The sequence below is a fragment of the Bradyrhizobium sp. Leo170 genome (genome assembly GCF_004296405.1).
Lineage (GTDB): Bacteria > Pseudomonadota > Alphaproteobacteria > Rhizobiales > Xanthobacteraceae > Bradyrhizobium.
The window spans coordinates 1-52,362 of record NZ_PSRR01000017.1; the positions used below are offsets into that span (position 1 = coordinate 1).

At 62.3% G+C, this 52,362-nt stretch carries 35 protein-coding genes and 2 pseudogenes; 12 read left to right on the plus strand and 25 right to left on the minus strand.

From position 1 onward, the window contains the following. The 7 genes from CWO89_RS05370 to CWO89_RS05400 all read right to left on the minus strand — a co-directional run. Nucleotides 1-2,342: TonB-dependent receptor (locus tag CWO89_RS05370; protein ID WP_130577603.1), on the minus strand; the 2,342-nt coding region annotated here is incomplete at its 3' end. A gap of 380 nt (nt 2,343-2,722) precedes the next feature. Next, entirely contained in the window at nt 2,723-4,132 is a 1,410-nt protein-coding gene (locus CWO89_RS05375) for an FAD-binding oxidoreductase (RefSeq protein ID WP_207234405.1), read from the minus strand. Nucleotides 4,133-4,234: 102 nt separating this feature from the next. Further along, nucleotides 4,235-5,731, minus strand: a complete 1,497-nt coding sequence (locus tag CWO89_RS05380) for an ATP-binding cassette domain-containing protein (RefSeq protein ID WP_130577605.1) — start codon at nt 5,729-5,731, stop codon at nt 4,235-4,237. Next, on the minus strand, nt 5,715-6,713 hold the full coding sequence (locus tag CWO89_RS05385) for a branched-chain amino acid ABC transporter permease (protein ID WP_130577606.1): 999 nt from the start codon (nt 6,711-6,713) through the stop codon (nt 5,715-5,717). The genes CWO89_RS05380 and CWO89_RS05385 overlap by 17 nt, the downstream gene beginning before the upstream one ends. Further along, a complete protein-coding gene (locus CWO89_RS05390) occupies nt 6,714-7,595 on the minus strand; it encodes a branched-chain amino acid ABC transporter permease (protein WP_130577607.1) in 882 nt (293 codons plus the stop codon). 55 nt (nt 7,596-7,650) lie between these two features. Beyond that, a complete protein-coding gene (locus CWO89_RS05395) occupies nt 7,651-8,808 on the minus strand; it encodes an ABC transporter substrate-binding protein (protein ID WP_130577608.1) in 1,158 nt (385 codons plus the stop codon). A 69-nt stretch (nt 8,809-8,877) separates the two neighbouring features. After that, nucleotides 8,878-10,215: an MFS transporter gene (locus CWO89_RS05400; RefSeq protein ID WP_245475740.1), complete on the minus strand. Its 1,338-nt coding sequence runs from the start codon at nt 10,213-10,215 to the stop codon at nt 8,878-8,880. Nucleotides 10,216-10,457: 242 nt separating this feature from the next. On the opposite strand from CWO89_RS05400, the gene CWO89_RS05405 reads away from it, so the two are divergent. Both CWO89_RS05405 and CWO89_RS05410 read left to right on the plus strand, forming a co-directional pair. Beyond that, entirely contained in the window at nt 10,458-11,372 is a 915-nt protein-coding gene (locus tag CWO89_RS05405; RefSeq protein WP_130577609.1) for a dihydrodipicolinate synthase family protein, read from the plus strand. 153 nt (nt 11,373-11,525) lie between these two features. Beyond that, nucleotides 11,526-12,355 (plus strand): annotated as a pseudogene (locus CWO89_RS05410) (IclR family transcriptional regulator). 49 nt (nt 12,356-12,404) lie between these two features. Here CWO89_RS05410 and CWO89_RS05415 read toward each other — a convergent pair. After that, nucleotides 12,405-13,139, minus strand: a complete 735-nt coding sequence (locus tag CWO89_RS05415; protein WP_245475741.1) for a GntR family transcriptional regulator — start codon at nt 13,137-13,139, stop codon at nt 12,405-12,407. 78 nt (nt 13,140-13,217) lie between these two features. Between CWO89_RS05415 and CWO89_RS05420 the strand changes: the two genes are divergently transcribed. From CWO89_RS05420 to CWO89_RS05450, 6 genes and pseudogenes are all read left to right on the plus strand, one after another. Beyond that, entirely contained in the window at nt 13,218-14,186 is a 969-nt protein-coding gene (locus tag CWO89_RS05420) for a Bug family tripartite tricarboxylate transporter substrate binding protein (RefSeq protein WP_130577610.1), read from the plus strand. A 59-nt stretch (nt 14,187-14,245) separates the two neighbouring features. Further along, a complete protein-coding gene (locus CWO89_RS05425) occupies nt 14,246-15,385 on the plus strand; it encodes a mandelate racemase/muconate lactonizing enzyme family protein (protein ID WP_130577611.1) in 1,140 nt (379 codons plus the stop codon). A gap of 15 nt (nt 15,386-15,400) precedes the next feature. After that, nucleotides 15,401-16,306: a fumarylacetoacetate hydrolase family protein gene (locus CWO89_RS05430; protein ID WP_130577612.1), complete on the plus strand. Its 906-nt coding sequence runs from the start codon at nt 15,401-15,403 to the stop codon at nt 16,304-16,306. Beyond that, nucleotides 16,299-17,261 carry an NAD(P)-dependent oxidoreductase gene (locus CWO89_RS05435; RefSeq protein ID WP_130577613.1) on the plus strand — a complete coding sequence of 321 codons (963 nt, stop codon included), beginning with the start codon at nt 16,299-16,301 and terminating at the stop codon, nt 17,259-17,261. Before CWO89_RS05430 ends, CWO89_RS05435 begins: the two co-directional genes overlap by 8 nt. Nucleotides 17,262-17,270: 9 nt before the next feature. Next, complete coding sequence (locus CWO89_RS05440) at nt 17,271-18,410, plus strand: mandelate racemase/muconate lactonizing enzyme family protein (protein WP_130577614.1); 1,140 nt, start codon at nt 17,271-17,273, stop codon at nt 18,408-18,410. 31 nt (nt 18,411-18,441) lie between these two features. Next, nucleotides 18,442-19,436: pseudogene (locus tag CWO89_RS05450) on the plus strand (Bug family tripartite tricarboxylate transporter substrate binding protein). Nucleotides 19,437-19,450: 14 nt separating this feature from the next. Here the strand turns inward: CWO89_RS05450 and CWO89_RS05455 are convergent. From CWO89_RS05455 to CWO89_RS05510, 12 genes are all read right to left on the minus strand, one after another. Further along, entirely contained in the window at nt 19,451-19,684 is a 234-nt protein-coding gene (locus tag CWO89_RS05455) for a hypothetical protein (RefSeq protein ID WP_245475742.1), read from the minus strand. A gap of 20 nt (nt 19,685-19,704) precedes the next feature. Next, on the minus strand, nt 19,705-20,820 hold the full coding sequence (locus CWO89_RS05460) for a WD40 repeat domain-containing protein (protein WP_130577617.1): 1,116 nt from the start codon (nt 20,818-20,820) through the stop codon (nt 19,705-19,707). Nucleotides 20,821-20,828: 8 nt separating this feature from the next. Then, complete coding sequence (locus CWO89_RS05465) at nt 20,829-21,152, minus strand: hypothetical protein (protein WP_130577618.1); 324 nt, start codon at nt 21,150-21,152, stop codon at nt 20,829-20,831. After that, complete coding sequence (locus tag CWO89_RS05470; protein WP_130577619.1) at nt 21,149-21,598, minus strand: hypothetical protein; 450 nt, start codon at nt 21,596-21,598, stop codon at nt 21,149-21,151. Before CWO89_RS05470 ends, CWO89_RS05465 begins: the two co-directional genes overlap by 4 nt. Nucleotides 21,599-21,612: 14 nt before the next feature. Beyond that, nucleotides 21,613-23,655, minus strand: a complete 2,043-nt coding sequence (locus tag CWO89_RS05475) for a sigma-54-dependent Fis family transcriptional regulator (RefSeq protein ID WP_245475743.1) — start codon at nt 23,653-23,655, stop codon at nt 21,613-21,615. A gap of 121 nt (nt 23,656-23,776) precedes the next feature. After that, nucleotides 23,777-24,271, minus strand: a complete 495-nt coding sequence (locus CWO89_RS05480) for a hypothetical protein (RefSeq protein WP_130577621.1) — start codon at nt 24,269-24,271, stop codon at nt 23,777-23,779. Nucleotides 24,272-24,404: 133 nt separating this feature from the next. Continuing rightward, nucleotides 24,405-26,036 (minus strand): molecular chaperone GroEL, encoded by a 1,632-nt coding sequence (locus tag CWO89_RS05485; RefSeq protein WP_130577622.1) that lies wholly within the window; start codon nt 26,034-26,036, stop codon nt 24,405-24,407. A 91-nt stretch (nt 26,037-26,127) separates the two neighbouring features. Further along, nucleotides 26,128-26,973, minus strand: coding sequence for a metal-sulfur cluster assembly factor (locus CWO89_RS05490; protein WP_130577623.1), 846 nt, complete (start codon nt 26,971-26,973; stop codon nt 26,128-26,130). A 5-nt stretch (nt 26,974-26,978) separates the two neighbouring features. After that, nucleotides 26,979-28,001 (minus strand): amidohydrolase family protein, encoded by a 1,023-nt coding sequence (locus tag CWO89_RS05495; protein WP_130577624.1) that lies wholly within the window; start codon nt 27,999-28,001, stop codon nt 26,979-26,981. A 123-nt stretch (nt 28,002-28,124) separates the two neighbouring features. Continuing rightward, nucleotides 28,125-28,496: an MmoB/DmpM family protein gene (locus tag CWO89_RS05500; protein ID WP_130577625.1), complete on the minus strand. Its 372-nt coding sequence runs from the start codon at nt 28,494-28,496 to the stop codon at nt 28,125-28,127. A 6-nt stretch (nt 28,497-28,502) separates the two neighbouring features. Continuing rightward, nucleotides 28,503-29,573 (minus strand): aromatic/alkene monooxygenase hydroxylase subunit beta, encoded by a 1,071-nt coding sequence (locus CWO89_RS05505; protein WP_165421014.1) that lies wholly within the window; start codon nt 29,571-29,573, stop codon nt 28,503-28,505. Nucleotides 29,574-29,628: 55 nt separating this feature from the next. Beyond that, a complete protein-coding gene (locus tag CWO89_RS05510) occupies nt 29,629-30,627 on the minus strand; it encodes a 2Fe-2S iron-sulfur cluster-binding protein (RefSeq protein WP_245475746.1) in 999 nt (332 codons plus the stop codon). Here CWO89_RS05510 and CWO89_RS47600 point away from each other — a divergent pair. Next, entirely contained in the window at nt 30,556-30,711 is a 156-nt protein-coding gene (locus CWO89_RS47600; protein WP_245475749.1) for a hypothetical protein, read from the plus strand. The genes CWO89_RS05510 and CWO89_RS47600 overlap by 72 nt on opposite strands. 40 nt (nt 30,712-30,751) lie before the next feature. Here the strand turns inward: CWO89_RS47600 and CWO89_RS05515 are convergent, their stop codons facing one another. The 4 genes from CWO89_RS05515 to CWO89_RS05530 form a co-directional block, all read right to left on the minus strand. Then, complete coding sequence (locus tag CWO89_RS05515; protein WP_130577628.1) at nt 30,752-32,422, minus strand: aromatic/alkene/methane monooxygenase hydroxylase/oxygenase subunit alpha; 1,671 nt, start codon at nt 32,420-32,422, stop codon at nt 30,752-30,754. Between the two features lie 619 nt (nt 32,423-33,041). Continuing rightward, nucleotides 33,042-34,094 (minus strand): NAD(P)-dependent alcohol dehydrogenase, encoded by a 1,053-nt coding sequence (locus CWO89_RS05520; RefSeq protein ID WP_130577637.1) that lies wholly within the window; start codon nt 34,092-34,094, stop codon nt 33,042-33,044. Between the two features lie 301 nt (nt 34,095-34,395). Next, complete coding sequence (gene dinB / locus CWO89_RS05525; RefSeq protein ID WP_130577629.1) at nt 34,396-35,643, minus strand: DNA polymerase IV; 1,248 nt, start codon at nt 35,641-35,643, stop codon at nt 34,396-34,398. 110 nt (nt 35,644-35,753) lie between these two features. Beyond that, nucleotides 35,754-35,951, minus strand: coding sequence for a thiamine pyrophosphate-dependent enzyme (locus tag CWO89_RS05530; protein WP_245475745.1), 198 nt, complete (start codon nt 35,949-35,951; stop codon nt 35,754-35,756). 242 nt (nt 35,952-36,193) lie between these two features. On the opposite strand from CWO89_RS05530, the gene CWO89_RS05535 reads away from it, so the two are divergent. The 3 genes from CWO89_RS05535 to CWO89_RS05545 are packed head-to-tail and all read left to right on the plus strand — an operon-like array spanning nt 36,194 to nt 40,531. Then, nucleotides 36,194-37,246: an HlyD family secretion protein gene (locus CWO89_RS05535; RefSeq protein WP_130577630.1), complete on the plus strand. Its 1,053-nt coding sequence runs from the start codon at nt 36,194-36,196 to the stop codon at nt 37,244-37,246. Next, entirely contained in the window at nt 37,243-39,573 is a 2,331-nt protein-coding gene (locus CWO89_RS05540) for an ABC transporter permease (RefSeq protein ID WP_130577631.1), read from the plus strand. Before CWO89_RS05535 ends, CWO89_RS05540 begins: the two co-directional genes overlap by 4 nt. After that, nucleotides 39,560-40,531 (plus strand): HlyD family secretion protein, encoded by a 972-nt coding sequence (locus tag CWO89_RS05545; protein WP_130577632.1) that lies wholly within the window; start codon nt 39,560-39,562, stop codon nt 40,529-40,531. Before CWO89_RS05540 ends, CWO89_RS05545 begins: the two co-directional genes overlap by 14 nt. Before the next feature lie 78 nt (nt 40,532-40,609). Here the strand turns inward: CWO89_RS05545 and CWO89_RS05550 are convergent. Further along, a partial coding sequence (locus tag CWO89_RS05550) for a filamentous hemagglutinin family protein (protein ID WP_130577633.1) occupies nt 40,610-52,362 on the minus strand: 11,753 nt, incomplete at its 5' end.

Below are 52,362 nucleotides of genomic sequence, written 5' to 3' on the forward strand. Positions count from 1 at the left end.
AAATTGAACGTCGTCGACAGCAGATACGTGCGCGGAGCGGCGAGCGTGATCACGCCGCTATAAGCGGATGCCCAGTAGGCCTCGTTGAAGACGTTTTCGACGCTGGCACGAACCGCGATCGGCTTACCGTTCCAGGGAGACGTGAAGGTGTATCGCGCGCCGAGATCCACCCTCGTCCATTCCGGCAGCGTGAGTGTGTTCGTCACGTTGACATATTGCGAGCTGGTGTAGATCACCCTCCCCGTCAGCGTGAGATCGCGCACGAACGGCGTGTCCCACTCCGCACCGATGTTCGCAGTGACGGCCGGCACGCCGATGGCCGTTCTGCCATCGGTGAGACCGCCAGGCGTTCTGACCTGTTGACCTCGGATCAAGGCTACGCCACCCAGCAATCGAAGCTCGGGCGTGATCTCGCCGAACACGTTGAGTTCTACACCGCGGTTGCGCTGCTCGCCGTTGAGCTGCTGCGAGGGTTGCGGCAGCCCAGGCACCGCAATGATGCTCGGCTGAGAGATGTCGAATACGCTCATGGTCGTGGTGAGACGACCTGTATCGATCTTCACGCCCGCCTCGGCCTGCTTGGTTTGAGCCGGTGGAAACACGGTTCCCACGTTGGAAAACGCGCCGGACACGACGACCGGTGTTTGAAGACCTTCGATGTAGTTCGCATAGAGCGAGATGTTCTCGACCGGTCTCACGACGATTGCGTAAGCCGGCGTCCATACCGAAGCGTCGCTCTCCGGCCTGCTTGACGCGGGCGTAAGAAAATTAGTGACCTCGCTTCCTGCGGTCTGACGACGGACGCCAACCGTTAGCTGAACGCGCTTGTTCAGGAATGACATCGTGTCGGAAACACCGACGCTCCAGAGGTTGACGCCGGTGAGCTGATTGGCGCCGACCACAGTGAAATTGGGACGAGGAATATTGGTCGGCTCGGTGTAGAGGTTCCAGAAGATCGTGCCGCCGCCCGGGGGCGTCAGAACGCGCTGGCTATAGGTTCGATCGTTGATTGAGTAACCGACGTTGATCGCGTGATTGATCGGGCCCGTATCCGCGTTGATGCGAACACCGGCTTCGCCCGCAAAGGTCTCGAATGTCTCCTTTCCGGTGAACGGGTTCGAAGCCAGGTCGCCCACCTGGAGTGCTCCCGTTCGCGTCGCGTTGGTGAGAATAGGCGACGGATAGGCATAGTTGATGTTGCTGTCGTGATAACCGAACGACGCGTACGCGGTCATCCAGTCGGTCAAGTCGACCTCGCCTCTCGCGGTCGAGAAAAAGTCCGTCGGCTCATAGAACGCCCAAGGTACCTGGAAATTGGTTCCGGCCTTCGGCGGTGGAGGAATGAAGGTCGTGGTTGGAGCGATGGTGAAGAACCGCAACGGCGGATGCAGGACGTCGGCCTGGTAACCGATATCGACCGCCATGCGCGCGTTCTCGCCACGATAGTCGAGGCCCAGCACCACATTGCCGAGTTCGTCGTTCTGGCGGTTCCAGGGCGTATTGCCGTTGCGATAGGTGCTGTTTAGCCGAACGCCCCACTCCTTGTGCTCGCCGTAGCGCCGACTGACGTCGATGGCCTCGCCAAACTGAGACTTCGAAATGTAAAATCCGGTGAGCTGCGTAATATCGACGTCGGGCGCATGCTTGGTGAGGAGATTGACACTGCCGCCGACGGCGCCGCCGCTTGCGACACCGGTGCCTCCGACCGTCATGCCGTTGAGCACCGCGCTCGGCCCTTTCAGCACTTCGACCCGCTCTATGAAGTTCGCACCGGTAGAATAGCACGGTGCGATTCCGTAAAGTCCGTTCAACGCGTAATCGCAACTGTCATAGTAGAAGCCGCGGATGAAGAGGCTATCGGCGCCACCGCCCGCCGCCTGCACCACTCTGACGGAAGGATCGTTCGCCAAAACGTCGCGGATAGTACGCGCCTGTTGATTCTGAATCAGCTCCGCCGTGTAGCTGGTCTGGTTGAACGGCGTATCCATCACGCTGCGGTTGCCCAGCAGTCCTAGGCTTCCGCCTGTTGCGACCTGTCCACCGGCATAGGGAGCGGGCGGCGCGCCAAGCGTTCCCGTCGAAGGCACCGCATACGGGACCGGCTCTACCCGGCGAGGAGCCGGGGCAGCAACGCGCCTTTGCACGCGTGTCGTGGAGGTCTGCGGCCTCTGGCTCGTCTGTCGCACCCTTGATCTCGTTGGTGCGTCTACGGTGACGGGCGGCAAATTTCCTTGTGCAAATACTTTCTGACTGTCCAAAAAATCCAAGGAAAGCGCGAGGTAACTCGCCGCTCCCAGCGCAACAGCACGCAGAACATTTCTCGCCCCGACGTCATACGTCATGCCTAACACCCCCAGGCAACTTGCAGGTCCCTGGATTCGTCCTAACACGCGCTTCTGCAGGGGGTGGAGAAACGCCCAATAGAAATGATCTAAGCTCGCGATGCTGTTGCGGCGAATTGCTCGCAGAGCCTGTCTAACAACGATGAAACAACATCATGCATTCTTTGAAATCGTTCTAAAGAATATGCGCCATGCGCGCGATAAGCACGGTTGGTCCATGATGATTCCGTGACCGAGAATGTTCGCACGCCGTTCTCAGCAGGAGCTTCGGGAATTCTTTCCATGAATATTTGGGAAGTTGTGGCAGCCACATCTCCCGAACTCGCTTCCAAAGATTCGGCGGAAAGAGCGTGGTGTCTTCAAACAGCGCGCGCGGGAAATCAGTTGCTCAACGGGTAGATCTTTCCCGGATTCATGATTCCTCTCGGGTCCAGCGCCGTCTTTACCGCCTTCATGAGCGCCACCCCCTCACCGTGCTCCGTTTGCATGTGCACGATCTTGTGCAGCCCTACGCCGTGTTCGCCTGAGCATGTGCCTCCCATCGCAATGGCTCGGCGCGCGGTGCGAAAGGCGAGCGCCTCGGCGCGCTCAGTCTCTTGCGCGTCCTTCGGATCGAACAGGATTCCGAGATGGAAATTACCATCACCGACATGGCCGACGATCGGCGCCGTCAGGCCAGATGCGACAATGTCCGCCTTGGTCTCCAGCAGACAGGCCGGCAGCGCCGAAATCGGCACGCAGGCATCGGTACCCATATTGGCCTTACCGGGCTCAAGCGCCATCACCGCTTGATAGGAATTGTGGCGCGCCTTCCACAACCGCGTCCGGTCTTCCGGCCGCTCGGCGAATTGAAACGCGCCGCCGCCGTGATCCGCTGTTATCGCCTGCATCATCTCCACTTCCTCGCGCACTCCGTTCGGCGTGCCGTGAAACTCGAGAAAGAGCGTCGGCGTCTCCACATAATCCAGTTTCGAATAGCGGATTGCGGCGCGCATCTGCACCTCGTCGAGCAGTTCAATGCGCGCCATCTTCAGATTGGATTGCAGCGCCGTCACGACAGCGGCGACAGCACCTTCAAGCGAGGCAAACTGGCAGACGGCGGCAACGATCGTCTCCGGCTGGCCGTAAAGCTTGAGCTGGATTTCGGTGATGACGCCGAGCGTTCCTTCGCTGCCGACATAGAGACGGGTGAGATCGAGGCCAGCAGATGACTTCCGCGCGCGGCTGCCGGTGCGGACGATGCGGCCATCGGGCGTGACGACGGTGAGGCCGAGAATGTTCTCACGCATCGTGCCATAGCGCACCGCATTGGTGCCGGAGGCCCGCGTGGCGGCCATGCCGCCGATCGAGGCATTGGCTCCTGGATCGACCGGAAAGAACAGGCCGGTGTCGCGGACATGCGCGTTGAGGGCTTCGCGCGTCACGCCCGCCTGGACCCGGCAGTCGAGCGAGTCCGGTGTGACCTCCAGGATTTTGTCAAAGCGCGTCATATCGAGCGACACGCCGCCGGCAAGAGCTGCAAGCTGGCCCTCCAGCGAAGACCCCGCGCCAAAGGGCGTGACCGGCACGCGGTGTTCGTTGCACAGCGCGAGAACGAAGGCGACCTCCTCGTTGGTCTCGGGAAAGACCACGAGATCGGGCACACCGACTGCCGGCAGGCCTTCGCCGTGGCTGTGCTGGTCGACCACCGCCTGCGAGACCGTGACACGCGCGCCCAGGCGTTCAGCGAGCCTCGCGCGCACAGCGGCGATGACTTCCGTTGTTGGGCGCGGCAGGGTGTGGGCGTTCATGTCGGCCTCCATTGTGACCCGGCCTCCATCTGCACCACGGCGATCCGCCTTTCAAGCCGCGACGGCGACGGCTCTCGTGAGCACCAAATCCAGCCCGCTAGCTTATTCGGCGGCCTCGCCGTGGCCGAGATAGGCGCCCATCAGGCGGGGATCGCGCGCGACCTCGGCGGCGCTTCCCTCGGCAACGATACGTCCCGAGCTCAGCACATAACCGCGGTGGGCGACGGCGAGCGCCATGCGGGCATTCTGCTCCACCAGCAGGATCGCCGTCCCCTGCCGATTGATTTCCACGAGCTTGCCAAAAACCTGCTCGACCAGCAGCGGAGCAAGTCCGAGCGACGGCTCGTCGAGCAGCAGCAGACGCGGACGGCTCATCAATGCGCGGGCAATGGCGAGCATCTGCTGCTCTCCGCCTGAGAGCGAGAAGGCCAGCGATGCCGACAGGCGCTTGAGGTTGGGGAACAGTTCGAGCATCTCCTCGATCAATCCCGCCAGTTCACCGTGCGGTCGCCCATAGGCGCCGATCTTGAGGTTCTCGATGACTGTCAATCCGCCGAACAGCCGCCGGCGCTCGGGAACGAGCGCCAGTCCCATTCCGACCAGACGCTCGGTCGGCTCCCTGATCAGCTCCTGACCTGTGAAGCGCACCGAGCCCGATGCCTGCGCCAGACGCGCGATCGCCTTCAGCGTGGAGGATTTGCCTGCTCCGTTGTTGCCGAGCAGCGCCACGAACTCGCCGACACCGACCTTCAGCGACACCTGCCGGACCGCCTCGATGTCACCGTAGCGGACCACGAGATCGGAGACCTCAAGCAGCGGCGCGCCGGTGCCTTCGCTCGCGCGGCCGACCTGTTCATGGAGCTCCGCCTCGCGGTCGGCACGGCCGAGATAGGCCTCGATGACGGCGTCGTTGCGCTGGATCTCGGCCGGCGCTCCCTCGGCCAGCACCTTGCCGAAATTGAGCACAGTGATCCGGTCGGCGAGCGTCATCACTACTTCCATCTCGTGCTCGATCAAGAGGATCGTCATCCCGCGCGCATGCATCTGGCGGATCACCTCGATCAGGCGCGCGGTCTCGGCGTGGTTGAGACCTCCATGCGGCTCGTCAAGCAGCACGAGGCGCGGCTCCAGCGCGAGCGCCTTGGCGATTTCGAGCAACCGCCTTTGTCCCTGCGGCAACGAGGCGGCATTCGCATCGGCAACGTCGGCAAGCCCGACGAACGCAATGATCTCGTCGACCCGGCGTGCGTTTTCCTGGTCGAAGCGCCACGGATGAGCCCTGCCGTGCCGCGCGGCAAGGACATTCTGGCGCACAGTCATCGAGCCGAACAGGCGGGTATTCTGGAATGTGCGTGCCAGCCCCATTGCCGCGAGCTGGTGCAACGGCTTCGACGTGACGACGGCGCTTTCGAAGCGCACCTCGCCTCCGGTCGGCGTATAGATGCCGCTGATGATGTTGAACAGCGTGGTCTTGCCCGAGCCGTTGGGGCCGATCACGGCATGGATCGTGCCCTGCGCGACGGTGAGCGATACGTCTTCGAGCGCCGTCAGGCCGCCGAAGCGTTTGGTGACGCCGGAGAGCTCAAGCAGCGCGTTCATGATGCGTCACGTCCGATCGTGCATAGGATTTTTCGCGCCGGCGAAGACTGCGGAAGGCGGAGAGAACCAGTCCGGAGAGACCGGCAGGGAAGAAGGTGATCACGAGGATGACCATGACGCCGAAGACGGCAAAGTAGTATTCCTGCATGAAGCGCAACAGCTCCGGCACGAAGGTATAGAGGATGGCCCCGAGCACGGCGCCAAGGGGGCTGCCGAGGCCGCCGACCACCGCCATGGCGAGGTAGGAGAAGGTCGACTGCCACGAGAAAACATCGGGGCTGATATAGCCGCGCAGCAGCACGTAGCAGATGCCGGCAAGACCTCCATAGGCGGCCGAGATCACGAACAGCATGATCTTCAGCCGCGAAATGTCGACGCCGATGGCCTGCGCCGCCAGCGGATCGTCGCGCAGCGCGCGGATGCGCAGACCCAGCGGACCATTGGCGATCCAGACCTGGAGCAGATAGGCGCAAGCGACGATCGCGAGCAACACCCACAGCATCTTGTCGTTCTCACCGGCAAGCCCGATGCCCGGGATTGCGGTGATGCCGTTGGCGCCGTTGGTCAGTCCCTCCCAGTTCACCAGCAGCCGCTCGACGATCAGCGCGAAAGCCAGCGTACACAGGGCGAGGTAGTGCCCCTTCAGCCGCAATGTCGGCCAGCCCAGCGCCATCCCCACCGCGGCGGAGATTGCGATCGCGCCGATCGCGGCGACCGGCACCGGCATGCCTGCGGCCTGAAGCAGCGTGAATCCATACGCCCCGATGCCGAAGAATGCGCATTGTGCGAGCGACATCTGGCCGCCGAAGCCGAGAATAAAATTGAGCCCGAGGACCAAGAGGATGTTGATCAATGTCACGTCTGCGACCTGCAGATAATACACCGACAGGAATTGCGGCAGGACGAGGCCGCAAAGGATCGCAACGCCGATCACCAGAAGGGCGAGCGTACGCATCGTCAGCGTGTTTCCGTCGACGGTCATTTATGGACGCTCCAGTTCGAGTTCGCCGAAAATGCCCTGCGGGCGGAACATCAGAACTGCGATCAAGACGCCGAACGCAATCACGTCGATATATTCCGACGAGATGTAGAAGGATCCCGCCGACTCGATGACGCCGAAGATCAGGCCACCGACGAGCGCGCCGGGGATCGAGCCGAAGCCGCCGAGGATGGTCGCTGCGAAGGCACGGAGCGACAGGTTAACGCCCATGTCGGAAGATACGTAAGACAGCGGCGCGATCAGCCAGCCCGCCAAGGCTGCGAGCATGGTAGCGTACGCAAAGATGAAAGCGATGATGCGGGCGGTGGGAATGCCCATCAGCCGCGCAGCTTCAGCGTCCTGCGCGGTGGCGCGCATTGCGCGACCGAGCGCCGTATGCTGAAACAGCGTGTGCTGGATCGCCATCATCACGGCGAGCGCCGCCAGGATGACGAGATACTGCGCGTAGATCGTGGAGCCGAACAACTGCACAGAGGTCGTGCCCAGGGGGCCAGCGAAGTTGAGAGGCTGCGGTCCCCAGATGATCACGGCGATATTCTGCAACGCCATGGACAGGCCGAGCGTTGCCACGATCGCCGACAATTGCGGCGCGTTGCGCAAGGGATGGTAGATTCCCCAAGCCAGCGCGGCGCCGAAGATGCCAAGGATCACCAGCATCGTAACGAGGTTCAACCACAGCGGCATCCCGAGACGATTGGCGAGCCAGCCGACCGAGACGAAGGCGCCGAGCATCACGAGGTCTCCCTGAGCAAAATTGACCAGGGAGACCGCATTCCAGATCAGCGTGTAGCCGAGCGCCACCAGCGCATAGGCCGCGCCGATCGCCAATCCCACCAACACGATCTGAATAAAAGTCTGCAACATCGTAAGATCCCGTCACGGTGCCGGCCACCGGAGGCCCGGCGGCGGCGCACGCTCGTTAGCTGCTGATGGCCTTGACGATCTCCGGCTTGCCGCCGGCGACCTTGGTAATGATGCCGGAATGGGTCATATCGCCGTTGCCGGTCCAGCCATAGCGCGTGACGATGCCCGGGAAGTCACGGATCGCGGTCAGCGCCTGCTGGATTCCCTCGCCCGTAATGGCGTCGGCGCGCTCCATCGCCGCGATGATCAGCTTTGCCGCGTCGTGATAGACCGTGGCGTAGAGCTCCGGCTCGTCACCGGGATGAGCCGCCGAATAGAGCTTCTTCCAGCTCTGCACCCGCTCGTCGGGATCGTCCTTGACGAACTCGCCGATCGCCATGCATCCGTCGGCGCCCTCTCCGGCGAGGCCGAGGAAGATCGGCTGCGAGAATGCCGTGTTGCCGGCGATGCCGAATTTCACGCCGAGGGTCTTGCTCTGCTTGGCAATGAGCCCCGCCGGCTGATCATCGGTCCAGACGATGATGCCGTCGACACCGGCCTGCTGAAAGGCCAAAATCTGCGAGGTGTAATCCTTGGTGGCGTCGGTGTGGGCCTGCACCAGCGCAGGCTCGACGCCGCGCTTGGTCAAGGAGGCCTTGACCACGCCAATGCCGGATTGCCCAAAGGCCGTGTTGACGTAGCCAAGTCCGATCTTCTTCCATTGCAGATCTTCCGTGACGTATTTGACCAGAAGGTCCGCGCCGATCGCATCATTCAGGCGGACGCGAAACACCCAGGGGCTGCCTTGCTGGGTGACGACAGGTCCGGTTGCGCCCGTCAGGCACGGGATCTTGTATTTCGCAAGCAGCGGCAGGTTCGGCAGGATGCCCGGCGTGTAGTGCGGACCTACCAGTGCCACGACCTCGTCCTGGGTCGCGAGCTTGGTAACGGCATTTGCCGCCGCAGTTGGGTTCGGCCCGAGATCGTCGGCGATGCGTACCTCGATCATGCGCCCCTTGATGCCGCCCTTGTCGTTGATCTGCTTCACCGCAATCGCGACGCCATTCTTCATCCACTGGCCGTTCTGGGCGAACTGACCCGTCATCGGTCCGGAAATGCCGATGCGGATCGGATCGGCGGCGTGTGCGCGGCCGAGGATCGTCGGCATTGCGAGCGGTACGGCAGCAATGCCCTTGATCAGACTGCGTCGAGAGAAGCGCAAGGTAGAGACCATGGCAGTTTCCTCACTTGGTTTTGCGATGCCGCCTCGTCTCGAGCGGCTGGCTTTGCGAGCGAGATTGGCTCAGTTGTCCGAGCGGAGCGGACGGAGGCCGAAGGTGCAGGCGGCCGAGAGGAGCGCGATCGCGACCATGTAGCCGGCCACCCAATAGGCCGAGCCGTACTCGGCAAGGAGTGCGGTTGCGATCAGCGGCGAGAGGCCGCCGCCGAGGATCGGGCCGAGCTGCTGCACGAGCGAGAGGCCGCTGTAGCGGATGCGCGCCGGAAACAGCTCCGAGAAGTAGGCGCCTTGCGCGCCGTAGACCGAGCCATGACCAAGCGCGAGACCTAGCGCGATCGCGAGCCAGATCATGCCGGTGTGCCCGGTGTTCAGCATCTGGAAGAAGACGAGCGCGAGCGCGGCCTGGAAGATCATGCCGCCGACATAGACGGCGCGACGACCGACCCGGTCCGACAGCGCACCGAACAGCGGCAGCGTCAGGCATTCGAGCGCACAGCCGACGAGCACGCCGTTCAGGATTGTCTGGCTCGGCAGCCCGAGCTTGGTCTTGCAGTAGGTGATCGCGAACACGGCGTAGATGTTGAACAGCCCGCTTTCGGCGACCTTGGCACCGATGCCGAACAGGATGTTACCCTTGTGATTGCGGACCGCCTCGACCACCGGCACGCTGGCAGCCCCCTCCTCGCTCAGCACGCGCTTGAACGCCGGCGTCTCCGAGATCTTGAAGCGGATGAAGAGCCCGATCCCGACGAGGACGATCGAAAACAGGAACGGGATCCGCCAGCCCCAGGCGAGGAAGTCAACCTCGCTCATGGAGGTCGACAGGATTCCCAAGAGCGCGATCGGGATCAGGAATCCGGCGGGCACGCCGATATGGACGAGCGAGCTGAAGAAACCGCGCCGGTCGGCCGGCGCATGCTCCACCGTCATCACCATGCCGCCGCCATATTCGCCGCCGATGCCAATTCCCTGCAACAGCCGCAGCCCGATGAGACAGATCGGCGCTAACACACCGACCTGCTCATAGGTCGGCATGAGTCCGATGAGGAAAGTCCCAAGTCCCATGATCAGGATAGTGATGAGCAGCGCCGTTTTTCGGCCGACGCGGTCTCCGAAATGGCCGAACAGCACGCCGCCGAGCGGCCTTGCACAATAGCCCACGAAGAATGTCGCGAAAGCGAGCAGCGATCCGACCAAGGGATCGGAACTCGGGAAGAAGATCTTGTTGAAGACGAGCGCGGTCGCGGTCGCGTAGAGCGTGAAGTCGTAATACTCGATCATGTTGCCGATGGCGCTCGCCACAGCAACCTTCCGGATGTCGCCCGAGGCCCGACGCTTGATCGAAGCGGCCGCTTGGTCTGCCACCCGGCTGGACCCGATCGACCTAACCATTCCGCTCATGACGTCGTCCTCCGGCTTCGGCAGGAAGACATTCCTGCCTGGACTTTTGTCCGTATTGCGGACAACAAGAGCAGCGACTTATTCCACATGTCAAGAGGATTTTTCCGCCGGATCGCTAGCCATCCCGCACATTTAACGCATGTGTCGATGCTTCAGCGAACACGCTTGAGCGAACACGCTTGACGTCCTGCGCGCATTTGGCATACAAAATGTCCACATTCCGGACAATAAAGGAGGATAACGTGCCAGCAAAGATTACCGGGATCATTCCGCCCCTCACCACGCCGTTCGATCAGAACGGTGACATCGACGAAAAGGCTTTCCGTCGCCAGGTGAAGTTCTTGCTTGAGAAGGGCGTGCATGGCGTCTGCGTCGGCGGCAGCACTGGTGAGGGTCACACGCTTACCACCGACGAATTCCGGCGCTTGATCGAGGCCTGCGCAGAGGAGCTGAACGGCAAGGTGCCGCTCGTCGCCGGCATCATCGCCAACTCGACCCGCGAAGCGATTGCCCGCGCCCGTGCCATTGAATCGGTCGACGTCGCCGCGCTCCAGATCACGCCGGTGCATTATCTCTTCAAGCCAGACGAGGATGCGACGGTCGGCCACTTCAAGACGCTGTCCGAGTCGGTCAAGCAGCCGGTCATCATCTACAACGTCGTGCCCTGGAACTACCTGAGCCCTGCGCTGCTGCTGCGGATCATGAACGAGCTGCCCGGCGTGATCGGCGTCAAGCAGAGCGCCGGCGACCTCAAGCTGATGGCCGATCTCTTGCTCGACGTGCCCGCGGGCAAGGTCGTGCTGACGGCGGTCGATGCGCTGCTCTATCCATCCTTCGCGCTCGGCGCGCATGGCACGATTGCCGCAAACCCGGCTGCAGTGCCCGGCGCCTGCGTGGCACTGTGGAACGCGGTCCAGCGCGGCGACCACGCCACCGCGATCGAGATCCACAAGCGCCTGTTGCGGTTCTGGAACACGATCGTCGGCGACAATCTCCCGGCCTGCGTGAAGCATGCCCTCACCCTCCAGGGATCGCCGAGCGGGCTTCCGCGGCAGCCGATGCCGGCTCCGACCAGCCGGCAGAAGAACGCGATCGCTGCTGCGCTCAAGCCTTTGCTCGAGGTCGAAGGCGGCGTGAGGCTGGTCGCGGCCGAGTGAGCACACGACAAAGGGCGCGGCATTGCCGCCGCGCCCGATTCCGTCTAAGTCGGATATGGTTCGCGTCCTGGATATTGCGTGGTGACGCCACCCGAAAGGTCCGACATGACTAGCGTCGACAGCAGTCGACAGAGCGTGAAGTCGCTCTTCAAGATGCTCGAGGTCCTGGAGGCCTTCTCCTCGACCGACCCCGAGCTGAGCGTTGTCGAGATCGCGCGCCGCACCGGCCTGCCGCGCACCACCGTTCATCGCATTGTAGATAGCCTGCGCAGCGTCGGGTTCCTGGAACAGGACGCGAGCCGCGATCGCTACCGCCTTGGCATAAAACTGTTCGAGCTCGGCGGCAGCGCACTCATGAACCTTCCGCTGTATCGCGAGGCGCCGCCTTTCGTCGATACGCTTGCCAAGCTCAGTGGCGAGGATGTGCATCTCTGCATCTTCGACGGCGCGCAAATGGTCTTCGTCAATCGCCGCAGCCAAATTGCTGCCCGCCCGCACAACACCGTCATCACGATGGAAGCCTCGCCCTGTCACTCGACGGGCGTGGGTAAGGCGGCGCTCGCATTCCAGAGCGACGCCGTGATCGACCGGGTCATCCGCGCCGGCCTGCCTCGTTTCACGCCGAGCACGATCGTTGAGCCGAAGCGGCTAAAGACCGAGCTCGCGGCAATCAGGTCCCGCGGCTATTCGGTGGACGATTGCGAGCATGAGCCGGAGCTGCGCTGTGTCGCGCGCCGATCCGCAACAGTGCAGGCCGCGTCTTCGCGGCGATCAGCGTGAGCGGTCCGAGCCGGCGCGTTACGGCTGAATGGGTGCCAGAACTCGCCCGGACCGTGATGACGCACGCCGAGCTGCTGTCGATCCGCCTGGGCTACCAGCCTGACTCGCACGGCCGGGCCGCAGACGCTGCGCCGGAGCGCAACACCCCCAAACGTCGTCAACGGTCCGCGGCAGGAACCGCACAAGGCGAACGTGGCGCCTGATCGAAGGACTTCACCCTCCATCTTCGCCGGTCCGCGGTGCCGCGCGCAGCTACGAGGTGACTAGCGACGGTCGCCTCAATTGTCCCGTCGAGTCTGCAAGACTCGCGAGGTAGTGCGCGGCGTCGCTAATATCGGCGACGATCTCGCGTTCGGCGCCATCGGCGTCGCCTGCGACGATAGCCTTCAGCGCCGCGGTGTGATGATCCCAGCCCTTCAGCAGGACCACGTATTCGGGGATCACGTAGGACAACACCGGCCCGCAGCGCAGCCACATGTTCTCGATGGTCTCGACGAGTAGCGGAATGCCCGACATCGCATAGATGCCGAAGTGAAACTTGCGGTGATGTTCGAGGTAGCTCTCGAGCTTGCGCGCAGCGATCAGCGACTGCATCGTCGAAAGCCGCTCTTGCAGCTTTCGCAGCGTGGCATCGTCATGCCGGTGCAACGCGGCCTCCCGCGCTGCGCGCCCTTCCAGGGCGCAACGCACCACCGTCAGGTCCGAAAGCTCGCGGCGGGACAGGTGCGGCACGATCGCTGAATTGCGCGGCCCCTGTTGCAGCACGCCTTGCGCCACCAGACGGGTGACGGCGTCGCGTACCGGTGTGATCGACGTCCCGAAACTTTCGGCCAGTGAGCGCAAGGTCAAGACCGTGCCGGGCTCGAACCGCCCGGCCAGCAGCGCATCCCGCAACTGTGCGTGTGCGAGGTCCCACAGCGGTTCACGCTCGATTCGTTTCAATGCCGTCATACAACGCTCGGTATCGCGGCGCGCGACATCGCGCAAATCCCTCAGCCAGGCGCTAGGCTTGACCTGCCGACGATGTTTGTTATAACAAACAACAAAATGGGAGGAAACACAACCATGCAAAAAGTCGCCGCGATCGCCCTGGCCTGCGTGATCTCGCTGCTTCAGGCGCCCGCCAGCCACGGTCAATCGAGCTTTCCCCAGCGGGACATCACCTTCGTCGTGCCATGGAACGCGGGCGGCTCAAATGACGTCGCGGCTCGGGCGCTCGACCCGATTCTGCGCGAACATGGGATCAAGATCGTCATCGAAAACGTCGTCGGCGCGACCGGCGTGATCGGCATGCGCCGGGTCGCGAGTGCCGCGCCGGACGGTTACACGCTGGGCATGGGGACCAGCTCGACGCTGGCGCTGATGGCGCAGGGCAAGGCGCCGCTGACGAATGCGCAATTCACCCACATCGCGCGCGTCTCGACCGATCCGCTGATGCTCCTGGTCTCGACCAAGGCCGAGCAGAAATCGCTCGACGACTTCATCAAGTACATGAAGGGCAATCCCGACAAGGTCACGATCGGCACCCCCGGCAATTACAATCTAAACCACATCTTCGCCTTGATGACGGCGCGCGCGGCGGGCGTGAACTTCGTCAACGTGCCCTACACCGGCGGATCGAAAGTGGTGGCCGACCTGCTCGGTCAGCACGTCGATTCCGGCGTGTTGAAGCCCTCGGAAACACTTGGCCAGATCCAGGAAGGCCTGCTGAAGCCGATCGGCATCTTCGCCAATGAGCGGCTGGAGATGTTTCCGGACGTACCGACCTTCAAGGAAAAGGGCTACGACGTCTTTCCCTATGGCCCCGTCGTCCAGATGGCTTACGTCGTTGGTCCGGCAAACCTCCCCGACGACGTCCGCACCAAGCTGATCACCGCGTTCCGCGCCGCCATTCAGGACCCGCGCTTCAAGGAATTCGCCAAGAAGAACGTGTTCCTTGTCGACGACATGACCGGCGATGCGCTGACCAAGGAAGTCGACAACGTCGCAGCCACGTTCGGCACTGTGGCGTCACAGGTCTTTCCGAAGGAATAGGCGGGTCCGGCGGAATCGCGGCTCTTAATCCCAACACTCTCCAACCAAGGTTCACGCGCTTGTCCATCAAGAAGATCACCTGTCACGTCGTCGCCGCTCCGGTGCAACGTCCCTTCACCTCCTCGCGCGGCTGGCTCTACAAGACGCGCGGCACCTGCCTGGTCGAGATCGAAACGAATGACGGCATCGTCGGCTGGGGCGAATGCTACGGCCCATCGGCGGTCGCAAAAGCCTTTATCGAGACCCAGCTTGCCCCGCGCGTGATCGGCCACGATCCGTTCGACGTCGAGGTGATCTGGGAAGACCTCTACAACCGGATCAAGGATTACGGGCCAAAGGGCATGTCGATCGCAGCCATCAGCGGCATCGACATCGCGCTCTGGGACATTATCGGCAAGGCCTGCAACAAGCCAGTGCACAAGCTGATCGGCGGCGCCTTCCGCACCGAGGTCGACGCCTACGCCACCGGGCTCTACTTCACCGACATGGACCGGCTGGTCGATGAAGCCGTCGAGGAAGCGACGGGTTACGTTGAGGCCGGCTTCAAGGCGATCAAAATGAAGATCGGGCTTGGATCGATCAAGCGCGACTTCGAGCGCGTGAAAGCCGTACGCGAGGCAATCGGCTCCGGGATCAAGCTGATGGTCGACGCCAATCATTGCTTCACTGTGCCCGCTGCGATCCATCTCGGCCGCAAGCTCGAAGACCTCGACATCGAGTGGTTCGAAGAGCCCATCTCGCCGGAAGACATCGACGGCTATGTGGAGGTTTCGCGCGCGCTCGACATGGCAGTCGCCGGCGGCGAGAACGAATTTACCCGCTGGGGCTTCCGCGACGCCATCGTGCGCAAGGCGATGGACATCGTGCAGCCGGACGTCTGCGCGGCGGGCGGCATCACCGAATGCAAGAAGATCGCGACACTCGCTACAACGCATGGCGTGGAATGCGTGCCCCATGCCTGGGGTTCCGCAGTCGGCCTTGCCGCCACCATCCACTTCCTGGCATCGATCCCGAACCAGCCGCCGAGCCTGTTTCCGATGCCGCCGATGCTGGAATTCGAGCAGGAGGAAAACCCATTTCGCGACCATCTGGCGGTCGAACCGATCGTTCAGGTCAAGGGCAAGGTCGCGGTCCCGACCGGCGGGGGGCTCGGCATCGAGATCGATCGCGGCGTGATCGACCGCTACCGTGTGGCGTGAATCGATGGTCCGTTCATGAAATTCGTCACCTTCACCGAGCAAGGCTTTTCGCGCGCCGGCGTGCTACTGGGCAACAGCACCGGTGACGCCGATGCGATCGTCGATCTGGCGCATCCGGCGATGCGCGAATCCCTCGGCGGCGCGGCGCCGCAGATGCAGGCCCTGATCGAGGCCAGTCTGCCCAAAGTCGTGGAACGCATTAACGTGCATGGCCTTGCGGTAGCGGCACGGCTTTCGCGCGACGCGGTCACGCTGATGGCGCCACTGCCGGCGCCGCGGCGCATCTTCGGCGTCGCGCATAACTACCGCGACGCGCTGGCTGAGCGCTGCATGGCGCCACCCGAGCAACCGGTACTGTTCATGAAGGCACCGCGGACGATCATCGGGCCGGAACAGCCCATCGTGCTGCCGGCAACGATTGGCGGCGTCACCTACGAGGCGGAACTCGCGGCCGTGATCGGCACGCGCGCCGAGAACGTCAGCAAAGAGCGCGCGCTCGATCACGTCGTTGCCTATGGCTGCTTCAACGACGTCAGCGCGAGCGAGATCATCAAGGCCGACGGCCATTTCGACCGCGGCAAGAACTACCCGACCTTCGGCCCCTTCGGACCATACCTCGCCTCCCGCGACGAGGTGCCGGATCCGCACGCGCTCACCGTGACACTGAAAGTCGACGGCCGCACGCTGCAGTCCGGGTCAACAGCGAACATGCTGTTCGATGTCGCAGACCTCGTCTCCTATCTGTCGCGGCAACAGGCCCTCGAACCCGGCGATATCATCGCCACCGGCACGCCGGCCGGCGTGGCCGGGCTGCACAAGCCACCAGCGTGGCTCAGGCCTGGCTCGACCGTCGAGGTCGAGGTCCAAGGACTCGGCCGCCTGCAAAATCCAATCATCGAAGGGCCTGCGCCAGATGCCTGAGAAACCTGTCGTCCTCTTGACCAACGCCATGCATCGCGATGGCGAGGCACTTCTCACCCCACACGTTCGGCTGATCGTCGCGTCGGACACCAGGCCGGAGACGCTGCGCCAATGCGCCGCTGACGCCGACGGCATCATCGTGCGCGCGAAATTGCCCGACGACATCGTCGATCACGCGCCGCGCCTCAAGGGTATCGTCCGTCACGGCGTCGGCCTCGACTTCATCCCGGTCGCAGCCGCCACGGCACGCGGCATCGCGGTTGCGAACCTGCCCGGGAGTAACACCAGCGCGGTGGCCGAATATGTCATGTCGGCCTTGATGCATCTGCGCCGGCCGTTGCAGCGCGTGGATGCGCTGATGCGCGCCGAAGGCTGGGCGACCAGCCGCGCGATGGCGGACGGCCTTACCGAGTTGAGCGGAACGACGCTCGGCATCCTCGGCGTCGGAACGATCGGGCGCCGCATCGCCAACATCGCGAGCAACGGTTTTGGAATGACTGTGCTCGGCACGTCGCGCCGGAAGGGATCGCTGCCGCCTGATGTCGAGGAAGTCACGCTCGTGGAGCTGTTCGCGCGGAGCAACGCCGTGGTGGTCTGCTGCGCATTGACCGACGAGACGCGCAGGCTCGTCAGCCACGATCTGCTGGCGCACATGCGGCCGCAATCCGTCCTCGTGAACGTCTCGCGTGGCGCCGTGGTCGACACGCCCGCCATCATCTACGCGTTGCGGTCAGGCAAGCTCGCCGGCGCTGCGCTCGATGTGTTCGATGTCCAGCCGCTGCCGCCCGACGATGCACTGTTCGATTGTCCCAACCTGCTGCTGACGCCGCATACCGCGGGGATCACCGCCACGAGTGGCCGCGCGATGGCGGTTGGCTCGGCCGAAGAAATGCTCCGAATCCTGCGCGGCCAGCAGCCGCTCAATCTCGTCAATCCCGAACACAAGACGGTCTGAGGTTTCAAAATGCGTATCACATCGATCAAGGCGGTCCCGATCTCGTATCCCGTGCCGCGGGGCCAGAACGTCCGGTTGGGCATCGGCCGTGCCGTGAAGCGCGACGCGGTGTTGGTCAAGGTCACGACGGATGAGGGCCTCGTCGGATGGGGCGAAGCCCATCACGGCCGCTGCCCCGGTGCGATCGCGAAGCTGATCGACACCACGATCTCCGAACTGGTCGTCGGTATGGATGCGATGAACGTGGTCGGGGTCTGGCAGCGCGTCTACCAGATGCAGTTGGCGAGCCACGGCATGGGCTACGCCGCCGCGATGGCGCTCAGCGGCCTCGATCTGGCGCTGTGGGATATCCGCGCCAAGGCAGCAGGCTGGCCACTGTACCGACTGCTCGGCGGCGCCTCAAAGCCGATCAAGGCCTATGCGGGCGGGATCTCGCTTGGATGGCAGGCGCCGGAGTCGCTGGCGCAGGAGGCGCTGGGCTACGTCGCGCAGGGCTACAGGGCGATCAAGCTTCGCGTCGGCGACAATGCGCGCGACGACGTAGCGCGTGCCACGGCGGTCCGCGAGGCGGTCAGAGACACCATAGAAATTCTGGTCGACGCCAACACCGGCTATACGGTCGATGACGTGCGCCGCGTGATGCCGGCCTATGACGAGCTAGAGATCGGATGGCTCGAGGAGCCGTTCCCGGCGCAGGATTATCGTTCGTACCGGACCGCCGCCTCGCTCGGCTCGACGCCGCTGGCGGCCGGCGAAAATCATTTCACGCGCTTCGAATTCACCCGCCTGATCGAGGATGGCGCCGTCAGCTTTGTGCAGCCGGATCTGTCCAAGACCGGCGGCGTCACCGAGGCGATGCGGATCGCCGGGATGGCCTATGCGTGGAAACTGTCCTTCAATCCACACACCTCCGCGACCGGCATCAACATGGCGGCAACCATCAACGTGCTCGCGGCCGTCGATGCCCCCGGCTATTTCGAGGGCGACGTCGCCAAGCACAATCCGTTCCGCGACGAGGTCGGCGGCGTCCCGTACACGCTCGACGCCGAAGGTTGCGTCAAGCCGTCTGAAACACCTGGCCTCGGGGTCGAGATCAACGAGGCTTTCATCAACGCGCATCCGCTGATCGAGGGCCCCTGCTATGTCTGAACCGCTGCAGGCTGAAGTCAAATCGCGCGCCATGCGTCTTGCTTACTTCGCCTGCGGCGCGTTCCTGCTTCTGTTGACGAGCGCGGCCTCCGCGCAGACCCCGGTCGCGCCTGCAACAGCCGATCCGGACACCTACCCCAGCCACACGATCCGCTACATCGTTCCCTATCCACCCGGCGGATTCAACGACACGCTGGGCCGGATCGTGTCGCAAAAACTTCAGGAGGCATGGGGCGTTCCCGTCGTCGTCGAGAACCGGCCGGGTGGCGGCACGCTGATCGGGACCGACGCGGTCGCCAAATCCGCACCCGACGGATATACACTGCTCGCGTGGCGTTTCCGTTCGGCTCCAACCCAAGCATTTACAGGAGCCTGCCTTACGACACCGTAAAGGACTTCACGCCGCTGATTTTTGCGGGTCAGACGCAGAATCTTCTCGTCGTGAGACCCGCCATGCCGATCCATTCGGTCAAGGATTTCGTCGACTACGCCCGAAACAATCCGGGCAAGGTCTCTTACGGGTCCACGGGCATCGGTTCGTCGAACCACCTCTCAATGGAGTTGTTCAAGAGCATGACCGGAATCGATATCGTGCATGTCCCCTACAAGGGAAGCGCACCGATGGTGAACGATCTGCTTGGCGATCACATTGATGCGGCGTTCGACAATACGCCAAACGTGCTGCCGCAGGTCAATGCCGGCAAGTTGCGCGCGCTCGGCGTCAGCAGCACGGCACGCTCGACGCTTACGGGAAGCGTTCCGACGGTTTCGGAAGCCGGCGTTCCCGGTTACGAGGTCACCGTCTGGTTCGGCATCGTCGGCCCCGCCGGGATGCGGCCGGAGATCGTCCGCAAGCTGAATTCAGAACTGAATGCGATCCTCGGGATGGACGACGTCAAGCGTCGATTCCAGGATCAGGGCGTCGACCCCGTTGGCGGCTCACCCTCGCAATTCGCGGATCACATTCGCAGCGAGATCCAGAAGTGGGCCAAGGTCGTGAAGGACGCCAATATTCAGCCGGAGTAAGTTTTCGTTGCACGTCACTGTGTTACTGCGCTTCGCTCGAACGGTTTATTCTCGGCGATGAACCTTGCGGCCAGCACCAGAGCGCCCATCGAAAACTCCTTTCCATGCGCGGCGATCATCCGCTCGGAAAGCTCCGCCAGTTCCTTGAAGAACTGGTCTTTGCTTTCGGCTTCATTTGGCGATCGAGTAGCTGTCATGATTTTCCTCCTGATGATTGCGGCACGGCTCTCCGCCTGCAGCCAGATCAAGCCGTTTAAACCGGGTCCGGTTATTTGAAAACGTTCGGCGGAAACGTCACGATCGCCGCCTCCCCGTCGCTTGTTCCAATTGCAAGATGCTGACCATCGCGGGACCATTGCAAGGCGTGGACAGGACCTCGACCGGGCTGTTTGACGACCAGTTCGTCGGCTTCTCCGATCCTTGCGACAACGACCATGCCGTCGCCATAACCTGCTGCGACCAGCCGACGCTCCGGGTGCATATCCACCGCCTCGACGAGGACAAATCTGGCGCGGCCGGTCGCGAGGTTGACCGGCTGTTCGCTGGCGTCGTCGAGGCTGGAAACGTCCCATGCGATCATCCGATAGGCTCCGCTCGTAACAAGGACGCGAGAGTCTGCACTCCACGAAAGAGACGCAACGCTCGTGGGATAGCCAGGAATCCGGACGATCCGCGCATCGGCAAGGCGCAGCAACACAATGCCCGTTTTTGCGGCTGATATGGCCAACCAGCTTCCGTCGGGGCTCCATGACAAGGTTGAGATGGAGCCTAACTCGAATGAGGCCGCCGGCTCGGGTCGTGGCCCGAAGGCACGAATGAGCAGACAGCCGTCGACTCCCATCGCAAAGCGCCGACTATCCCGTGATACGGCGATTGCCGATGCATTTCCTCCCGCACGCTCCTGGAGCCAGCCGACGTTGCCATCGGAGTCATAAGATATGACCGACCCGCCAGAGGCAGCCAGGATGCCGCCAGCCTGCACCGGCGCTACGAGATCAATCGGGGAACCATGATTTGCGGCTAGCTGTGTGACACCGGATGCCGACACGCTGAACAATCGGCTGCGATCACTTGCGATGAAGCCCGAAGTCCCGAGCGGGGCGAGATGAAATGGAGCATCACTGATTGCGACTTTCGTCAACGGTGGCACCGGTTTCCGTCGCGGTGAAATCGTTGCCCGGCCTCCGTCGAGCGCGATACGACAGCGATCCTGCGGCGGCTCGATGTCAGTCAGGGGAGCTATCGCCAATGCACCATCGGCGAGCGCGAACGCAACCATCTGTCCCGCGGGGTCGAACGCCACACTGGTAACGGGCGCGCCCAAAGTCCAGTGCCGTCCAAGCAATTCATAGAGCGTTGCGGTCTCTGCTTCCATCGTGTCCATCGATCGCCTCACATTCGAATGCGCTCACCTGCGGCGGCAATCCACCCGTCCAGTTCTTCGAGGCGTCGCTCCAGCGCGGCGCAATGAGCATCGCATACCGCCATTTTGGCATTTGCGTTTTGCAAACGTCCACGCGCGTCCTCGAGGGCCGCGGCGAGCGCATGCGAGGCGCCTGTCGCCGCAATCTCCCGCTCGATCCGCTGAATCTCGAATTCCGCCCCGCCGCCAAGCTGACGGTTCAGAAGATTGCGCGATTGCGCGGACGATATCTCCTGAACGACCAGCAACCGCTGCTTCAGCATTTCCACAAGCGTCGGAGAATCGCCACTCATGAATCCGTCTCGATCTGAACCAGGATTCGCTGCAGGCCACCGACACCGGACACGAAGTGTTGCTGCGCATCATTGATGTGAGATTGCAGCGAGTCCCACAGATCGACCCTCAGCAACCGCGCCGGATCGCCGGCCATCGTCTCCAGCGTCCGCAGGCCGAACTGATGCCGCAAGCCGATACCCTGCAAGACGAAATCGGTCAGCTCGCGTGCATGCGTTTCGATGAAGGGACGCAGTAGCGGATGTGCGCCGTAACTGATGCCGCGCCTTGCAAGTTCGGTCTCGATGAACACGACGAAATGCCGAACCAGGAGATTTTGGCTTTCGCCGATCAGGTGCACCATGAAGGTCACGTCGCTGTCCGCGCGCGCAAGGATCTGCGACGCCACCGTCGCCGCCGCGACCGGCTCTCCTTCGCCCTTCTGTTCATCCCAGACAGTCGGCATGCCTGGCCCTATCCTCAGGTCCGCGAACGGTATTGATGCAATTTGCGATACAGCGTGGCACGCGAAAGCCCCAGCTTTTCGGCGGCGGCGGCAATGTTGCCGCCAGCGTTTGCGACGGCCCTCTCGATGGCCCGACGCTCCATCTCGTCGAAGCGCGCGATCTCGTCGCCTCCCGACGCTGGGTCATGCTCCGCCGGCGAGCGCGCCGAGGGTGTCTGAGCCGCAGCTTCCCGGAAATCCTCCGGCAAGTCCCTGGGGGTGACGATGCCGGTGAGCGTCATCAGCACAAGGTTCTCGATCAGATTGCGCAGTTCGCGAACGTTTCCCGGCCAGCTATAGCGCCGCAGCAATTCCATCGTGGCTGCCTCGAAACGCAGCGGTTCGGTGCTATAGGTCGCGGCGAACTGTCTATTGAAATGATCGATCAATATCTCGACGTCGCCCAAGCGCTCGCGAAGCGGCGGGATGATAAATTTGACGACACCGATCCGGAAATACAGATCTTTTCGGAACCGTCCCTCCGCCACTTCCTGCTTCAAGTTCCGATTGGTCGACGCTACGAGCCGGACGTCCACCGGGCGCGGCTTGCTCTCACCGAGCCGGTATACCGCGCGCTCTTCCAGCACGCGGAGCAGATAAGGCTGCAGATCCAGTGACATCTCGCCTATCTCGTCGAGGCTGAGCACGCCGCCATTGGCAAACTCAAACCGTCCAGGCCTCCCCTCGCGCGTGGCGCCGGTGAAGGCGCCTGGCGCATGGCCGAACAATTCGCCGCCGAGAAGCTCTTTCGATACCGCACCGCAATTGAAGGCAATGAAGGGCTCCTTACCCGTCTTCTGGCTGGCGGCGTGAACCAGGCGCGCAAATAGTTCCTTGCCGACCCCCGTCTCGCCCTCAAGCAGAATTGCCGTCCGGCCAAGCGCCGCCCGCTCAACCTTCTCGACGGTTTGCAGCAATGCTTCACTGCATCCGACAATTGCTTCCTTAGCCGACATGAGTGCCGCGTGGGCTACCGGCGACATTTGGAATGCGGCAGGATTCACGCGCGGCCTCGATGCGAGCACCAGCATCGCGCCCTTCACCACCCCGTCGACCACCAACGGCTCGATCCGCTGCTCGCGCAGTTCCTCGGGCAGTCCATTCGCAAGCTCTCTAGCCAAGAAGCCCTCGCTGCTTGGGATTAGCTGCGTTCCGATGCTCAAGTCCTGCGACTGCGCAATCCGCCGCCAGCGGACCGACGCCATGTCGTTGTGATGAACAACCCTGCCGAACCGATCAAGAATTACGACGCCGTCAGCGCTGTTCATCCCGGGCATTCGAGAAATGCTCGCCTCGAGCAGCCGCATTCTCTCGATGCGAATCTTTTCCGAGAGCGCAAGTTCGATATGATTGGCCGCGACGACCGCCAGCGCCACATTATGCCGGTGAAAGATCGCCTGGGGTCCGGAAAAATCGACGATGCCGATAATGCTGCCGTCGATCGGACTGCGAATGGGACTGCCGACGCAGGTCCATGCCTTGATGCCCTCGGAAAAGTGCTCGGCCGCATGGACATGAACCGGTTTTCCGGTGACGAGCGCTGTGCCGATGCCGTTGGTGCCGGTGATCGTCTCGCCCCAGGCGGCGCCGATTTCCAGGCGAATATCGTGGCCCGCATCAATCGTCCGCTGATCGCCCCCCACGTCCAGCACGACGCCATTGCTGTCGGTGATGACCACCATCGTGGCCGCGTCGCCAAGCACCTGCGCGACGCGGCGAAAGGTCTCCGCGCTCGAATCAAGCAAGTCATCATTCTTCAAACGCAGTTCGTAAAGATCGTCCGGCGAGGCGACGAGATTGCTGCCGTTGCCATGAGCATTGACCCCGGACTTGACACTGCGCTGCCAAGAGTCCTCGATGAGGCCTCGCACCGGTGCGTTCTCACGCCTGAGGTCTCCGAACGTCAGAAAGTTTTCCCACGCCCTGTTGGTTTCTCGCTCATCGTATGGCCGCCCCTGCTCCGCGTCCGTGGCGCCCGGAACTTTGTAGCCTTCCAGGGAGAACGGCGGCTTAGCCATGAGCGTTTCCGTCAGCATTGGAGCACCATACGTACGTTGGCAAACAGCAACCCGATCGGCAGAAGCGACCTGAATCGGACCTAATCGGGATCGTCATCCCCACAGGTTCGGTTTACGGAGATCATTCGACGCTTTTGGCGATCGCATCCAACCCGAGACGGCGGGCGATAACCTGTTCCAGGCGCTCCTCGGACACCTCGTCGGGCACACTCACTCCCTCAAGGTCGGCGAGGACCTTGCAGAGCTCCTCATCCAGCGGATCGAAGATTCCGTTCTCGCGCGTGGCCAGAGCGAAGTATCGCGCTTGGCCCTTTCCGCGCAGTTCGCCGACAAAATGGAGTTGTCGCCCCGATGCGAGATCAGCGATCACGACACGGCCGTTAAGACTGATCCGTACATAGGGTTCCATCTCTCTGGGGCGGCCTGGCGGCGTCAACCAGAGCTTGCCCGATGGCTGGGGCTGCGGAACAGGGGCGGGATTGCGCAATTCCTGCCAGCGCCCAGCCGTCAGATGATTGGCGATCGCGTCGATCTTGGTGCGGTTCTTCTGAATGAAGTCCTTCGCCGCCACCTCTTCCCGGTGCGGACCGTCGCGCTTGGAAATGATGTGGACCATGTTTTCCTCCCGCCCCGGTTGGTCGGATGGCCGTGGAGGTTGTGCATCACCTCCTTCGGCTCACGCCGGAGCTCTTAAGATTGTAGCCCGTTCTCGATCGTTGTCACCGTCCAATCGTTCGATCCCAAAGCCCTCATGCACGCCCAAGCTTCTCTGCCCCTCCGCCCAGTGCCGGTCCCTGTGTCGGATCGAGGTGCTCCGGCACGTCGGCAACAAGCGTGTTGGTGGTCAGCACCAGCGTGGCGACGGAAGCCGCGTTTCGAAGCGCGGTATAAGTCACCCGCACCGGATCGACGATCCCTGCTGAAACCATGTCGATGAAGACACCGTTCGCGGCATCGAATCCGACGCCCGCCGGTGCGCTCAGCAGATCGGCCACGACTTTCTCCGCATCATAGCCCGCGTTCCGGGCGATGAATGCGGCGGGACGGGATAGTGTTTCGCGCACCAACTTGATGCCTTCGCCGAGGTCGCCATTGACGTTGCCGAGCGTACGCACGACCACCGGCGCGCACTGCGCCAATGCGGTGCCGCCACCCGGCACGATGCCCTCCTCGGCTGCAGCACGCGCCGCACTGAGCGCATCGTCGATCAACTGGATCGTCCGTTTTTGCTCGACGGGCGTGACGCCACCCGCAAGGATCACAGCCGTCCCGCCTGAGAGCTTCGCCAGCCGCTCCTTGAGCTTGTCCTGCTCGATGTTGGGTGGTGCCAGATCATGTTGCTTGGCCACCTGCTGGCGCCGCGCCGCGATCGCCGCGTCGTCGCCACCGCCGCGAATGATCACCGTTTCGCGCCCACTTGCCCGAACCTGCCGCGCGGTTCCGAGATCGGCAAGGCTGGTTTCTTCCAACTTGCCACCAAGCTCGCGAGCGATTACCCGTCCCCCTGTTATAATGGCGAGATCGTCCATCATCGCCTTGCGCCAGTGGCCATAGTCGGGTGGATTGACCACCAGCACCTTGCCACGGTTGCCATCGCCAAGCAGCGTAACGACGACTTCGGGCGCAACCTCTTCAGCGACGATGACAAGCGGCCGCCCGGTCGGGGCGACCGCCGCGCGCACCGCCGACAGCTCGCCCGGCGTTTTGATTTTCAGGTCGGTCAGAAGGATGTAGGGCTGATCCAGCACCACTTCCATCTTCTCGACATCGGTCACCATGTGGTGGGAGATGTAACCGCGGTCGAACGACATGCCTTCGACGACTTCGAGCGTCGTGCTGGTCGTCACCCCGTACTCGGAACTGATGATGCCGTCCTTGCCGACACGCTCCACCGCCTCCGCGATTAGATCGCCCAGATGGGAGTCGGTCGACGCGATCGTCGCCACCGCCTGCAGCGTCTTGCGGTCCGACACGCCAATTGCCGAACTCTTCAGGGTCTCGACAACGACCTCGACGGCGCGATCAATACCCTTGCAGAGATCAACCGATTTGGCGCCGCGCTCCAGGGCTGCCACCCCGCCTTGAATCAGGCCGTTTGCGAGCACCATCGCCGTTGTCGTACCGTCGCCGGCGACTGCGTTGGTCTGCATCGAGACCTCGCGCACCACCTGCGCGCCCATGTTCTCGAAGCGGTCGGGCAATTCGATTTCAGACGCGATGGTGACGCCATCGCGCGATACGATGGGTGTGCCAATCGGCCGGTCGACCATCGCGTTCATGCCCTTGGGACCGAGTGTCGATTCGACCGCGGCGGCGAGCTTCTGGACTCCGCGTGCGAGAGCGCGTCGGGCCTCTATGTCATGCAGCAGAACTTTCGGCATAGCGTTTTACTCCCACGTGGTCGTCTCTTGTTTATATGCTGGGGCGGACTTGCTGACCGCTCCCGCTATTGGCACCAGCAAGCCGCTTGCCTCATGCAAGCGCCGCGGAATTCTCGGCCGTCACGGGCGGCTCGACGGACCGCGCGGCACAGCCACTGCCGCAGCCTCCACACGGCGCCGCGTCGACAGGAGTCCGTCCCGCGCTATTCCCTTCGGGTTCGCGATAGCGCGCCGCAAGAAGACCTCTGCACAACGAGCTATTGAACTCCATGTTGATGCGAACCCCCCGCAACCGCTGCAGATATGAGGCGAGTTCGTAGCGTTTGATGGAGCACCCGTCATAGGTAACGAAGGCCTGATCGCCGGGCAGCCAGGCAAGGCGCCGTTCAACCAGAAGCTCGCGATAGCGCGGCTTCTGGTGCGCGGCCTCCTCCGTGTCAAACTCGACCTTGTCGTAGGTGCTCAAGTTCATCTGACAAATCGCCTGGTCGTCATAACCGGCCTCGCGCAACGCTAATATCATGACCTCCTGGCGTCGCTCGAACGCCTTGCGGCGGAACTTCTCGCGCACCTCTTCGAGCGACCCTCCGGAGGCAAAGTCCCTCAGGGCGTCGCCGAATGATCTGCCTTCGCTGACGCCACGATTGATCTCCTCCGCGACCATGTGATCCCGGAGCTGCGGCCGCGCCTCGCGAACCCACGGCAGCGAGGAAACCGCCCGACGCATGTCGTCGGCCATGAGGAACGCGAAGTTCGCCGAGCACCAGTAAGTCGGCAACCGAAAGACGATATCGACCCCGCAATTATCATCGAGGGTGACACGCTCAATAAATCCAAGCTCGGTGACCGACTCGTCCAGCTCGGGATCGGTGACCAGCGCGAGGCGTGCCCACACCTCGCGGGTCCTTTGGTCGTGATGCAGAAGGACAGCGTCCATCGTTCTCACTCCGCCGCGGTCGCGTGCGCGCTTCCCACCAGCTTGCCCTTCTGCGCCTCGACATCAACGCCGTAGAGGCGCGCAGCGTTGAGGCCAAGGATCTTCCTCTTTGCCTGCTGCGTCAGATCGACACCGTGCTCCTGCTTCAGATCGTCGGGCAGTTCGAAGTTCCAGAATTTTTCGACGAGCCAGCGAGGCGTCCAGATTGCGTAGTCGCTGCCGAAAAGGAGTTTGTCCTCGCCGACCCAGAACAGCAGCTCGCTAATCACCTCGGCGAAATAACGCGGACGGCCGTGGATGAACGGCAGCGCCACCGCGAGGCCACCATAGACGTTCGTCTCCTGCACCGCGATCCAGCAAAAATCGTCCAGCCGTGGCAGGCCGCAATGCTCAATTATGAAATTGAGACCCTGGAAGTCGGTGGCGGCATGATCGACGTCGTGAACATCGAAAGCATCCTTGTCCAAGGGAATGATGGTCGGCCCCTTGTGAACATGGACATTTATAATGCCAAGTTTTTGGCAAAGCTCGAGGCAACGATAGGCGTTGGGATCCGTGAGCTTCCAGCCTCGCGACTCGCCCTTCCATTCGGCCGTATAAAGCTTCACGCCTTTTATGCCGAAAGTCTCCTTCATGTAGTGAATATACTCGAGCGCCCGCTCGCCATCGCGCGGGTCGAAGGCGCCGTTGACGATAAAGCGATCCTTGTACTTCTTCGCCATCTCGGCGTTGCGATCGATGGTGTTAAAGCCGTTCTTGTAGAATTCCGTCAGATAGGTCGACTGTACGATGGCCATATCGTCCGGGCCGTCGACGAACAGATCGTGATACATCTGCTCGGCGCTGTACTTCTCGAACTGGTCCTTGGGCCAGAGCTTGTCGGGCGGGCTGAGCGAGGTGTGGTAGGTGTAGAAGCAGTCAATGAACTGCTTGCCGTGAATGTTTCGCTGGTTCGCCGGACTGCCGTCCCAGAAATGGGTGTGCCCGTCGATGACGAAGACTTCCTCGCCGGTGGGGGTTATGAACATGATAATCTCCAAGGTTTTGCCAAGTGCTTTACGTCAACGTCGGGGACGGCCGATCGTGCAAGAATGAGGTGGAGCCACAACCGTCCGGATGTGGTCCACCCCAGGCTCGGGAGTTGAAAGAGTTCACTCGATGTATTCGAAGACCTCTTCCATATTTCCGAACAGCGTCACCGTGTTGTCGTCGATGCGCACCATTCGGCCATAGTGGGTCGAGGTATTCACTTCGAAGATCTCGGCCGTCATGTCTTTCCCGAGAATTTCGCTGATTTCATCCATCTTGAAGATCAACTTGCCCTCGCCGTCGATGCGGATCAGGGCCGGCTGATAGGTCACGGTCACGTTCGGCTTCTTCGCCATGAATTCGGCGATGGCGCGCGCTTCCACGCTGTCATTCATCGTGACGCCGCACTGATGAGAAATCGTCTGGTCGAAGACGATGTCTCCCATCTTCTGGAAGATGTTCTGGTTGGTCGCAGTTCTGGAAGCAACGGACATTGCAATTTACTCCTTGGGAAGGACGAGGCCGAGCTCGCCGAGGATCTTCTTGATGCGTTCGACCGACTGTGCGCGGGCGTCGGCGTACTGCACCGGCTTCGAGTGCGGCTGCGACCAGATCGGCTGCAGGCCGACGGCCGCCTTGTTGGCGAGCGCCACATGCTTGTTCACCCAGCCCTGGAACAGGTTCTTGTTGTGGGCAGCATGCTGATTGTCCGTCACCAGAAGATGCAGCAGGTCGATCGTGTTCGCGAGATTGCGCTCATAGTCGGCCTCTGCGGCCGAAATGACCGACGGCGTGATGAAGTCGCCGTTGGACGAGGCCACCTGCATCAGGAAGCCGCTACGGAACAATTCGCCGACAAGCGGCTCGAACACGATGTTGGTGGCAAAGTACTGCTCGAGATAGTCGGCCGAACCCATGATCGATTCGACCGCTTCCCGGGTGCCTTGCCAGCCCTTGTCTTCCAGCCAGGTGCGCTTGCCCGCCGTGTCGTCGAAGCCCGGAATGTCCATTCCGATCTCGGCGAGATAGAGCGTGATATCCTGCGCAAGGCGAAGCTTGTAGGACGAGTTGGTCAATGTCGCATTGTTGATCATCTGCGTATAGCCATAGCGCTGAGCCTGCATCAGCGACGTGCCGAGACCGAACTCGACATGTTTCCACGCGCCGAGGTGGTTTTGCAGAATCTTGACCCACGCTTTGTTGAAAGCCTTCGGCGCGCCGGACTTGCGGCCGTTGGCGATCACCGATTGAACCATGCCTTCGATCTTGGACTGACGCTGGTAGTGGGTGCGCTCCCACTCCTGATCGGGAGCACGGAACGCATGCCAGTTCGAGCTCAGCGCCGCAGTATTGTCCTTGGTGTAGGCGCCCTTCCCGTTGGGGAAGGAGATGATCCAGTCCTGCAGCAGGTAGCGTTCCGGATCCGGCTGCACATCGACGGTCACGTCCTCGTAGTGCGTCGCCCGCTTGCTGCGTGGCTCGAAGTATCTGTACCTGCGGCTGTCCGAATCCGGAAACACCGCAGCGCCCGCTGCACCGGATCCCACTGAAACAATTGGAACTGCAGTCATAGTCTTCCTCCTCCCATTGGTGGCTTGCACTAGCTGGACCGGCATTCGGAAAGCCTCAGTTGGCGGCCGGCGTAAACTTGTCGAAAAAGATGCGATCCGATTCGACATCGTTCATCTGCAACACCGGCGTCAGCGCCTCGATCATCGGCGATGGTCCGCAGGCATAGACGTCGACGTCTTCCCCGTATCCCGAGTTGCGCAGGTGTGCCCCGACCGCTTCGTGCACGAAGCCCTTTTCCCCGCGCCAAGTCGTGTCATCGGCCGCGTGAGAGAGGACGGGCACAAACGTAAAATCCGGATGCTTTGCCGAGAGTTCTGCAAAGCGATCGAGGTAGAAAAGATCGTTTTGCGTCCGGGCTCCGTAGAAGAAGCGCACCGGACGTACTTCTCCGGAGTTGATGTGATCGTGGAGGATCGACCAGAGAGGCGACATTCCCGATCCGCCCCCGACCAGGATCACGGCTCCGTTTCTGTTTTCTCGCCGGAAGCAGGTGCCGTAAGGTCCCCTGACCCCGACTCTGGTTCCGACGGCGAGGTCTCCGTCGAGCTGGGAGGAGAAGCGTCCGTTCGGGTACTTCTTGATGATGAATGCGAGCTTTTGGCCTTCGAGCGGCGAATTTGCCATGGAAAACGAGCGCGTAATCGTCTCTGCCCCCGAGAGCGTGATGTCGACATATTGACCCGCCCAGAACTTCAGAGGTTGGTCCAGCGAGATCTCGAGGTGTCTGATGTCGTGGGTTAGCGCGGCGACGCTCGTGACTGTGCCTGTGAAGTCCCTGACCGGGATCGATTTCGACAGCACCTCTTCGTCATAGTTGAGGAGCTCTACTTCAAGATCCGAGTAGGCCAGCGTCCGGCACAACAGGATGTAATCCTGACTGCGCTCCATCTCGTTGAGGGCGAACGTCGAGTATTTCTTCAGCTCCACATCGCCTTCGGTAAGAACGCATTTGCACGCGGAGCACTGTCCCTCCTTGCAACCATGCGGCAACGCGATGCCCTGGCGGAAGGCGGCGTCGAGGACGGTTTCGTTCTCCTCGACCTCGAATTCTATGCCTACCGGATGCAGGCGAACGACATTAGCGGGCGCGCCCATAAGGCCTCCTCGAACCAAGGCTTGCAGATCTTCGGGGATTGATCGGGAAGGAGCCAGCCGGAGCTGGCTCCCTCCTGGCTGCTTAGTTGCAGGGATTGATGGTGAATCCCTTCCGATACTCGGCGAGATGCGCCTCGCGATCGGCCGGGCTCATTGCGCGCAGTGCCATCAGCGGGCTCTTCAGCGTGTGGCCGCGGAGGTCGTCAAGCGTCCACATCTCCTTCTCGTCGAAGCGCAGGTGTGGCTGCGGCACCAGCGTCCTCCCGTCGGTGCGGACAAAGCCGAGATCCTTGATCGCGTCGGCGAGGTCCCAGCCATCGTAGCAGCTTTCCCATTCGCGCCGTCCGCTGAACCGACCCATCGCAGGCGTCGGCCGTCCCTCGTACTCGCCGGCGAATGCCTGCGCGACAGTCCAGCGATCCAACTCGTGCGCGAAGGTATAGAGCTGGCCATCGATCTCGTCGGTGACGATGTCCTCGCGGATCAGGCAGGGCACAAGGCACGACCAGCAACGATGCGGATAGACGTAACCGACATCGCTGTTGAAGAGGATGTTGGTCTGGCCGCGATGCGACAGCTTCTCGTACCATTTCCAGAACTCGCCGAACTGGGCGTACCAGCCTGGATATTTATGCTCGAACCACTCGAAGTCCTTGTCGGTCTGAGCTTCGATCCGCCAGAAGTTCACCGGCCAGCCGACCGCGAAGAATTGCGCGACCCTGTGGACGTAATGTTTCTCGGTCAGGCGCTTCCAGGCTGTCTGGACGTCGTCATGATGGATCTTGATGCCGTATTTCTCGAGGGGCAGCATATAGGTGCGATAATAGTCCTCGAAGATCCAGCGATGCCACATCTCCGCATAGGACTCCTTGTTCTTGTCGCGGTTCGTGGTTCCGTACTCGATGAAGGTTCCGATCGCGGCATCGACGATCGCGTGGTTCTGCCAGAAGGCATAGCGCAGATCCCGCTCGATCAGCAGATGGTTGTCGGGCTCCTTGAGCATGGACATCAGCATCGAATGGCCGTTGCCGATGTGCCGGCTTTCATCCGACTGCACGGAAAGGAACACGGTCGGAAGCGCGTAGTCGCCGTTGCGGGCGGCCTCGGACGGCATCGCCACGAACAGCGTGTTCGTAAAGGCGGTCTCAGCCACGACGGTCAGATAGATGTTCGCCGAAGTGATTGCGTCACCGGTGATGAAGCCCTCACCGAACTGACGGCCGATCGTGGTGGCATAGCACTTGCCGAACGCCTCTTCCGTGATATCGAACCCGGCCGGATCGATGTAGTTCTCCATGTACCACTTCTTGAGGTTCATCTGGATCGTCGAGTGTCGGAACTCGTCGACCATCTGCATCGTGAAGCCGGTGCGAAGATCCTCACCCGGAGCGAGACGGCCGACCATGGCCATCGAGCGCGCCGCCGAGATCTCGGGGAACGGGATGATCGCCAGGAACAGCTTCATCCACTCGACCCATCGCGGCTCGACGTTGCGGAACATGTCGCCGCGCAGAGCCGCATCGAGCGCGCCGTAGACGCGGTTGTCCTTTTCTTCCTGCATTGGGAAATAGGAGCGAAGGACCTGCTTCATCGGATCCTTCGGCGCTTTCGTGATCTTGTAGTCCGTGGGGAAGGTCATCGCCTCCTGTACGTAGGAAGGATTCCAGCCGAGATCTGCAATCTTCTTTGCAGCTTCACCGACAGAAATGCCGCGCTGGGCGGTAATCTTGTTGAGTGTTAGCGTTCCAGACATCTAGTCTATCCTCCTGATCGAGTCAGAAACCACATCGATATTCCGCCTGCCCCAGGCCTCGACGGCCGGGCAGTGCTTACCCGTGCGTTACGGGCCACCTCGCGGCCGTTCTCACGACCGGACGTTTGATATCGGCAAGGGTCTCAGGATGACTGTGGAGCACTCCGCGGGCGATCAGCGGCGATCTTGGAACCAGCGGCTTCCCGATCGCAATTGTGTTGTCCCGCACAAGATACGTCCTCAGCTAGGCATCCCCTTCCCTCGTTCTTTTCGCGGCTCGCCCCAGACGAGGACCAGTCAGCGTTGTTGTGCTGAGAAGCTTTGCAATGGGCGTGCCAGCTCGTCCGAGCGCCTCGCCAGATGGTTTCTGATGACGTGAGCGTGGGATGAGTGACGGTCGTGCCCGCATGGCGCTTGGCTTGACGACTGATCGAGATGCAAATTGCGACAGGAATTGCAAAATGAGAATCGCTGCAACGCAGAGGAGCCAGTTTGCATCGCAATGTTTGCGCCGCGGTAGTGGTCACTCGCTGGGACGAAGTGCGCAATGGCATATGACTGGCAGGCAGCAAATCCACCGCGAGCAAACGTATGCCCGCGATGGATTGGATGCGCCTTGTCAAGGAATCAAAACTGCGCGTCCATGGATCTTGCCGGCGTTGAGATCGCGCAATGCCTTGTTGGCGTCCGCGAGGCGATATTCGGCGGTTGCGAGTTCAACCAAACCCCGATCCGCAAGCGCCATCAACTCCGTTAGCTCAGCCCATGTACCGACCAAATTGCCGATAATGTTTTTCTCGGTAATCACCATGTCGACGGTCGGGACACGGATGTCCTCACCATAGCCGACCACGTAGTAGCTGGCCATCGGGCGGGTCATCGCCAGCCCCTTGGACGTCGTGCCTTTCTCGCCGACAAAATCGATCACGGCTTCCGCGCCGTTTCCGGCAGTCAATGCCAGAACGGCTGCCACTTCATTGCCGTCAGCTTTCACCAGATGGTCGGCGCCCGATTTTTCGGCCAGTTTCAGCGATGCTTCGGACTTGTCGACCACAATGATGTCGGCCGCACACATCGCCTTGAGACACTGGATTCCAATGTGGCCCAACCCACCTGCGCCGATGACGACGCAGGATTCGCCTGGCAAAAGGTGACGAGTGGCCTTCTTGACCGCGCGATAGGCCGTGAGGCCCGCATCCGCATAAGGCGCCACATCCTTTGGCGCAAGAGTCCGTGGCAGCGGCACGATATTGCGTTCGGAGGTGCAAAGGAATTCTGCATAGCCGCCGTTGCAATCAAGACCCGGAAATGTGCCGGGACCATGCATATCGAGACCTCGGCGACAGGCGAGACAGGTGCCACCGGTGATCTTCGGGTGAACGATGACTGGGTCACCTTTCTTTACTCCCTCGACTTCCTTGCCAACCTCTTCGATCCAGCCTGCATTTTCGTGTCCCATGATGATGGGTAGCAGTTTGTCGCCGGTCGGATCCATATGCGGCTTCCATACACCTTCGATGATATGGAGGTCGGTCCTGCATACGCCGGCACCACCGATGCGGACGATGACGTCAGTCGATTTAGTCAACTTGGGATCAGACACTTTTTCTTCGCTGACCCATTGGTCGTTGGAAAGCTTCTCGTCATACGCTCTCAATACTTGGGCTCTCATGTTGTCCTCCGTCTGCCCGGCGAGCTTTGCGCTCGCCATCGCGGAGGCGCCTCAGCATTTTTCGTGCCAGCGGAGCTGCACAGCGCAAGCGCGCGCATCTAAGCGCGTCAGGAACACGGAGGTCTTTGCCACTGGCGGCTAAAGCGCGATAACTTTTCTTCGAATCGTCATCCCGCTTTAGCTCTTTGTTTGAGCACGATCTTTTTCGGAAAACCGGTTTCCACTTTTCCGGATCATGCTCTAGCTGGTAAATAGGAGCTCGTGCCCACCGGTCGCCTTGTCGGGCCAAGGCTTTCGCGGGTTACAGGTCTCTTTCGGCGAGTTTGCGAAACTCGTCGGGCACGGAACGAGAAATGCCCAGCGCTGCCCGGCCATATCCGATCGCATCCCATCCGAAGCGATTGCGGATCTTGTCGACGGCGCAATCGGCCGCCCAACGGGCCATGCCCATCCTGGTGCCGGGGCGGCGCGCTTCATCTTGAAGTCCAAGCGGGAGTTCGAGCTCGAGATCCCAGTGCTCCTCAAGATGCGACACGGAGATCGCCAATAGCGAGATGGTCTTCTGGTCCGGATGATCTGCAAGGATCGCTCGCACCAGTTCCTCGGCGATCTCAGCGAGGATCATAGTCGCGGAGATCGGCGCATCGAGCGTTACCGAGCGCGTCACCGAGTTCAGGTCAGCGAAGCGAACGCGGACCGTCACGGTTCGACCGGGCCTGGACTTCGCCCGGAGTCGCGTCGCGATGCGGTCCGCGAGGTGAAGCAGCGTGGGGCAAATAACCCGCTCTTCGGCCGGCTTCCTGCCGATCGCCGACTGCGCCCCTGCCGATCTAGCTCGGCGGTGAGACTTGATCTCCCGCGGATCGCGATTCCACGCCAGCGCTGCGAGTTTTTCCCCTGCAGCGGGACCGAGCAACCGCTCGAGCGACCATCCTGGCGTCTTTGCCAGATGCTCGATCGTCAACACGCCGATTTCGGCCAACCGCGCCTTCGTGACCGGACCCACTCCCCACATCAGCTCGACGGGCAGGTGGTGAAGGAACTCCAGTTCGGTGTCGGGATCGACGACCACGAGTCCATCGGGTTTGGCGACTTGCGAGGCAATTTTCGCCAGATGCTTGGTGCGCGCCACGCCGACCGAGATCGCAAGACCAATCTCCATCCGCACGCGTCGGCGGATTGTCTTTGCAATTTCGGCGGGCGCACCGAAGAGATGAGTGCAGCCCGCAACGTCGGCAAAGGCCTCGTCGATGGAAATACGCTCCACGAGAGGCGTGAAATCGCTGATCACCTTGATGGCAGCATCGCCGAGCCGTTGGTAGTCCTTGAAATGGCCGCTGACAAAAGTGAGTTGCGGACATAGCTGACGTGCCTGCCGTCCCGGCATACCACCTCGCACCCCGAACGCCTTGGCTTCGTATGAGGCAGCAAGCACAACCCCGCCACCGACAGCGATAGGTCTGCCGCGCAGCGAAGGATCGAGCAGTTGCTCGACCGAGGCATAAAAAGCATCAAGGTCTGCATGAAGGATGGTGGCTATCGTTGCCATCCAGACCGTTCACCGGTGAAATTTGACCGAAATCCACAGAGAACATAATGAGAACATGTTAGAGCGAGTGTCAAGCCGAGTTTCACAAAGGCTAAGAAGCGATTGGCTGATCAAGCCTGCGCCCGGTTGAGCGACCGTTCCTTCCGCTCTCGGGAACGCAATTGAGCAAAAGGCTCCTGTTGCACGACCGTCATCAGGTCTCCGAACAGCATCGAAATTCCACCCTCGCCTGCCATGCACACGACTTGTTGACCAGGTTCTGCTTTCTGGAGTCCGATGGCTGACGGCATATCGTTGGCCCGTTCCATGAAGCAGACTCACGAAGATGACTTAGGCGAGCGCATATAATTCTGCGGAGCTAGCCGTGCTGTTCGATATGCTATCCCGAGTGACGAGCAGACGGCATCCGATAAGGGCGGAGGTTGACATGCACCCTGCCGATAGTTGATCCTCCTGCTCGCGGAATTCAGCGGATCGAGATTGGACAGGCCTAACAACCAAAGCTAGCAAACGGCTACCCCGGTCACGCAAAGGGGAATCAGGCGCGGACATGCCGACCTCTGACAAGGAAATTCAAAGTACGTCCGACGCACCGAGTGACGGCGAGAAAAACACCCGCACCGCGACGCGTGCTCCTTCCATCATCGTCGGCATCGTCGCAGCCGCCGTCGTCGCGCTTTCTGTCTTCTATCTCTTGCGACCGGAACCGCTGCTCGTGCAAGGCGAGGTCGATGCAACGCGGCTGGATATAGCCGCGCGTGTCGACGGACGGGTCAAGGAAATACCCGTCGAGCGTGGCCAGAACGTTCCGGCTGGCGCTGTGCTCGTGCGGATCGATAACCCGGAAACTCTGGCCAAACACGAGCAAATGACGGCCGCAAAGACTGTTGCGGAGGCTCAACTTGCCAACGTACTCGTCGGAACGCGGGTGGAAACCATTGCCGCGCGGAAAGCGGAAATGGAGCGGACGCAGGCTGCTCAGGTGCTTGCGCAGAAGACCTTTGACCGTACTTACACATTGACCCAGCAAGGCAATGCGCCGCAAGCCCGTCTCGACCAAGTGACCGACGCGCTGCACGAAAGCGAACGCGCCGTCGATCAGGCCAAATCGGCCTACGACCAGGCTGTCAATGGCTACACAAAGGAGGAGCGGGCGATATCGAGGGCCAACGTCGAAAAGGCCAATGCCGATATCCAGAGCGTTCAATCGATCATCGACCAACTTGTGGTCTATGCCCCCGTCGCCTCGCAGATCTATCAGCGCAATATCGAGCCGGGCGAATACGTATCGCCGGGCGTGCCGCTGGTGACCCTGATCGATCTAGCCGACGTATGGATCCACTTCGATCTTCGCGAGGATCTCGTCAAGGGCCTGAAGGTCGGCGATCGATTTGATGTCCGTATTCCGGCTCTCGATGACCGCCGTGTCACGGTCGAGGTCAAGCTTGTTGCGACCAAGGGGGAATATGCGAGCTGGCGGGCCACGCGTGCTTCGGGCGATTTCGACTTGCGGACATTTTCGATCCGCGCCTACCCGGTCCAGCCCGTGCCCGAGCTGCGACCGGGTATGAGCGCCTATCTCGACTGGCGATCGCGGCAATGAGGCTAGCGTCAAAACCGGGATTTCTGCTGGTCGCACAGCGCGAATGCCGCTGGCTGTTCCACGATCGTGTGGCGCTGCTTTTGATCTTTGGCGTGCCTCTCTTTGCGTTCGTGGTTCTCACGACGGTCTTCAGCCATCCGGTCATCCGGGGGCTCGGGGGGACTGTCGTTGACGAGGACAAGTCGGACGCTTCGCGTGCCCTGGTAGAATACGTCGCGGCATCACCGAGCCTGAAAATCGTCGACCGCTCCGGTACGCTGTCCACGGCCGTGAAGGATATACGGTCCGGCAAGGCGATCTCGGCAATCTATATCCCGCCGGATTTCGAACGCGACCTGCAGGCTCAACGCCGCCCGCAGGTCGTCGGATTCTACAACCAGCAGTTCCTCACGGCGGCCGGCATTGCGTCCTCGGGCCTGAGCGATGCGCTTTCCGCCGCGGCGGCTGTGGCGGCTCCCGCCAAGAGCGCAGCGCCTGCGCCGGCTTCCATCGGAACGCTGGCCGGGGAGACCATCGCGCTTGTCAATCCGCAAAAGAACTACGCGCAGTTCCTGCTCCGCGCGCTGCTGCCGACGATCATCCATGTGGTGATCACGCTCGCCGCAGGCTATTCCGTCGGCTCCGAATTCCGCCGTCGCGACGCGCGGGCCTGGCTCGAAAGTGCCGGAGGCGATCCGGTCGTTGCGCTCGCCGGCAAACTCGCACCCCTCTTCGGCATCTTCATCCTCATCATGTTGGCCGAGCCGCTTTTCCTTGAGGGTGTGCTGCAAATCCCCTTCAAGGGAGACCTGCCGTTGATGGTGGCCGCTGGCTCCCTCCTGATCGTCGCCTATCTGTCGCTGGGCGCCTTGCTGCAGCTCCTGGCCGGCGACCTGGCAACGGGGCTGGGACTTGCGGGCCTCGTTGCCTCTCCTGCATTCGGCTACGCCGGCGTCGGCTTCCCCACGATCGGCATGAATGCGTTTGCGCAAGTTTGGAGCGCGATACTGCCGTTGCGCTGGTACATGGCCGTCTTGCTGGGACAAGCGGCGCGGGGATTGCCCGTCTCTGACTCCGCCATTCCCTTCGCGCCGCTCGCGGGCCTGACGGTGCTGTATGCCGGCCTCGCATTGCTGCGCATGGCGAGCCTCAAGCGCAAGGGCTGGTTTGAGATGGCGCGACCTGCCGAGCAATCAGAGAGCGGCCGCGCGCCGCGAGGCCTCGGCGGCGCCTTCATGGCGGAGTGGCGGCGCGTGCTCGGCGCGCGGAGCGCCTTCGCCCTCCTGTTCCTGGCTCCTTTGGTCTACGGTATTTATTATCCGCAACCCTATCTGAACCAGATCCTGCGCAAGCTTCCCATCGCGGTCGTCGACAACGATCTGAGCGATCTCAGCCGCCAGATCGTCGAGACGCTAGATGCGAGTGGAGCATTGAGCGTCGCAGTCCGCGCCCGCACACTGGCCGAGGCGCGGACCGCAATCGATCGTGGGAAGGCTTTTGCCGCCGTCGAAATCCCGCCAGACACCGAGCGCGACGTGCTCAAGGGCATCACCGCTCACATTCCGATCTACGCCGATGCCACCTACCTGTTCATATTCAGATCGACCGCCAGCGGGGTTGCCACGGCCATCGGAACTTTGACGTCCGAGCTTGTTTCGCGAGGCGCACGCTCGGATGGAAGCCTTGTCAAGGCGAAGCTGGCGAACTCGAGCCCCGCGGACGTTCTGCTGCAGCCGATCTTCAACCCCGTAGGCGGCTATGCAAGCTACATCGTCCCAGCGGCGTTTGTGCTGATCCTGCAGCAAACCCTTCTGATCGGTGCCGCGATGTTGACCCGTACTGCGCTGGCGACCGGCGGCGGAGCATTCGCCGGCGTGCTCGGCCGCGGCTTCGCCCATCTGACGATTTACCTTCCGGCGCTCGCGCTTTATCTCATTGTGCTGCCGCGCATCTATGGCTTTTCGACGCTCGGGCATCTTCCGCAACTCCTCGCGCTTGCTGCCGTCTTCTTGCTTGCGACGAGCTTCATGGGGCAGGCCGTCGGCGCCTGGTTCACGCGGCCGGAAAACGCAACCATCCTGCTCCTTGCAACCAGCCTGCCTCAATTCTTCACCGCCGGCTTCGCATGGCCGCGCGAAGCGATCCCCGACGCGGCCATCGCGCTGGGCCGACTGTTCCCGGCCGACTTCGCGATTGATGGCCTCGTGCGCATCAACCAGCTCGGTGCCAGCATCTGGGAGGTCGCGCATGATTGGCTCGGACTGTGGTGTCTGGCGCTCGCCTATTTCGCGCTCGCCGTGATCTCGGCGCTTGCCGTCAAGAGAGGGCAGACACATGCGCAAAGCTAGGCGTGCCGCCTTCGCCGCGATCGCACTCGTGCTCGTCGCGGGCGTTCTGATCTATTCCATGCGTCGTTCCGGATCGCCAGCCGCAGTCGTCGGTGTCGTGCGGGCGACCGAGGTCAGGGTGGAGCCGGAGGTGAACGGCCAAGTGATGTCGATTGCGGTCAAGAAGGGCGCGCGCGTGCAGGCCGGCGATGTCCTGGCGAGGCTCTCCGCGGTGGAGCTGACGGCACAGGTAGACCAGGCGCGGGCCGCCCTCGCCTCGGCAATAGCAAACCGCAACAACGTCTATGCTGGCGTGCGTCGCGAACAGGTCGACTCTCTGAAAGCTGCAATCGCCAGGGCAAGCTCCCGCCTCGACTATACGCAGGCCCAGCTCTCAAGAACCAGCACGCTGGCACGCCAGAATTTCGAGTCCCAGCAAGCGCTTGACCAGGCCGAAAACGACGCCGCGAGCGCACGCGCCGATGTCGCGGAGGCCCAGGCGAACTACGATGCGGCCGTGGCTGGTCCGACCCGGGAGGAACGCGCGATCGCCGACGCGCAGGTGAAGGCCGCAGCGGCTGCGGTCGCGGTGCTCGAGCGCCGCCTCGACAAGATGGTCTTGCGTGCTCCAGCCGACGGTGTCGTCAGCGTCATCGCCGCGGAGGTGGGCGAGAACGTTCGCGCGGGCCAACCGATCCTGATGGTCGAGGCGGCAGGCAAGCAATGGCTCTCATTCAACGTACGCGAAGACCATCTGAGTGGTCTCGCGGTCGGAGAAACAGTGAGCGTGATGCGGAACAGCGCCGATGGCGCGATCAAGAGCGCCGTCACCGAACTGCGGCCGCTCGGCGTCTTTGCAACCTGGCAGGCCGAGCGGGTGATCGGCGATCACGACCGCAATACGCTGCGCTTGCGCCTTGACCCGCAGGACGAGGCGGCGGGCCTCGCGCCAGGGATGACTGTTTGGATCAAGCATTGACTACAAAGCATTGCCTGCCCGTTCCATAACGGTCACCACCAATGACGCGACGTTCCCACGCAGATCGCTCCATGCCGACTATGGAGAGCTCGGCGCAACGACCTGGCGGGCGAGCGTATCGCGCTCCACCGCCGTCAACTGCTTGGTGTCGTCCGCGGTAAAGGTGCCGTTGCCGAGGACGCGGACCATATTGTTCGGGTCATAATTGTTGTTGCTTTGCCTGCCACGATTCCGCTGTTGTTCGCTATTGGGGCGATCTTCCTCACTTCCGCCACCGAAGCCGAGAAACTCGACGATGATGATGGAGGGCTGCTCACCGGCACGCGCCTGCGGCACGGTGGCTTGCTGGGCAGCGGCGCCCGCCGTGTTCGAGGCTTCGGTCAGACCGCCGATGTTGGGCGCCTGGACCTGCGGCACGCCGACGACGCCGCCCTGCGCCTGGATGTTCGCGGCGTTGACGATGTGCAGCGCCGCGATGTTGACAAAGCTCGACGCGCGGATGCCCGCCTCGCCCGCATCGACGGTGCCGAGCGGCGCGATCAGATCGACCGTCCCAGGCGGCACCTCTGCGATCTGTCTCAGCGTCGCGATGCCGGCGCCGCTGGACGGCACGACGGGTGACACGGTGACATTGCCGTATCTGTCATAGACGCGTTTGGGCGGCGTGTAGATCACCGTGGTCTTGGCGCCGCGGCCGGCATTGATGTCGCCTTCCGCCGACCAGGCGATGATATTGCCGCCGAACGTGGTCATGATGCGCGACAGGCCAAGCAGCACGCTGCCCTTGGAGTAGACCTGGATGTTGCCCGACCCTTGCGTGATCAGTCCGGCATCGGCGCCCGGCGACAGCCCCTCGGTCCCGAGCGTGACTGTGCCATTCGGCACCAGGAACTGGATGTCGCCGCCGAAATCGGTGTGCACATAGCCGCTTTGAACGGTTGTCTTACCCGGCGTGCCGGTCCCGACCGTCGCCGAGAACATGGTGATATCTCCACCATAGGCGGCATCGTTCGGCAACAACGTTGCAATCGCCTGGCGCCCGCGCAAATAAGAGCCGGCACGTGGACCGCCGTCCTCGTTGTATTCGCGCCCGCCTGCCGTCAGTTCGGCGTAATAGATCTGCCGCAAGAAGATGCGCTGCTGCGCTGCCGACAAGGTGAAGAAGTAACCGAGCGCATCGGCCTTGGATCCGCTATAGCTGAAGCGCTCCTTCAGCCAGTCATAAAGTTCATCCCCATAAGTTTTCGCGACCTTGCCCGGCTGGTCGGCAAGTTTCCCCTCGCCCGCGAGATTCTTCGGATCGAGATAGAGCTTCGCAAAACCGGTCCAGTCGACTTGTCCAACACCGATTTCGCCGGCACCGACGCCGGCCTGCATGACGACGCCAGCGCCGGGCCGGTTGTCGCCCGCAAGCAACGGTCCGAGGCTCTCAACCGTCGCAATTGAGCCTTGATAGATGTCCTTGGCGGCTGTGATTTCGAGCGTGCCGGGGCCGGCAATCGCCAAGCCTCCCTTTTCGACGGACTCGAGCGACGGCGTGCCTGCATAAATGATGCTGCCGCCGGCCGCGATGGTGGACACGTCGTTCTGATCGCTGTGCAGGATCAGTCCCTTCGTATTGACGATGTCGCCGCCCGCAAGCATCCGCAGCGGCCCTCCGGCCTGATGGAAGACGTTCTTGATCTCACCGCTGGCGACGGTCCGAGTCTTGGTGAGGATCCGGCCATAGGTGATGCCGGTGATATCGCCGCCCACCGCATAAATACGTGAGAGATTGCTTTGGCCCAGCACGGCCTGGTCCCTATCCTTTACCGTGTTCGCATCGAAGACGAAGGGATGCCCACCGAGCTCATAGGAATAAACCTCCAGTGATCCGATCCCCCGATCGTCGACGGTGGTGTAATCGCCCCAATAGTTGGATGCCGTGATCGTCCGTCCGTTATTCAAGATCGCCCACGCCGGCCGGAATGGCGTCGCCAGGGCGGACAGCGAAGACATCAAGGGACCCATCTCGTGCCCGTCGCCGAAGATCGATCCCTGCGCCAGCAGCTCGAGCACGCTGTCGTGTGACGGCAGCAGCATTCCTCCGCCCGGGTTATAGATGTTGCCGTTCGCGGCGACCGCCTGCACGATCGGGGGCAAATACCGGGAGTATGTTGCGCCGCTGCCCGGCTGGAGCGAACCGCCCGCGGCAAACATGTTGACGGCGGTTTGCCCCGTCCACAGCGTGAACCAGCTCGCGCCGTCACCGTTCGTTTGACCGTTATTCGCGTCCGTCCAGGCCGTGACGCCGACGCGGCCCGGATCGAGGATGGTTCCTACGGCCAGATCGCCACGCGCGCGAAGATTGATCACGCTGTCGCCTGGCGCGAAATCTCCGCCATAGAGCGTGGTCATCGAATAGGGCGTCAGCGGATTGATCGGCCGCGGATCCGTCCCGTTATCGTTACGAATGTTCGTCGCGGTGAGACTGCCGAAATCTCCGGTCGCGACATCCATGATCCCGCGCAGATTCACGAATTGATTGCCACCGGTGCCGATATCGCCCGCTTTCACCGACAGCGTGCCGCCGCCCGTCTGCACAAGACTGCCATCGCCCATCACACGGCCGCTGCCACCGACGGCGATGACCACACCGCGACCTGTGTCGCCGCCGATCGTGCCGCCCGCTTGCAGCGTGACGTTGCCGCCGCCGAGGGCGCCGATACCGGAGAAAGCGGACAGATTCAAAGCCGCAGCCTGACTCGTGTCGATCTGATCAAACGTATAGCTGCCGAAATTGATGCCCCATGCCGTGCGCTGGCTGATCTCCGAACCACCCTGGCGCCACAGCCAGCTTCCAATCTCATCAGCGCGTGTCGTCAGCGTGCCCTTGATGTCGCCTTGCGCGGCAAGCAGGAAATCGCCGCCATGCTCGGTGTAGTACATGCGCTCCGAGCCGAGCGTCGCTTCATACGCGGCGTTTGCCGAGCCCTGCACTGTGCCGTCCGACAATGTGCCCCGGCTGACGTTGTAAGAATCATTGGCCGCGGTCCCGGTCCCCTTGATCGCGGTGCCGGCGGTGTAGATACCGAAAGCCGATTTCTGCTCGTAATTGCCGCCGGCGAGAAGTTCGAGGTCGCCCGTGCCAGTGCGCACGACGCTGACGCCAGTAGTCGACGCGCTGCCGACAAGCGTGACCTGGAAGGGATCATTCAACACCACATTGCCTGAACCAGCGAGGCTATCTGCCGTCTTTAGCGCACGACTGTCGGCGCTCGCAAGATCGGCGCCGCCCACGAGCCGCATCGACCAGGATTGCGTCCCCGGTGCGAGCATCGGCGCGATCGCCCACACCTGACGATCGCCCGGCCCGGTCAGCTTCACGTTCGTCATGCCGGAAGGCAGAACCGTACCCTTGGGGATCAGCGTATCGGCAGCGAACTTGTAGCCTGAGAACACGAAAAGGCTGGTCCCCGCTGGCAGGGTCACCGGCTGGAGAACCAGATTGTTGGCATTGGCCGAGTTTATGAATGCGACTCCGGTGAAATAGACACCTTTCTCGAACACGGTGCCCACCGGGAATACTGTTTTGAATGGAAGCGGATCGCCAGGATTGTACGTTTTTGTCGGGGTAATGATACGCCCCCCGTTCAATGTCCTGGTCTGTGCGGCGTTTCCTCCTATCGTGTAAGCCTGTGCCAAAGTTATCTGGACAGGAATTGGATTAGCAGCAGTCGGGCTCGCCTTGACCCTTCCCCCGACGAGATTCAGTTCCAAATTGATTTTGATACTGGCTGGAATGGTCGAACCATTGCCGATGACCACGTCATCCATTGTGATCGTGTAATTTGACGTAAGGGTGCTACCTGCCGGGATCAGCACCGTCAGCGCGTCGGGCGATTTCGGCGGCGGTGCGAAACCGTCATTCATGCTGCCGTTGATCTTGAGATCGCTTGCGGCGCGGACGATGAGCACGCCTGGCTCGCCGGAGCCCAGCACGGCCGGATCGGCTTTTGGCCCATAGCGATAACCGGAGAAATCCAGATCGCCTTTTGTTGACAGATCTCCATCTGACGTGATGGCAACGCCCGGCCGCAGATGGAAGGCGGAGCCATAAGCCGCCAGCCCGGCAAGCCGGTTCTTCAAGTCGCCGTTCTGAAGCGCCGCGTTGATGAATGTCTGACTGTCGGCATGCAAACCATCGAGGTACGCCTGATCGATGGCGCTGCCGCCCGGAAGTTCATAGGTGCGGAAGCCGTTCATCGCGATGCTGCTGCTACCGCGGATATCGAGCGGACTGCGCGCGTCGATCGCGATATCGTTTGCGCCGGTGCCGTCGCCGTCCGCCCCGCCGCGGCGCTGCGCATTGAGCTCCAGCTTGCCGCGCGCCACGTTGTCCGGCGAGGACATATCGATGGTCGCGCCCGGCGCCAGCGTCATTGTTCCTTGCTTGCTCGTGAGTTCGACATGCGCGGTGTTGTTGGCCTCGATCGGCGCACCATAGCTGTCGGTCTGCAGAACAGAGTGATGCACATCGAGCACGGCGTTCCGCGTCAAGGTCAGATCATCACGCGCCGACAGGCGGATGGTGCCGGGCTTGGCGCCGCTTGCATCGATCCTGCCGTCGACTGTGAGGCTGCCTTGATCGACGGAGACCGTCACGTAGCGCGCCTTGACGCCATCGCCGATGACAAGGCTGCCCTGGCGCAGATCAAAGCTGCGGGCGCCGAAGAAGCCGGCGTGATTGAGCTTCGCGTTCAATGCGGCGAAAGCGCCAAAATCCTGCGCCGCCACCGTGAACTGGCCGCTGTCATAATCACCCGTCGACGATCCCTTGATCGTGCCGCCGAACGAGACATGCCCATGCGCGGCGTCGATGGCCTTGGCCGTGATCGAGCCCGCAGCGTTGTTCACCGCCGAGACGTCGATCACCGAGCCGGCGCTCTGAATGATGTCGCCGCTCGTGCTATTCAGAACGAGATCGCCGCCCCAGCTATATTTCGTGACATCGAAGAAGGAGATGGCACGGCCTGACAGGTCGATGACCGCGTTGCCGCCGAGCACGACATCATGCGTGGCGCTGAGCGTCAGCTTGCCGGAGGGCAAGGCAAATGCGGTATCGACAAAGACGCTGTCGCCGCCAAAGGAGACCGTCCCGCCGAGATCCGTCACGCCGCGCGTATCCGCGGGAGCGGCCCCAGTCGGCGCGACCAGACGCAAAGCGCCACCCGCGGTGACATCGAGCTTTGCCCCATTGCTCGCCGTGATCAGCGGGGCCGCGATGGTGAGATTCCCGCCCTGCAAGGCGCCCTGGCTGTCCTGGCTCAAGCCCACCTTGAACGTGCCATCGCTGTTCGCCGTGACACGCCTCAACGCCGTCAGCGTGCCATCCGAGAAGCCGAGCGCAAGACGGTTCAGCGTTGCGCCATCGGTCGGCTTGCTTTGCGAGGCGTCATAGCCGAACAGAACCTCGTTCGCCGTGATGGCGAGACGCCCCAAACCCGTGCCGGGTCCGCCGGGCATGACACCGGCGGGTGCCTGGCTGCCATACGGAGCGGCAGTGCCAGTGCGGATGCCGTTCCAGATCAGCGTATCGGCGGTGACGCTCGCCGTATCGCTCGCCGAGCCAAGACCATAAATGGCTGGCGTGTTGAGAACGAGCTTGAGCGGATCCCCGGCCCCCTCCTGCCGCGTGGTGTCGAGCGCGACGGTGCCGATCAGATTGAACGCGCGGTTTGCCGTCAGAATGAGCTGTTCGAGCGCGGGAACCCCTGATGTCGTCGACGGCCGCAGGAGCTTGTCGAGGACGCTCTGGGTGAGGTTCCAACCCGGGGGGAGCTGGCCCGCGGCCTGCGCCGCGGCAAGCGCAGCCTCCGTGCCGATATTGACCTGCTCCTGCGTGACGTTGAGATAGCGCGCGCCGAAATTGACGTCGCCCATGGTGAGCCCGCCCGGCCCGGCCAGCACCACACTGCCGTCGGTGAGCAGCGATGCACCGCTCGCAATGTCGATCTTGCCGGGGCCAACGGCATTCAGGAATTGGAACCATCCATTGGCGACCGCGAGCACGGCCGGACTGAAATTGGGATCCGCGTACAAATAGGGGCTGATGTTGGCATACACATAACCGAGCGTGGAATCGACGGCGTTGCTGCTCAATCCGCGCGTATCGATGGTCGCGCCGCCCGCCATGTTGACGGCCTTGCCGACCAGGAACACCTGGCCCGCGCGGATGATGGCGCCGTCGAGCAGGTTGATGGCCGAGGTCGTACTTGCGTCAAAATAAACGTTGGCGCCGACGCCGGGCTTGTTCTCCACGAAGAACATGCTCGTGCCGCCGAGCAAGAGCGTCGATGCCTTGAAGGCGTTGATGTCGTCGCTCGAGATGGACGTATGCCCGACGATGGGCGTGCCCCCCGGTGCCGTGATGTCGAGCACGACAGGGCCCGACGTGACGGCAGCCGGCTTGATGATCAGCGTGCCGTCAATGCCGCCTTTGGCGCCATCGAACAGCGCGGTGCCGGCGAAGGACAGCGATTTCGTATTATCAACCGACGGGAGCAGGCTGATTTCAAGCACCTTGCCGTCCTCCGGCAAACGAGGCCGGAAGCCGCCGAACTGGGCCGCCTGCGCACGCCCGAAATCGGCATAGCTCGTTTCGTTATATTGCGAATAGCGCCGCGTGTTCTGGCCGGAGGTGAGGATCACCCGCGTCGGCAGCGCGTCCCGGCTTCCGGTATTGGCGACGCCGAGATAGCCCGATGCGATGATGGAGCCATTGCCGATGGTCACGGGCGCAATCGTGGTGGCACCCGTCGAGCCAAGCTCGACGCGATAGCCGCCGGGCAGCAGCGCATAGCTGGAGGGCAGCAGCGTATAGGTGCCCGCCGGCAGTCCCGGCACGCCAGAGGGAAGCGTGATCTGCTGGCCAATCGCCGGATCGCCAGCGCCGTTGGTTGCGATCGCTGGCGCATAATCAGCGGCGTAACCGGGCAGGATCGCATAGACCTTGTTGCCGGAGGCGCTGTAGCTGTTGACCGGATTGGCATTGACGAGCGCTGTCTTCAGCACATCGACCGAACCGCCGCGGCCGGAAATGAAACCCGCGCCGGTGAGCGCGCCGCCGCCGGTGAGATCGAGCACGGCCCCGACCTCGCCCACGACCGATGCGGCGTTGATCGAAACGCCGCTCGAGATCTTAATGCCGTGCTGGTCATCATACGACGCGCTTGCCAGGTTGCGCAGCGTGCCGTCCGCGCCTTGATAGGTGAGCCCGTCCGAGGTGCCCCCAAAGGGCATGATCAGGCCGGCCGCGCTCGCGGACGTAATGCTGCCGCTGCGGAACGTGATACGCGCGTTAGGCGGCACGGCATTGGCCGCGGACTGATCATAAGTGTTTAACCAGATATGACCCAGCGGCGCGCGAAGAACGCCGCCCTGGTCGATGTCGACGGCGAAGAAGGCGAGACCGCCGAAGACCGAAGCCGGGACCGCTGGTGTCTGATCGTCATTGCGGCGGATGGTGAGACGGGTATCTGGGGCATAGCCGCCATCGTCCAATCCGGCCCGCTGCCCAGCCCTGATGATGGCGACCGCGCCGCTCAGAGGATAAATCTGATCCGCGATCAGCGTGAGATTGTAGGCATTGAGGCCGCCAACCTGTTCGTTTTGGTCAGCACGGATTGTGGCATCACCAACGCGAAGATCACCGCGGCTTTGCAACGTCACCTGGTCAAAGCCATAGGCGACGGCATCTCGGATCAGCCCTGAGCCATAGCCTTGCTGGGCCGTCGCGCCGAAATGAATATCCCCGTAAACATCGATGAGATCGGCGGAGATCGTGAAATGGCTGTCCTTCGCGATCGATTGAGGAGCACCAAGAAGGAAGCCCGACCCCACGTTGATGCCGGGATAGTACCCCTTGATATCCCCAACCTGTTCCGGCTTTGTCCCGCTGTAGTTAAACCCTTCCAGGCGGACGTAAGGCGCCGCAAGGCGAATGTTGACAGCGGATTGATCAGAGGGCGCCGTTATCACACCGCCTGACAAGCGGATGCTGCGCGAAAGCTGAAGATCGATATTGCCGCCAAAAACAAAGAGATCGCGAGTCGAGAGCGAGAGCGATGCAAATCCACCCGCTTCGATCTGGTCGACACCGATCACGGTGCGGCCGAATTGCAGGGCCGGATCTCCCTCACCCGGCTTAAGATCGGCGCTGAGGCCACTGCGACCCGCATACTGCACGAGGGTGATATCGCGCGACCTCTGGAAGGCTTCCGTCAAGTCGCCGGCGGCATAGGGCGAACTCGCGGTGGGTTGCCCCAGCGTATAACCTCGTTCAGCCATTGTCAGACTCAGCGCGCCGCCGGAGGCGCCGCTGCCGCCGCTTGCTGCACGCAAGGTGCCGTCGAGCGTGATGCCGAAGGCGGAATAGAGCGAGATCGTCCCGCCATCGCTCGCGGCCGGCGTCGAGACATAGCCGTTGCCGGTGGAGACATCGACCAGCGCAGAGGTGCCTGATGCATCGATCATGGCGCCGGGACGAAGGATCACAAACGCATCGCTGACAATGGGCGCGCCCCCGTTGTCGACCGCGCCCGTGCCGCCGATGCGGATCGTGCCGCCGTCCGGCACAGCCGTGTAAGCAATCCCGCGCTCATCGCGTCCCACCGCGCCGCGTGCGGAGACATCCAGCACCGCGGCGTTGCCGATCCAGATCGACCGCGTCAGGGCGAATTCGCCATAGCCGAAATTATAGCGGCTGTCGCCGGGCGCGTCCTGCAGGCTCGTGATCAGGATATTGCCGGCGGGCGCCAAGATCGCGCCGTCGATGACGGTCTGGCGATTGGCGAAGATCGACACGGAACGCCCCGCATCGACGTTAATGGACGCGCCTTTCGCCAGCGTGAAATCATGCAGGCTCCAGAGCGTCACATCGGCGCCAACGCGCTGCGTGACGCTATGCGCGACGGGGTTGATGATGAAGCTCGGCGGCGTCCACAGCTCCGCGGCATCCGCGATAGGGCTTCCCGTCGCCGCGTCATAGCTCTTGTCCGTGAAGCGATAGACCGGCACCTCGACGTCAAGGCGCGTCCCCTCGCCGATCTCCATGCCGGTGTTGCTGGAGATCTTGTACGCGGAGAAGCCGGACCGGAAGATCTCGGGATCGAGCACCAGCGCATCGGCCACGCTTTTGCCGATCGCGATCGCTTGGCCCGCATCCAATGTCAGTGTGCCGCCGCCGCCAAAACCATAGGCGCGGATAGCGCCATCAAGGATGAGCGGATTGGTGAAGAACTGCGTCGAGGCTAGATGCGCATAATCATTGGCGACGAGGCTGACATTGCCGCCCTTGCCGCCTTTGGTTTTGCCATCCACCAGGATGGCGCCGCCTGACGACACGTCAATGAGCGAACCCTTCGAAAGCGTGATGCCGCCTGTGGTCGAGACGGTGAAATTTCCGCCATCAAGATGCGCGAGACGTGATGAATCGGTTTGCGTGTCGCGGAATTCGTTGGTCCACAACCCGCTGAGATCAACGGCAACCCTCTCGCCGATCGTGACCTGCGAATTGCCGTTCGCATCGTTGAGCGCCCACCATTGCTCGTTCTGCCCCTTGCCGAGCACGGCATGCATGAGATTGGTCAGCGTGAGGCTGCCGCCGCGAGCCGTGACGTCCGCGGCGATATCGACATGCGGCGCCGCGAAGGTCACCTCCGCGCCGGGCGCAAGCTCAAGCGGCGCCTCGACAACGATTTCCTTGCTGCTCGCAAAGTTGAGACCGCCCAGCTTGGCGGCATTGATCGCATCCGCATCAAACAACGCGGTGCCGATGCGGCTGTCAGGCAACGCCGATGTGTCGTTCAGCGCCTCGGTGATGCCAGGCACACGGCCAAAGACGACCCGCGCAGCGGATGCATCGGTGAGGCCGATGCCCGAGTAGCTGCCGAGCGCGAGCCTGCCTTGGAGCGGCGCGACGTCCTGCGGCAGCTTGTAGCCATCGGTGGTGCCACTCGGCCGCGCCGTGGTCTGGCGCTCACCCTTGACGATGTCGGCGAGGATGGTGGCTTCGAAGATCGACGTCGGCGTCGACAGAATGAGGGAGCCGGCGTCGCGGCCGACGGTGTAGCCATCCTCCCAACGCAGATTGACGGCGCCCTTGCCGAACGGGGACGCCCAGATCTCGGTCAGCGGATCGTAAGCTTCGCCCTGGATATAATGCTTGCGCACATAGCCGCCGCCGAGCGCCATGAACTGCATATCGGCGCGCGCATTGTTGATATTGTAGGTTCGGCCGTCGGCTCCCAGGAAGTTGGTGGTCCTGATATAGCCACCCTCATAGCTGACCGAGCCGCCGGAGACGTCGAACACCGCCCCCTTCTGCGCGACCACCTCCGGCGCCGCCAGGGTGATAGTGCCGCCGAGCGCGGTCCATTCCCCGATGCGGTGGGCGGTATTGGCGAGATAGCCCGAGACCTCGAGCAAGCCGCCCGGCGTATAATAGCGGTCGGTCGAATAGCCGCCGGTGCCGGCCGGCACCAGCACCAGGTTGCGCGCGTCGATCCAGACATCCGCGTTCTTCAGATAGTCCTGATCGCGATTGATGGGTGAATCGCGCAGCTCATTGCCTTGCACGTTGACCATGATGTTGTTGGCCGACATCGGCAGCAGCACGCCGCGCACGCCCGAGACATCGATCACCGCGCCATCCTCGGCGAAAACGCGGCGACCGGCGGAGACTGCGACCTGCCCGCCTTGCGCCTGCGTGATGGAGCCATCTTTGAAGACCACGTTGCCGCCACTGACGATCTCGACGCGGCCCTGGTCGAGCCGATCGGCGAGCAGCGAGAGATTGTTGAACTGGGCGTTGGCGGCCGGGACGTGGGTGAAGGCGTTGGAATCGGCAATCAACTGGTTGCGCTGGCTGTCGAGCGCGGTCTCGGTGCTGCCGAGCTCGGGCAGGATGGCGGTCAGACTGCCGCTGCCGAGCGTGACGCTGCCGGCGGCATCGGAGGCAGCGTTCAAGAGGTGGATGGTGCCGCGGGTGTTGACCGAGGTGGTGGCAACCAGCACGCCGTCCTGGCCGATGCTGTGGCCCGCGAGCGTGATATCGCCTTGCTGGGCGAAGATCAGGCCGGAATTGCCAACGGCCGCGAACGCATCACGGACGATCGGCGAAATCTCGTTACCGCGAGTGGTCGAGGCCTGGTTGGAGTCGGTGCTGTAGCCCGGCCGCAGCAGGAAGTCGTTGCCGGCCGCTAGCTGCACCTGGCCGCGCGGCGCGCTGATCGAGCCGGCATTGCTGACATCGGTGCCCATCAACAAGACGAAGCCGCCGCCCTGCTTCGCCGACGACGGCGCCCTGGTCACGATCAGCGCGCCGGCCTCAACCGTCACGGCGCCGCCGGCATCGGTGAAGCTCGGCACGTACTGGCCGCCCTGCTGCCGTGCGTAGATGCCACTGGTGAGGAACTGGTCGTTGGTGATGTTGGCGGTCGAAGCGATCAAGCTGCCGACATTCACCTGACTCGCGCCGCCGAAGATGATGCCGTTCTGGTTGATCACATAGACCGAGCCGTCGGCCTTGATGTTGCCGAGGATCTGGCTCGGCGCCGTGCTGCCGACCACGCGGTTGAGCGCCACCCAATTCGCATTGCCCTGCTGGTCGAAAGTGAGCGTGGTGCGCGCGCCGACGTTGAACGAATTCCAATTGAGGATCGCCTGCGCCCTGGTCTGCTGGATGCCGACCTGGGTCTGGCCGCTGGCATCGACGGCCTGCGTCGGCGCATTCGCGCCCTGCCATCCGGGCGCGGCTTGCAGGCCGCCCGGCGCCAGCCCGTTCGGTACCG

Coding starts and splice junctions, on each gene's coding strand:
- CWO89_RS05375 (WP_207234405.1), bottom strand. CDS start 4,132: ATGAACGCCCACACCCTGCCGCGCCCAACAACGGAAGTCATCGCCGCT.
- CWO89_RS05380 (WP_130577605.1), bottom strand. CDS start 5,731: ATGAACGCGCTGCTTGAGCTCTCCGGCGTCACCAAACGCTTCGGCGGC.
- CWO89_RS05385 (WP_130577606.1), bottom strand. CDS start 6,713: ATGACCGTCGACGGAAACACGCTGACGATGCGTACGCTCGCCCTTCTG.
- CWO89_RS05390 (WP_130577607.1), bottom strand. CDS start 7,595: ATGTTGCAGACTTTTATTCAGATCGTGTTGGTGGGATTGGCGATCGGC.
- CWO89_RS05395 (WP_130577608.1), bottom strand. CDS start 8,808: ATGGTCTCTACCTTGCGCTTCTCTCGACGCAGTCTGATCAAGGGCATT.
- CWO89_RS05400 (WP_245475740.1), bottom strand. CDS start 10,215: ATGAGCGGAATGGTTAGGTCGATCGGGTCCAGCCGGGTGGCAGACCAA.
- CWO89_RS05420 (WP_130577610.1), top strand. CDS start 13,218: ATGCAAAAAGTCGCCGCGATCGCCCTGGCCTGCGTGATCTCGCTGCTT.
- CWO89_RS05430 (WP_130577612.1), top strand. CDS start 15,401: ATGAAATTCGTCACCTTCACCGAGCAAGGCTTTTCGCGCGCCGGCGTG.
- CWO89_RS05435 (WP_130577613.1), top strand. CDS start 16,299: ATGCCTGAGAAACCTGTCGTCCTCTTGACCAACGCCATGCATCGCGAT.
- CWO89_RS05440 (WP_130577614.1), top strand. CDS start 17,271: ATGCGTATCACATCGATCAAGGCGGTCCCGATCTCGTATCCCGTGCCG.
- CWO89_RS05460 (WP_130577617.1), bottom strand. CDS start 20,820: ATGGACACGATGGAAGCAGAGACCGCAACGCTCTATGAATTGCTTGGA.
- CWO89_RS05465 (WP_130577618.1), bottom strand. CDS start 21,152: ATGAGTGGCGATTCTCCGACGCTTGTGGAAATGCTGAAGCAGCGGTTG.
- CWO89_RS05470 (WP_130577619.1), bottom strand. CDS start 21,598: ATGCCGACTGTCTGGGATGAACAGAAGGGCGAAGGAGAGCCGGTCGCG.
- CWO89_RS05475 (WP_245475743.1), bottom strand. CDS start 23,655: ATGGCTAAGCCGCCGTTCTCCCTGGAAGGCTACAAAGTTCCGGGCGCC.
- CWO89_RS05480 (WP_130577621.1), bottom strand. CDS start 24,271: ATGGTCCACATCATTTCCAAGCGCGACGGTCCGCACCGGGAAGAGGTG.
- CWO89_RS05485 (WP_130577622.1), bottom strand. CDS start 26,036: ATGCCGAAAGTTCTGCTGCATGACATAGAGGCCCGACGCGCTCTCGCA.
- CWO89_RS05490 (WP_130577623.1), bottom strand. CDS start 26,973: ATGGACGCTGTCCTTCTGCATCACGACCAAAGGACCCGCGAGGTGTGG.
- CWO89_RS05495 (WP_130577624.1), bottom strand. CDS start 28,001: ATGTTCATAACCCCCACCGGCGAGGAAGTCTTCGTCATCGACGGGCAC.
- CWO89_RS05500 (WP_130577625.1), bottom strand. CDS start 28,496: ATGTCCGTTGCTTCCAGAACTGCGACCAACCAGAACATCTTCCAGAAG.
- CWO89_RS05505 (WP_165421014.1), bottom strand. CDS start 29,573: ATGACTGCAGTTCCAATTGTTTCAGTGGGATCCGGTGCAGCGGGCGCT.
- CWO89_RS47600 (WP_245475749.1), top strand. CDS start 30,556: ATGCGGCAACGCGATGCCCTGGCGGAAGGCGGCGTCGAGGACGGTTTC.
- CWO89_RS05515 (WP_130577628.1), bottom strand. CDS start 32,422: ATGTCTGGAACGCTAACACTCAACAAGATTACCGCCCAGCGCGGCATT.
- CWO89_RS05520 (WP_130577637.1), bottom strand. CDS start 34,094: ATGAGAGCCCAAGTATTGAGAGCGTATGACGAGAAGCTTTCCAACGAC.
- dinB (WP_130577629.1), bottom strand. CDS start 35,643: ATGGCAACGATAGCCACCATCCTTCATGCAGACCTTGATGCTTTTTAT.
- CWO89_RS05530 (WP_245475745.1), bottom strand. CDS start 35,951: ATGGAACGGGCCAACGATATGCCGTCAGCCATCGGACTCCAGAAAGCA.
- CWO89_RS05535 (WP_130577630.1), top strand. CDS start 36,194: ATGCCGACCTCTGACAAGGAAATTCAAAGTACGTCCGACGCACCGAGT.
- CWO89_RS05540 (WP_130577631.1), top strand. CDS start 37,243: ATGAGGCTAGCGTCAAAACCGGGATTTCTGCTGGTCGCACAGCGCGAA.
- CWO89_RS05545 (WP_130577632.1), top strand. CDS start 39,560: ATGCGCAAAGCTAGGCGTGCCGCCTTCGCCGCGATCGCACTCGTGCTC.